The organism is Gordonia sp. YC-XJ4, from assembly GCF_059511865.1.
On the sequence record NZ_JCAMPF010000002.1, the window covers coordinates 164423 to 222093 of the forward strand.

Annotated in this window: 56 protein-coding genes and 1 pseudogene (2 of these 57 running past the window's edge); 27 read left to right on the forward strand and 30 right to left on the reverse strand. The window is 65.7% G+C overall.

The genetic code is table 11. The annotated features are described in order from the left end of the window. On the forward strand, positions 1–283 hold the final stretch of the coding sequence (locus AC5ZH6_RS28605; protein WP_496169369.1) for an MBL fold metallo-hydrolase. The gene continues 539 nt to the left of window position 1, outside the view; only the last 283 of its 822 coding nucleotides appear in the window; its start codon lies off the left edge, out of view; the stop codon is at positions 281–283. A gap of 44 nt (positions 284–327) precedes the next feature. Here AC5ZH6_RS28605 and AC5ZH6_RS28610 read toward each other — a convergent pair whose 3' ends face one another. Together AC5ZH6_RS28610 and AC5ZH6_RS28615 are read right to left on the reverse strand one after the other, a co-directional pair. Continuing rightward, on the reverse strand, positions 328–1344 hold the full coding sequence (locus AC5ZH6_RS28610) for a GAF domain-containing protein (protein WP_496169371.1): 1017 nt from the start codon (positions 1342–1344) through the stop codon (positions 328–330). A gap of 208 nt (positions 1345–1552) precedes the next feature. Beyond that, positions 1553–2161, reverse strand: coding sequence for a hypothetical protein (locus AC5ZH6_RS28615; RefSeq protein WP_496169372.1), 609 nt, complete (start codon positions 2159–2161; stop codon positions 1553–1555). A gap of 425 nt (positions 2162–2586) precedes the next feature. On the opposite strand from AC5ZH6_RS28615, the gene AC5ZH6_RS28620 reads away from it, so the two are divergent. Next, complete coding sequence (locus tag AC5ZH6_RS28620) at positions 2587–2778, forward strand: hypothetical protein (protein WP_496169374.1); 192 nt, start codon at positions 2587–2589, stop codon at positions 2776–2778. Here AC5ZH6_RS28620 and AC5ZH6_RS28625 read toward each other — a convergent pair. Together AC5ZH6_RS28625 and AC5ZH6_RS28630 are read right to left on the reverse strand one after the other, a co-directional pair. After that, positions 2770–3111, reverse strand: coding sequence for a hypothetical protein (locus AC5ZH6_RS28625; protein WP_496169375.1), 342 nt, complete (start codon positions 3109–3111; stop codon positions 2770–2772). The genes AC5ZH6_RS28620 and AC5ZH6_RS28625 overlap by 9 nt on opposite strands. 197 nt (positions 3112–3308) lie before the next feature. Further along, positions 3309–3596: a hypothetical protein gene (locus AC5ZH6_RS28630; protein ID WP_496169377.1), complete on the reverse strand. Its 288-nt coding sequence runs from the start codon at positions 3594–3596 to the stop codon at positions 3309–3311. Positions 3597–3967: 371 nt separating this feature from the next. Between AC5ZH6_RS28630 and AC5ZH6_RS28635 the strand changes: the two genes are divergently transcribed. Further along, a complete protein-coding gene (locus AC5ZH6_RS28635; protein ID WP_496169378.1) occupies positions 3968–4540 on the forward strand; it encodes a DUF2637 domain-containing protein in 573 nt (190 codons plus the stop codon). Between the two features lie 14 nt (positions 4541–4554). Here the strand turns inward: AC5ZH6_RS28635 and AC5ZH6_RS28640 are convergent, their stop codons facing one another. Further along, positions 4555–5409 carry a hypothetical protein gene (locus AC5ZH6_RS28640; RefSeq protein ID WP_496169380.1) on the reverse strand — a complete coding sequence of 285 codons (855 nt, stop codon included), beginning with the start codon at positions 5407–5409 and terminating at the stop codon, positions 4555–4557. 443 nt (positions 5410–5852) lie between these two features. Here AC5ZH6_RS28640 and AC5ZH6_RS28645 point away from each other — a divergent pair, with 443 nt between their 5' ends. The 3 genes from AC5ZH6_RS28645 to AC5ZH6_RS28655 all read left to right on the forward strand — a co-directional run bounded on the left by AC5ZH6_RS28645 (position 5853) and on the right by AC5ZH6_RS28655 (position 6880). Next, positions 5853–6194: a hypothetical protein gene (locus AC5ZH6_RS28645; protein ID WP_496169381.1), complete on the forward strand. Its 342-nt coding sequence runs from the start codon at positions 5853–5855 to the stop codon at positions 6192–6194. 45 nt (positions 6195–6239) lie between these two features. Then, entirely contained in the window at positions 6240–6395 is a 156-nt protein-coding gene (locus AC5ZH6_RS28650) for a hypothetical protein (RefSeq protein WP_496169382.1), read from the forward strand. 74 nt (positions 6396–6469) lie between these two features. Beyond that, positions 6470–6880, forward strand: coding sequence for a hypothetical protein (locus AC5ZH6_RS28655; RefSeq protein WP_496169383.1), 411 nt, complete (start codon positions 6470–6472; stop codon positions 6878–6880). Positions 6881–6957: 77 nt separating this feature from the next. Here the strand turns inward: AC5ZH6_RS28655 and AC5ZH6_RS28660 are convergent, their stop codons facing one another. Beyond that, entirely contained in the window at positions 6958–7377 is a 420-nt protein-coding gene (locus tag AC5ZH6_RS28660) for a hypothetical protein (protein WP_496169385.1), read from the reverse strand. Positions 7378–7469: 92 nt separating this feature from the next. On the opposite strand from AC5ZH6_RS28660, the pseudogene AC5ZH6_RS28665 reads away from it, so the two are divergent. After that, positions 7470–7763: pseudogene (locus tag AC5ZH6_RS28665) on the forward strand (TerD family protein); the annotation flags it as partial. A gap of 171 nt (positions 7764–7934) precedes the next feature. On the opposite strand, the gene AC5ZH6_RS28670 reads toward AC5ZH6_RS28665, so the two are convergent. The 12 genes from AC5ZH6_RS28670 to AC5ZH6_RS28725 all read right to left on the reverse strand — a co-directional run bounded on the left by AC5ZH6_RS28670 (position 7935) and on the right by AC5ZH6_RS28725 (position 14574). After that, the gene (locus tag AC5ZH6_RS28670; protein WP_496169676.1) at positions 7935–8795 is read right to left on the reverse strand and encodes a hypothetical protein; all 861 of its coding nucleotides are present in this window, start codon (positions 8793–8795) and stop codon (positions 7935–7937) included. Between the two features lie 36 nt (positions 8796–8831). Next, positions 8832–9155 carry a hypothetical protein gene (locus AC5ZH6_RS28675; RefSeq protein WP_496169386.1) on the reverse strand — a complete coding sequence of 108 codons (324 nt, stop codon included), beginning with the start codon at positions 9153–9155 and terminating at the stop codon, positions 8832–8834. Beyond that, positions 9152–9718, reverse strand: a complete 567-nt coding sequence (locus tag AC5ZH6_RS28680) for a hypothetical protein (protein WP_496169387.1) — start codon at positions 9716–9718, stop codon at positions 9152–9154. The genes AC5ZH6_RS28675 and AC5ZH6_RS28680 overlap by 4 nt, the downstream gene beginning before the upstream one ends. Positions 9719–9764: 46 nt before the next feature. After that, on the reverse strand, positions 9765–10469 hold the full coding sequence (locus tag AC5ZH6_RS28685) for a hypothetical protein (protein ID WP_496169388.1): 705 nt from the start codon (positions 10467–10469) through the stop codon (positions 9765–9767). Continuing rightward, entirely contained in the window at positions 10466–10846 is a 381-nt protein-coding gene (locus tag AC5ZH6_RS28690) for a hypothetical protein (protein WP_496169389.1), read from the reverse strand. Before AC5ZH6_RS28690 ends, AC5ZH6_RS28685 begins: the two co-directional genes overlap by 4 nt. Then, a complete protein-coding gene (locus AC5ZH6_RS28695; RefSeq protein WP_496169391.1) occupies positions 10843–11184 on the reverse strand; it encodes a hypothetical protein in 342 nt (113 codons plus the stop codon). The genes AC5ZH6_RS28690 and AC5ZH6_RS28695 overlap by 4 nt, the downstream gene beginning before the upstream one ends. 57 nt (positions 11185–11241) lie before the next feature. Beyond that, positions 11242–11706 (reverse strand): hypothetical protein, encoded by a 465-nt coding sequence (locus tag AC5ZH6_RS28700; RefSeq protein ID WP_496169393.1) that lies wholly within the window; start codon positions 11704–11706, stop codon positions 11242–11244. A 719-nt stretch (positions 11707–12425) separates the two neighbouring features. Next, positions 12426–13034 carry a hypothetical protein gene (locus AC5ZH6_RS28705; RefSeq protein WP_496169394.1) on the reverse strand — a complete coding sequence of 203 codons (609 nt, stop codon included), beginning with the start codon at positions 13032–13034 and terminating at the stop codon, positions 12426–12428. Positions 13035–13144: 110 nt separating this feature from the next. Beyond that, a complete protein-coding gene (locus AC5ZH6_RS28710) occupies positions 13145–13480 on the reverse strand; it encodes a hypothetical protein (RefSeq protein ID WP_496169396.1) in 336 nt (111 codons plus the stop codon). A 160-nt stretch (positions 13481–13640) separates the two neighbouring features. Beyond that, positions 13641–13934 (reverse strand): helix-turn-helix domain-containing protein, encoded by a 294-nt coding sequence (locus AC5ZH6_RS28715; protein ID WP_496169398.1) that lies wholly within the window; start codon positions 13932–13934, stop codon positions 13641–13643. Beyond that, positions 13934–14212 carry a hypothetical protein gene (locus tag AC5ZH6_RS28720; RefSeq protein WP_496169400.1) on the reverse strand — a complete coding sequence of 93 codons (279 nt, stop codon included), beginning with the start codon at positions 14210–14212 and terminating at the stop codon, positions 13934–13936. Before AC5ZH6_RS28720 ends, AC5ZH6_RS28715 begins: the two co-directional genes overlap by 1 nt. After that, positions 14209–14574 carry a type II toxin-antitoxin system RelE/ParE family toxin gene (locus AC5ZH6_RS28725; RefSeq protein ID WP_496169401.1) on the reverse strand — a complete coding sequence of 122 codons (366 nt, stop codon included), beginning with the start codon at positions 14572–14574 and terminating at the stop codon, positions 14209–14211. The genes AC5ZH6_RS28720 and AC5ZH6_RS28725 overlap by 4 nt, the downstream gene beginning before the upstream one ends. A 697-nt stretch (positions 14575–15271) precedes the next feature. On the opposite strand from AC5ZH6_RS28725, the gene AC5ZH6_RS28730 reads away from it, so the two are divergent. The 3 genes from AC5ZH6_RS28730 to AC5ZH6_RS28740 all read left to right on the forward strand — a co-directional run bounded on the left by AC5ZH6_RS28730 (position 15272) and on the right by AC5ZH6_RS28740 (position 21822). Next, positions 15272–15472, forward strand: a complete 201-nt coding sequence (locus AC5ZH6_RS28730; protein ID WP_496169402.1) for a hypothetical protein — start codon at positions 15272–15274, stop codon at positions 15470–15472. Between the two features lie 148 nt (positions 15473–15620). Further along, complete coding sequence (locus AC5ZH6_RS28735) at positions 15621–17435, forward strand: hypothetical protein (protein ID WP_496169403.1); 1815 nt, start codon at positions 15621–15623, stop codon at positions 17433–17435. Between the two features lie 2920 nt (positions 17436–20355). Beyond that, positions 20356–21822 carry a hypothetical protein gene (locus AC5ZH6_RS28740; protein WP_496169405.1) on the forward strand — a complete coding sequence of 489 codons (1467 nt, stop codon included), beginning with the start codon at positions 20356–20358 and terminating at the stop codon, positions 21820–21822. Positions 21823–21860: 38 nt separating this feature from the next. Here AC5ZH6_RS28740 and AC5ZH6_RS28745 read toward each other — a convergent pair whose 3' ends face one another. Continuing rightward, a complete protein-coding gene (locus AC5ZH6_RS28745; protein ID WP_496169407.1) occupies positions 21861–24245 on the reverse strand; it encodes a hypothetical protein in 2385 nt (794 codons plus the stop codon). Between the two features lie 491 nt (positions 24246–24736). Continuing rightward, complete coding sequence (locus AC5ZH6_RS28750; RefSeq protein WP_496169408.1) at positions 24737–25423, reverse strand: hypothetical protein; 687 nt, start codon at positions 25421–25423, stop codon at positions 24737–24739. A gap of 271 nt (positions 25424–25694) precedes the next feature. On the opposite strand from AC5ZH6_RS28750, the gene AC5ZH6_RS28755 reads away from it, so the two are divergent. From AC5ZH6_RS28755 to AC5ZH6_RS28820, 14 genes are all read left to right on the forward strand, one after another. Beyond that, positions 25695–27023, forward strand: coding sequence for a hypothetical protein (locus tag AC5ZH6_RS28755; RefSeq protein ID WP_496169410.1), 1329 nt, complete (start codon positions 25695–25697; stop codon positions 27021–27023). Continuing rightward, complete coding sequence (locus tag AC5ZH6_RS28760) at positions 27020–27199, forward strand: hypothetical protein (RefSeq protein WP_496169411.1); 180 nt, start codon at positions 27020–27022, stop codon at positions 27197–27199. The genes AC5ZH6_RS28755 and AC5ZH6_RS28760 overlap by 4 nt, the downstream gene beginning before the upstream one ends. Beyond that, on the forward strand, positions 27192–29270 hold the full coding sequence (locus AC5ZH6_RS28765) for a type IV secretory system conjugative DNA transfer family protein (RefSeq protein ID WP_496169413.1): 2079 nt from the start codon (positions 27192–27194) through the stop codon (positions 29268–29270). Before AC5ZH6_RS28760 ends, AC5ZH6_RS28765 begins: the two co-directional genes overlap by 8 nt. A gap of 781 nt (positions 29271–30051) precedes the next feature. Continuing rightward, positions 30052–31875, forward strand: coding sequence for a conjugal transfer protein (locus tag AC5ZH6_RS28770; RefSeq protein ID WP_496169415.1), 1824 nt, complete (start codon positions 30052–30054; stop codon positions 31873–31875). 60 nt (positions 31876–31935) lie between these two features. Next, positions 31936–32247, forward strand: a complete 312-nt coding sequence (locus tag AC5ZH6_RS28775) for a hypothetical protein (protein WP_496169416.1) — start codon at positions 31936–31938, stop codon at positions 32245–32247. Between the two features lie 18 nt (positions 32248–32265). Further along, entirely contained in the window at positions 32266–32847 is a 582-nt protein-coding gene (locus AC5ZH6_RS28780) for a hypothetical protein (RefSeq protein ID WP_496169418.1), read from the forward strand. A gap of 40 nt (positions 32848–32887) precedes the next feature. Further along, positions 32888–36145 (forward strand): ATP-binding protein, encoded by a 3258-nt coding sequence (locus tag AC5ZH6_RS28785; RefSeq protein WP_496169420.1) that lies wholly within the window; start codon positions 32888–32890, stop codon positions 36143–36145. Positions 36146–36173: 28 nt separating this feature from the next. Beyond that, complete coding sequence (locus AC5ZH6_RS28790) at positions 36174–39323, forward strand: hypothetical protein (protein WP_496169422.1); 3150 nt, start codon at positions 36174–36176, stop codon at positions 39321–39323. After that, entirely contained in the window at positions 39320–39955 is a 636-nt protein-coding gene (locus AC5ZH6_RS28795) for a hypothetical protein (RefSeq protein WP_496169424.1), read from the forward strand. The genes AC5ZH6_RS28790 and AC5ZH6_RS28795 overlap by 4 nt, the downstream gene beginning before the upstream one ends. A gap of 47 nt (positions 39956–40002) precedes the next feature. Continuing rightward, positions 40003–40359 carry a hypothetical protein gene (locus AC5ZH6_RS28800; RefSeq protein ID WP_496169425.1) on the forward strand — a complete coding sequence of 119 codons (357 nt, stop codon included), beginning with the start codon at positions 40003–40005 and terminating at the stop codon, positions 40357–40359. Next, positions 40356–40970 carry a hypothetical protein gene (locus tag AC5ZH6_RS28805; RefSeq protein WP_496169427.1) on the forward strand — a complete coding sequence of 205 codons (615 nt, stop codon included), beginning with the start codon at positions 40356–40358 and terminating at the stop codon, positions 40968–40970. Before AC5ZH6_RS28800 ends, AC5ZH6_RS28805 begins: the two co-directional genes overlap by 4 nt. A 119-nt stretch (positions 40971–41089) precedes the next feature. Further along, positions 41090–44332, forward strand: coding sequence for a VldE C-terminal domain-containing protein (locus tag AC5ZH6_RS28810; RefSeq protein WP_496169428.1), 3243 nt, complete (start codon positions 41090–41092; stop codon positions 44330–44332). Between the two features lie 52 nt (positions 44333–44384). Beyond that, positions 44385–44981 (forward strand): hypothetical protein, encoded by a 597-nt coding sequence (locus AC5ZH6_RS28815; RefSeq protein WP_496169430.1) that lies wholly within the window; start codon positions 44385–44387, stop codon positions 44979–44981. Positions 44982–45166: 185 nt separating this feature from the next. Then, positions 45167–46372 (forward strand): hypothetical protein, encoded by a 1206-nt coding sequence (locus AC5ZH6_RS28820; RefSeq protein WP_496169431.1) that lies wholly within the window; start codon positions 45167–45169, stop codon positions 46370–46372. Between the two features lie 74 nt (positions 46373–46446). Here the strand turns inward: AC5ZH6_RS28820 and AC5ZH6_RS28825 are convergent, their stop codons facing one another. The 6 genes from AC5ZH6_RS28825 to AC5ZH6_RS28850 all read right to left on the reverse strand — a co-directional run bounded on the left by AC5ZH6_RS28825 (position 46447) and on the right by AC5ZH6_RS28850 (position 52814). Continuing rightward, positions 46447–46752: a hypothetical protein gene (locus tag AC5ZH6_RS28825; protein ID WP_496169433.1), complete on the reverse strand. Its 306-nt coding sequence runs from the start codon at positions 46750–46752 to the stop codon at positions 46447–46449. Between the two features lie 127 nt (positions 46753–46879). Further along, on the reverse strand, positions 46880–47977 hold the full coding sequence (locus AC5ZH6_RS28830; protein WP_496169435.1) for a hypothetical protein: 1098 nt from the start codon (positions 47975–47977) through the stop codon (positions 46880–46882). Positions 47978–48757: 780 nt separating this feature from the next. Next, positions 48758–49147 carry a hypothetical protein gene (locus tag AC5ZH6_RS28835; protein WP_496169436.1) on the reverse strand — a complete coding sequence of 130 codons (390 nt, stop codon included), beginning with the start codon at positions 49145–49147 and terminating at the stop codon, positions 48758–48760. Between the two features lie 93 nt (positions 49148–49240). After that, positions 49241–51631: an exonuclease domain-containing protein gene (locus tag AC5ZH6_RS28840; RefSeq protein WP_496169437.1), complete on the reverse strand. Its 2391-nt coding sequence runs from the start codon at positions 51629–51631 to the stop codon at positions 49241–49243. Positions 51632–51887: 256 nt separating this feature from the next. Beyond that, positions 51888–52352: an enoyl-CoA hydratase gene (locus tag AC5ZH6_RS28845; protein WP_496169438.1), complete on the reverse strand. Its 465-nt coding sequence runs from the start codon at positions 52350–52352 to the stop codon at positions 51888–51890. Between the two features lie 156 nt (positions 52353–52508). Continuing rightward, complete coding sequence (locus tag AC5ZH6_RS28850; protein ID WP_496169440.1) at positions 52509–52814, reverse strand: hypothetical protein; 306 nt, start codon at positions 52812–52814, stop codon at positions 52509–52511. Positions 52815–53161: 347 nt separating this feature from the next. On the opposite strand from AC5ZH6_RS28850, the gene AC5ZH6_RS28855 reads away from it, so the two are divergent. Further along, the gene (locus AC5ZH6_RS28855; protein ID WP_496169441.1) at positions 53162–53440 is read left to right on the forward strand and encodes a helix-turn-helix domain-containing protein; all 279 of its coding nucleotides are present in this window, start codon (positions 53162–53164) and stop codon (positions 53438–53440) included. A gap of 39 nt (positions 53441–53479) precedes the next feature. Here the strand turns inward: AC5ZH6_RS28855 and AC5ZH6_RS28860 are convergent, their stop codons facing one another. After that, positions 53480–54097 (reverse strand): DUF6308 family protein, encoded by a 618-nt coding sequence (locus AC5ZH6_RS28860; protein ID WP_496169442.1) that lies wholly within the window; start codon positions 54095–54097, stop codon positions 53480–53482. Between the two features lie 198 nt (positions 54098–54295). Between AC5ZH6_RS28860 and AC5ZH6_RS28865 the strand changes: the two genes are divergently transcribed. Continuing rightward, a complete protein-coding gene (locus AC5ZH6_RS28865) occupies positions 54296–54682 on the forward strand; it encodes a histone-like nucleoid-structuring protein Lsr2 (RefSeq protein ID WP_496169444.1) in 387 nt (128 codons plus the stop codon). Positions 54683–54716: 34 nt separating this feature from the next. Here the strand turns inward: AC5ZH6_RS28865 and AC5ZH6_RS28870 are convergent, their stop codons facing one another. Next, positions 54717–55139, reverse strand: a complete 423-nt coding sequence (locus tag AC5ZH6_RS28870; RefSeq protein WP_496169445.1) for a hypothetical protein — start codon at positions 55137–55139, stop codon at positions 54717–54719. Between the two features lie 102 nt (positions 55140–55241). Next, positions 55242–55730 (reverse strand): MerR family transcriptional regulator, encoded by a 489-nt coding sequence (locus tag AC5ZH6_RS28875; RefSeq protein ID WP_496169447.1) that lies wholly within the window; start codon positions 55728–55730, stop codon positions 55242–55244. 539 nt (positions 55731–56269) lie between these two features. Between AC5ZH6_RS28875 and AC5ZH6_RS28880 the strand changes: the two genes are divergently transcribed. Next, the gene (locus AC5ZH6_RS28880; RefSeq protein ID WP_496169448.1) at positions 56270–56446 is read left to right on the forward strand and encodes a hypothetical protein; all 177 of its coding nucleotides are present in this window, start codon (positions 56270–56272) and stop codon (positions 56444–56446) included. 541 nt (positions 56447–56987) lie between these two features. Here AC5ZH6_RS28880 and AC5ZH6_RS28885 read toward each other — a convergent pair. Continuing rightward, positions 56988–57671 carry the 3' portion of a head GIN domain-containing protein gene (locus AC5ZH6_RS28885; RefSeq protein WP_496169449.1) on the reverse strand. The gene runs 735 nt beyond the window's last position, so the window shows 684 of its 1419 coding nt (coding positions 736–1419); its start codon lies off the right edge, out of view — the gene reads right to left on this strand; its stop codon occupies positions 56988–56990.

Sequence of the window (57671 nt, forward strand, 5' to 3'; positions counted from 1 at the left end):
TCTCGTCGGGCACACCCGCGGACATTCCGCGATCGTCGTACGCACCGACACTGGCTGGCTGGTCCACGCTGGCGACGCGTTCTTCAGCAAGCCGTCGATCTACGACGACTCCGAGAAAGGCCTTGCCCACCGTGTTGCGTGCGGCGCCGAGCAGCTTCTTGCCATGGACCGCAGCAGCATAGAGCGCAACCATCAGCAGCTGAAGGAGTGCGTCGGACAGGGCGCGTTGGTGATCTGCTCGCACGATCAGCAGCAGTTCAACGAGTTGGCCAGCGCTCGGTAGTCCGGTGTGACCGTCGAACGACCGTGCCGATCCGGCGCGGTCAGCTATGCGTCGAGGGTGACCCGCATGACACCGTTGCCCTCTTCGCCGGAATGTGCCGGGAAAATGGTGACGCCCACGCGGCGGGCAACTCCGTCATCGAAACGCACCACTGCGGGGAAGTCGACTTGTTCGCCGGCCATGGCTCGCTCGAGGTTGCCGAGGAACACCTTCTCGTCATCCCATTGAGCGTTCTGGCGTTCCCACACGTCCAGCGGTGGCGGCGCAGGCACGAACCACTCGAGGATGACGCCGGTCGCGAAATTGACGTGGGCGTATCCGTGCTCGTGGTTGGCGCCGGCGACGATCTGCATCGCGGTCCGTGCAGTCTGCCGGTCGAGCCCTCGGTAGCCGGTCGGGGTGTTGAAGTCGGAGATGTCGTGAATGACCCCGCGGATGGCGTGGTGGCCGTTGTAGTCGACGACACGCATCGTCAGGTAGACGCGGATGAGTTCACCGTCGCTACGTTCGAGGTCGATCTCGTCGGCGAAGGTGTCGTTGTCCGGCACTCCGCCCTCCATCACCTCTTTGACCCATGGGCCGAGGAGATGTTCCTTCGGGTAGTGCTGGAAGTGGCGGAACACTTCGGCGCTGACTCGTTCCTCGACCGGGGGATGATTGCCGAGGATCTCGACTTCGGTGATTGGCGAGTGATAGGTCAGCAGTGTTTCCGGATCCCACAGCATGGTGCCGATGACGCGAGGCCCCTTAGACAGGTCGGCGTCTTTGGCGCACCCTATCCACACGCTGACCGCGTACACGCAGGGGTCGTGGGGTGGCCCGAGGACGGGTGTGGCGACCAACCCCGCCCCGCTGTGTTCTTCAGCGACCTGTTGATCGTTGGCCGCTTCGACAATCCTGGTCACGAGGTCGTTGAGCGGTTTCGTCAGCGACGAGAGGCCCGTCTTGCGTCGCGAGACGCCAGCGAAGGGACGCGGCTTGTATCCGTCGAAGACCAGGGTGCGGTCAGCGCCCATGGTTTCCACAACAACCCACCCCGAGCTTGTGTCAGAAGTTGTCACGGTAAGGCTCCTCCCTGGCCAGACCCTGTTACAAGAGTGTGAGTATGCCCCAATTGCCGGGTGCCCGCGACAGCCGGTCCCCCTACCGCCGAGTAGCTTTCGCGGTGGGCGTAGCCGGCGTTGGGCCTGCGCACAGGCCCGCGGGGGTGTCGCGCCAGGTCAGGCGGATCAGTCATGACGGGGGAGTTCATGGCGGGGTCCTCTGGGCTTACTGCGGGTCGGCGTCAAGGTGACCGGCGGCAAGATTCTTATCGTGTCGGCGGATGGCGCGGGGACGGATCACGCACACGTGCACGGCACCGATCACACCGATCAGCAGGACCAGCGCTGACGCCGCTACCACCAGGCTCTGATAGATCGGGTCGTCGTCGGACGGAGCCGGCCGGTTGTAGTGCTCAGCCCACATCGAAATGGCCGCAAACACGGCATATACGAACCCCAGCCCTGCTGCGAGCGCGCCGATCACCCACGCGGTGATGACGATGGACCGCGGCCACCACCAGCGCACCCGCTGATCGGGGTGAAGTTCACGCTGACGCTGATAGCCGCGGTAGGAGTCGACCACCGTCACGCCGATCCCGGTGAGCGCGGACAGCAATGCCGCGGCGAAGCACACGCCGGACGGTACGACGGTGACGGTGGCGTCGAGGGCGACGCTGATCGCGCTGACGAGGATGCCCAGCAGAACCAACGCCGCGGCCGTTGTGAACCAGGGCGCCGCCCTGTCGGTGTCCTGGCGAGTCACCCACGCCCGGTACCCCCACCACACTGCGGCGCCGCCAAGCGCCACGCTGAACACGAGAACGATGTACGGCATGCGACTAGTGTCCCGCACAGCTTTCTGCGATCGACGCAACCGCCCGCCCGAGGAGGGGGAAAGACGCGAACACCACACCTCCGGCGGGTCGAATGAATGTTCTATTCTGGGGTGGTGGGTGAGGCTGGTGCGAGCGAGGGTGGACAGCGCGACGGCGCTGCATTCGAGTCGGTTCGCTTCAGGGGTCGGCCACCGGTGCCTGATCCCACGATCTTCCGGAGTCGGCCGCGCCGCATCCGAGACGGCAAGTGGGTGGTCGACGCGCCAGCGACCTGCGTCCGCGGCCACCGCCTGGGTTCAGGTGGCGTTCTGGTCGGCTGGGACAATCGAGTTCCGACACCGACGTTGTGCTGGACATGCCGGCGATGTGGACACATCACGTGGGCGGATGACCCCAACCGGGCGCTGCCGGAGGAGAAGAACTTGTGACCGAACCAGGGGGAGCCGGACCCGCCGACCGGCGGGCACCGCGACGCGCCCGCGCCCCGCTCGGCGATCTGACGTTGATCGTGAGGCCGGCGGGCCACCCGGAGGATATTCGGGTGTTCACCGCCGACGAAGCTGACGACGCCGAGGCCTACGCCGCTGCCCATTCCGCGGCGGTCGAGTCACTGTAGCGGCGTGGCCGTCGGCGGGTTCCCGCGTCGGCCCGCTGTCCACCCGACTTCAAGGTTCCACCGATGCCCGGTGAACATCGCGGTCAGAGCGGCGTCTTCGGCGATGAGGTAGCGAAACCGGCCTGAGGATGGCCCGTCGGGGTCTTGGCCGAGGATCCGCCATGCGCCGACGACGACCGGGCCGACGACCGCGACCAGCGCCCACTCTTCGGGGTGCTCCAGGTGGATCTTCCAGTCGCCGCGTACCGCGTTGCGTTGTTGGCTTCGGGGGCCTGCGGGGGTCCATCCGGAGTATGCGCGCCACCCGGATTCGGCTGGGGTGGGTTCGCTCATTCGCACTACCAGACTCGGCGGGATGGTGGTCTCGTCAATGGTTGGGCGGGAAGCGATTTCGGTGATGATGTCTTCATGCCAGGTCATGACGGACCCGGTGGGGCGTTGCGGTCCAAGTACCCCGCACGCGCTCATGCGTCGGACGGCGGGTGCCGACACTCCGAGAGTGTCGGCTACCCAGGCGACGCGATGCCAGGTCATGGCGCCCAGTGCCCGATCCACTGGGTCACGTCGACGCGCGCGATGCGCCGGTGTGTCGTGGGTGATTCCGCTCGATAAGCGGCTTCTTGCTGTGTGATCTCCGCTTCGACTGTGGAACGGCGGACGGCACCGACGGCCAGTCCGTCGCGGTCACGGAGGACGACCATCCGATTGTCGGCGGGGTCGACGGTGGGGGAGCCAAAATGCCCGCGCATGACCAGCTTTCGGCCGTCGGCGTGATCCAGGACAGTGCGGTAGAGGGATGGCTTCAGGTGGCGGGGCATGACGGTCCTTTCGTGGGGCCTACACCACAATACACCTTTTCTAGTAGGCGGTCTATTGGCAGTAAAAGACCAGTACGAGGGCCGTCTGAAGGGTTTACTACAGTCCTGCGCCCTGTCGCGGACCGGATAGCCGAAGTGCCGCACCAGCATCACGGTGCGTCGATACTGGAATCATCAATTACGCTGTGAGACTGACGGACTCACCCTGCATCCCGATCATCTGATCGCTGCAGTCGCCGGCCACCCGACCGGCAACCCTCTCCCCGCAACTCCCACGGCACCCTCTTCCCGTATTGGAGACCCGCACCATGTCCAGTCCCCACTTACCTCGCCCAACCCGCTCCGCGCTCGGCGCCGCGCGATCCCCTCGAGTGATCTCCTTCGCCCTGGCCGTCGTCTGCGGCGTCGGCGCCTTCGCCGTTAACTTCAACGCCCTCTCCGGCGTCGCCGCCACCCACGGCGTACCCACCGACCTCGCCTGGGTGTGGGCAGTCGTGGTCGACCTGACAATCGTTGCCGGCACCGTCGCCCACCTTGCGCTACCCCGCCGCGTGTTTGTGTGGACCCTGTTCATGGGCGCCGCCGCATTCTCCGTCGGCTGCAACACCATTCACGGCCTCCAATACGGGCCCGTCGGTGTCGCGGTCGCTGTGTTCCCGCCCGTCGCGCTCCTCGCTGTCGTCCACCTTTGCGCGAAACTGACCCACCCAGCAGCTACCAGCACCGCCGCGCACCCCGCCCCTCACGCCGCCACCGCGGACTCGGTGGATGACGTGCCGCCAGCACCAGACGGTGATGCTGTCGTCGACGAACTCGTCGGCGAGCAGTCACCACCGTTGTTCTCCTGGGCCGCAGCCACACCGGGGTTGGATCTCACCGCCGAATGGGTGGACCGATTCCCGCCACGAGACTCCCGCTCGCTGTCACGGGTGACCGCCACCTAACTCCGCCAACCCTGCTACTGCAGCTGAAACCCTTGCGTGGCGACAGTGAAGCCATGCGTGCCTGCGGCGCAGTGGATTCCGGTGTCGGCGTCCACCGAGCACGTGAACCCGTGGGCGGTGAGGATGTCGCCGTACTGCAACACCCTGGCGGTGGGAGAGAAGTAGGCGGCGTCCTCCCGGGCCGAGAACGCAGCCGCACCGGTGGTGGCGACGGAGATCGTGTTCGGTCGCACCGGGTCGTGCTCACCCCACGGCGACGGCACAGTGGGAGCACTGGCCGGCATCTTGCCCGAGCATCCAGCGCTGCCCGTCGTGATCCCGCAATGCCACAGACCGGTCGGGGACACGAAGTAGGCGGTGCCGGATTGATCGCCGCCCGTCTCGTAGTCGCTGGCCGGCTGCTCGCGCGACGGTACCGGCTCCCCGGCGCGGCTGCCGATGAACCGGGCATTGTCGGCGATCCGTGTGCAGGTGAGCTGGGTGGCCTGAGACGCAGCTCCGGCGGCGGTCGGCGCCGCACAGGTCCATCCGTCGAAGGTCGATACCGCGCCGTCGGCGCTCCCAGCGTTGCGGCCTGCACCGCTTATGAATCGTTGTGCCACCGCGGTCATCTCCGGGCAGGACAGCTGCCGATACCGCTGCGTGAGAACCAGTTGCCGGCCTGACGCGTCAGGACTTTCGCACACCACAGACGAGGTCGACGACGAAGCGGCGGCGGAAGCGGCCACCTCCGAGCGGTCGGTCACCGTCGGCGACATCGCCGAATCCGCGGGGCCGGCCGGAAGTGGTGCGGAGGTGGCGCACCCGCCGACCGTCACGGCGACGGCAGCCACAACCACAGCAGCTCGGGCGACGCTCGTGGCGAACACCGCGGGCGACCTCAACTCCGCCGCCGGCGGCTGACGAACCACACGACTGCCGCGATCACGATGCAGAAGGCTATCAGAGCCGGCGCCAGGCGGAACAGGTAATGCATCGCATCAGATCCGGCCCGCCAGGCCATCGCGTGCATCACTGTGTCCCACAGCCCACCTCGGTGGGAGTGGCTGCCACCGGCGTGTGAGATCACGTGGTGGGACGCGGCAAGGTGTTCGTGCATAAGGTGTGTGCTCCTGCGCTCTCCGTCGGGGTCAGTTCACGGTAGAGGCACGGTTTACGCGCGCCAGACCTAGAACACGCGGACAGCACATGCTCGGGCCCGACCTCGAGCAGGATCGGCGCGCCAGCAGTGACGCCACTACGACGCCGATGAGAGATCATTACACCGGCAGGCTCACCAACAATCCTTCACCTGAGTGAGGAGACAGAACCAGTGACCACCGGGCATCCCTCGTCGATGCAGGACCTGTTCGCCGGCATCCTCGACGTCCACCCCACCCCGCTCGCCGACGGTGGGTGGTGCGTGAAAATCCGTGCAGACCAACAATTTTGCATCGACGTTCTTCCCATGATGTACAACTACCGCGTGGTCCTCTCACCCATGACCTCTCGCCGTCACCAAACCTATGCCCACGGCTGGTGCTACTTCGGGCACGGCGTCACCGAGGACGGGGTTCCGCGGACCATGCGTTCCGCGAAGGCCGCCGCGCTCATGACGGCCGCCGCGTGGGACGGGTACGGACACCCACCGGGATACGACAAGCAAGCCGTCTGATCTACCAACACGACCGAGACCTCTGACCGCAGTAGAGTCGTGGCCGTGGAATTCCAGCGTGGGGATCGTGTACGCGTCACCGGCAGCGACGACCTCGCCGGACACATAGCCGGACACATCGACCCCGGCATGGTGGTCATCGACCTGGCCGACGGAGACCGAATCGTCTACGCCGCCGACCAGATCGAACACCTCGACTGAGAACTGCGACACGTAATCATAGACGCGCTGAGTGCAAGGGCTCTCAATGGGTGTTGACCAGTCACAACATCATCGTGACGACTATCATTAGTCTATTGAAGTCCATCCTTCGAGAGGTTTCTGCTTTGCACAAGTCAGCTGTGCCGGCATCCGAGAAGCGGATGAAGGCAGAACCACGCTCAACCCGTCACGCGTCAAGCATTCACGCCACCCTGAGCAACCACCCGATCGAAGCCTTCTGCCTCAGCCCCAGCTGTATCAACAAAGTCATCTACGCGATCGGCCAACCTGGGCGCAAAGCACTCTTCTGCAGTCAGAACTGCGCCGCAGAGTACACCGGCAACCGACGTCGGCTGCGAAATGAGGTTGCCGAGCTCAAGCGCAAGCTAGTGTCGATGCGCTCGGCGACGCAGGAGCGCCGCGACCTCGAGGCAAGGCTCAAGCACGTCCAGTGGCACCTCGCCCGCTACGGGGGTAGCGACTAGATCGCGGTGGCCGGGTACCCGCATCAAAAGGGGGCCATCGCAGCGCGGATCCATGACGGCAGGGATCCCGTCTCGAGTCAGAACTCGGCGAAGGAGATGTCCTTCTGGTCCTTTCCGAATGCGGCGGCGGCAGCATCGTAGATGTCGTCGATCGAGATCGTCACCCGCTCGCCTGCCTCGTTGACCGCCACCGAGTAGCCACTCAACATTCGGAGTTTCTCGTGGCCCACGCTCTGGAAGATTGCCACCTCACCCGGCGCCAGATGTGCTGCGACGATGTCGATGACATCGACCTCGACGTCCTCCGCCGAATCATCGTCAGCCCAACGGTAGAACACCCAGTCCCCGGACTCGTCGTGGCAGAAGATCTTGACCTGCCCATCTCCTCGGTCGCCCTCAACGACTTCGTAGCTCGAGGAATCGATAGCCTCCCGCAACGCGGCCACATCCTTGACCCGGAAGTAGTTAGACCGCCCCACCCCGTAAGAGTTCGACATCGCCAGTAACCGTTCCTCTCGTGTTGTGCCGACTTGCTCCCCTCCAGCAGACGACTCCACTCCGACACGACGCGGCACAGCACTCACGCACTGTGGCGCGACCTCGGTGTGCACAGCACATCGCACTCGCGGTCACCTCCGGCGGATCGCGGTCGCGTTTGTCGTCTGCGAGGACCACACGCCACCAGCCGCGGCCATACAAGGTTCGCTCCGACGCCGACCTCGTGTTCTTCAACAATCCAGCCGCTCCTGGGGTGCAGCTGCACAACGACGGCGCGGGCTGTGTTGTCGACCTCGCTGCCGTGCCGGCCGATGTCGACCGCGTCGTCGTCGGGGCCAGCACCGAAGCTCAAAACACCACGTTCGACCAGCTCGCCCAGCTGACCGTCGCCATCACCGGCTCCGGCCAGATGACGTCTCAGCCCACCAACCTCGGCTCCGAGAGCGTGCTGCCGCCGCAACGACACCTGGAAACTCGACGCCGTCTGACAGGGCTACGCCGCAGGCCTGGCAGCAGCAGCACGGACAGCGCCGCTGGTTCCGTTGCCGCGGTGACGCTAGTCGCGTGGATGGTAGGTGAAGTCGTTCAGCGTCGGGTCGGGCATCTGGACGGCCGTGATCGGCGTGTTGTCTGCTGTGGTGAAAGTGCCTGCGGTGGTCGTGATGCGAACCGCCGTGGTGGTGCCTACCCGTGCGTTCTGCAGGACCCGGCAGGCAAGGTTCTTGGAGCCCAGTTGTGTTGCTGCCGAGGGGCCTTCACTCCACTCGACGTACAGCAACGACTCGAGGCCTTGCGCCGGAGGGTTCCTGGTGACTTCACGGCTGATCCACTGGCCGGGTAGGACGTGGCCGGCATCGTCGACCCGTCGGTCCCCCACGACCAGAGAGTTAGCTGGGCGAGTTCGCCGCAGCACTATGCCGCCGAGGGCTCCGACGCTGGTGGCTGAAACCAGCAGGAGATCCGCGGCGTACGTGGGCAGGTGGATCAGGCAAAGGATGATCAGTGCGGGTACGAATCCGAGTCCGAGTCCGACGATGGCGCAGGCGATGTCGTCGATTCGGGACTGGCTTGGATCGGCGATCGCGACATGCCCGGATGCGGGCCGGCTTGCAGGGTGCGCCGGGAGAACGTCGTAACGGGCGGTGGCGTGGAGGCAGTCGGCGCTTGCGTGGTCGGTGAAGGTGTCGACCGATCCGAGGGCTGTTCGGAGTTCGTCGTCGAGAATCGGTGTGGTGTAGCCGTCTTCAGGGCAACCCCAGACGGGGTCGCCGCTGGTTTCATGGAGGTTTGCGATCAGAGGCAGTAGGGAGCGGTGTCGAGGACAGCCGAGATGGCCTCCCGGGCGGGTGGTGTTCCATCGGGTCAGGTCGGCAACACCGAGCGGATAGCCCTCTTCAGGCACGAATACGGAAGACATCAGGCACCTTTTCGCGGGGGGCGAGGTTGGAGACGCTCACGGCTGAGTACCGCTCTTTACGTCGGTGACCGGCGAAGGCCCTACACCGCGTCGCGTGATGAGGAACCTCGTCAGTGAATATGCGTCGTCCCGTTGGTCGCTGCCTGTGAGCCGCCTGTATCCCGGCCACTGCTTGACCAGGCGGCCCGCGACGTCGCTGAGGTGGTCCTGATACTTGCGGTCGGCAACCTCAGGGGTGTCCCAGATGTCACCTTCCCAGCCACATTCACAGCCCGGGTAGTACTCGCCGCCGGCGTAGGAGTGCTCGGGTGCATGCGAGATCGACAGCTGCCCTGGCACGGCCTGGTTGTCGTTGCTCATCGCTTACTCATCCCAGCCGGGAACATCGACAACGGGTCCAGGCTTTTGTCGGCGTTGGCTATGTTGACGATCGCCGCCTCCGCTAATGCGTGTGCCCAGACGGCGTACCTGCCGAGCGCGGACTGGCCGATGATCCGCGTGTGCTGGTGGAACTGGTCGGGGAGCTGCGTGAGGGTCGTGTGGTTGCGTGAGGACACGTGACTGCCCGAACGTGCCTCGAGGCGCAAAGCGACGTCGCCATCCACAGGTGCCGGATCGTGCGGAATGGTCAGTGGAACGTACTGGGCGAGAACCGGCGGCAAGCTGGCGTTGGAACTCACCCGCACCGTCAGATAACGCGCGCCGTCGACGGTGTCGAGGTAGCCCCGATCGCCGTCAACAAGATGGGTGACACGGTCCCGGACAGCGCGGCGAATAGCCGTAGCGCCGCGCCCTGACCCGATACACCAAGCCGCAGGGATCATGCCGGTCTCATCAGCGAGCCCTACCACCGCCGTCGAGTCCTCAATGAACTCGCGGACGACTGTGTGAAGTTCTTGCCCTACAACAACAGTGGTCGTCATGTGTCTGTCTCCGTTCATGCGGGTAGCCATCTGTGCGTGGGTGCGGTTATTGGGTGGCCGGGGCGGCAACGACAGTGCCGTTGGTGGCGACGGTGACGGTGTAGCGCGTGCGAGGTGGGTTGTCGCCGAGGGTGTAGGGCACCGTGCCTTCTTCGTCGATGGTCATGGTGGTCTCGGTGGGGGAGGCTGGTGCACTGTCGGTCACCGAGTAGGTCGACACCGCCGAGTGATAGCTGCGTGCGGCCGCGACCGGAGCGTCAGCATGCGCGCGCAGCGCGGCCAGCAGCCCCTCCCAATCTCGTTGCCGGGCAGCGTCATAGTCGCGGACTTGTTGTGGTGACAGCGAGGGCGCGAGCGCTGGATCGGATAGGTCGCAACCCGTCTTGTCTGCGGCTTCTCGGTAGCTGAACATGTGTGGCCGTGCCGAGGTGATCGCGACACACGCATTGGCGGGTAGATCATGGCCTGGCAGCCAATCGAGTACCCAGCTACCAGCCTGTGTGGAGGGGGAGATGTACACCGACCACCGTCCGTCACTGGCGGAGTCCCGTCGCACGTCGGTGTCAGGCAGATCAGTTCTCGTGGCCGCCCAGTGCTGCATCTCGTGGACGGCTTGTTGCATGGAGGTGGCTGGGGTCGTCGCCAGTCCGGTGTCCACGCCGGCGCACCCGCTGGCACCGAGAGTGACCGCGCATAGAACGCCGGCACCGAGCGTCATCCGTCGGTGGCGAGGTGATGAGGGAGTGCTCATGGTGCCTCCTGTTGCTGGTCAGTGGCTGTCGCGGTGGGGAGTGGCTGGGCGAGGAAGGCGGCGAATCCGGAGTGGTCGGTGTCGTCTCGGCGCACGGTCCACCCGTGCCGGATCAACGCGTCGCGTTCACGCTTGCGCGGGAAGAATCCCCGCCACACCGACGCTTCGTCGGACCACCTGCGACTGAATACGTGACAGCCGTCGATCTGACCGTCAGGCCGCACCAGCAGCCAGCGCGGCGCGCCTCGATCCTCGTCGCTGCGTGCCCGTCGGTCGATGCGCTTGTGCTCGGTCGCGGTCAGGGCGACCGTCTCACCGCGATACCGGGCATCGAGCAATGCCTTGTACCGCTCGAGGGTCATCTGTGGTGTCGTCACGACGACACCTCCGTCACACGTTCTCGCGCTTGGGCGACCTTGTCGGGGTGCAGGTCTCGCCATTCGGCCCATGAGTCGTCGGTGAGTTTCCAGCGCAGCCACTCGGCAGTGTCGGGGGACGGATCGAACGGCGGCTCACCGCGCGCGCACCGTTCACACACCTGGGCGTACAGCTCGTAGGACGAGTCATCGTCTTCCTCACGATCACCGAGATAGGTGTAGAGATGGTGGGCCTCGCAGAAGAACCGGCCGCACCCATAGTCACCGCCGTACGCGGTGCCGCCGCACACGTTATCCCAGTCCGCGGTCGATAGCCTCAGTGCAGTCGGGGTGATCACAGATCGCCGGCACCCCGTAGCCGATATCGCGGCCCTCATGCTCTCCGACAGACCAGCTCATCGTTGTCTACCCCCGGGTTCTGGTCGTAGCCCTGATCCCAGCGAGACGGGAGCAGCCATGTCCACTGTGGTTCCGGCCAGGCCACGACCCATCGGGTACGGCATCGGCGCCATCGCCGTGGCGAGGAGCCCGTCCCGAGTCATGGCCAGCTTGCGGCCTCGGCGGTAGTGAGCGAGATCCGTGCTGGCCTCGAACGCCGCCAGCTCCCGCAGCGCGAGGATGACCGCACCCGCGCATTCCCGGGTCCGCTGGGAGGCTTTGACTGGCTGATTCTCCGGGTCGGTGGGGTGACACGTCATTCCGGGTGCTTCCCCGGTGCGTAGCCCGTTCCACAGTCGCCGGCGGTTGGCGTCGGTGTAGTAGCTCTGCGGGTGCGGTCGACGGTGGTTGGCCGTCAGCCACGGGCATGCTGCGCATGGACTGGGCTCTGGAGGATCGATCTCGGTGCGCCGCTCTTTCATCTTCATCCCTTCGCGATTGCCACCGAGAGCCGGGGGCGTGCTCGTAGGTGCATAGACCACGCACGTGCACCCGTCCGCGGGTGCCTGGTGAATCTTGGCCGGGTCGTTGCTGGTGGTGCGGCACCGCGCCACACACTTCCCGTCGATCCAGTCCTTCTCCACCGGCCAATCGGTGAGTGGGGGCGGTGATCGGGTCCAGCCCGCGATCGGACACCCGGAACGTGCGCACGCCGTACCGGCCGATCTCGATCGGATCGTCTGTACTGGCATCCGGCGCGGTCATGCGGGCACCTTGACGGGCTCCGGCTGGCGATGTGGGGCCGGTTTCGCCGGTGGTGTCGGCGATTTCGGTGTTGAAGGTTCGGTCGGGGGTGTGCGGACAGGTGGGGTTTCCGGAACTACTTCGATCCGACGGGGATTGGGCCCGATGTCACCCGCACTCACCTCGCGTCCTCGCCGGTGAATCCAGCTGGACGGGGTGTGCGGGCGGCGGCGTTCTTCGTGGTGAACGGGCCGCGATGCTGCTCCAGCGGTCTCGGGCGTGGTGACACTGGCCGGCATTGCTGCTTCCCTGTTGTTGTCCGACAAAGGCGATGGCGCCATCGTCGCATCCGGGTTTCGGGAACCACCGGCACTGAGACCGCTACGGTCACGTCCCCCGGCTACGCCGATCCCCGGACGGTTCACCTCCCCGCTTCCTCAGGAGAATCCGTTCAGCCTCAACTCCATTGCACGTTCCGACCCCGCACTTGCGCCCACAGGGCGACCTCTGCGACCTCGATCAGTCGATCGTCGAAGTAGCCTTCGCGTCGCCCACAGTCGACGGCGACGACGCGGCCCTCCGCATCCGGGCCGGCGCCGCCCACTCGGCTGTCCCGCAACGCCTCCTCAGCAAGCATCATCGCGCCGTCTGCGGTGATCGCGACCGGCGGGCGGCCCGGGTCGCTGCCGGCGAGTGCCTGAGCCATCAACACCCGCCCGTACATGTCGTCGGCGGCGATGCTGCCAGCGCAGTCGCCGCCGTCGAAGACGAGCCCCAGCAGGTTCAGCAGCTCACCGCCGTTCGCGTCGCAGAACTGCGCGTACGGCGGTTCTTCGGCCAGCTCCGCCTGGATCGACGGCCGCAACCACACCCGATCCATGGGGTCGAGGTCGCAGCCTTCGACCGGCAGATGCGGGGCGTTGTCGGCGAAACCGGGCAACGCTTGGTAGGCGGCTTCGGCGTCCGAGTACGTCGGATACCGTTCGCTGCGGCATCCGCACACACACGTGATGCGGTAACCGACTATGTCGGAGGTAACGAACTCGGCGGTGAAGGTCATCGACATGGCAGGCTCCTCAGTCCACGCGGAAGGTGATGCCATGAACTTACGTTCGGCCGGTAATCGACTGCGGCACCGTCAATTCCGAAGCGCACATGCCGAGGAGGAGGGAGTAGTCACCAGAGTAGGGGGCCAGGCATGCCTTCGTCATCGTCGAACTCAGCCCGGGCCGTCAATGCCTCGGCCTCTGACCAATACACCTGGCTGCGATCCAGTCGGGTGACGGTACCTGCCAGCACATCCAGGACGTCAAAACTTTGGATTGTGTTGTCCCCGCCTCCATAACGGATTGCGCCGACGACCCGCACTCGGCGCGGTGCGCCGTCGCCAACAACCCATGCTTGGAACTTTGCAAAGTCGGGATGCGCAAAGTCCGGATCCTTGGCCAATGCCTTCCGGACCGAATCGTCAACTCCAGCACCGAATCGCAATGTACGGCGACCTTCGCTCATTAATGACCCCAGCTCTCGTGATCGGACAGGTGAGCTGCCCAGTGCGCTGTAGGAGCACCTGCCTAACGGTAAGGCGTGTTCAGGGCTCCTGGCGCCGCTGTCAGATCAGCGAGGGTCACCTTGGCTCGTTTGGGCGCGCGGCGGTCGGCGGGTGAGTCGCTCATCCGAGGGCGGGGTGGTCGGCGACAGGCGCGAGATCGGCGTCGGGCACGACCGTGACATGCACGCCGACTCGGTCGGCGAGGGTGACGAGGGCGTCGAGGCTGAACTTGGAAATGCGTCCGTTCATGAGTTCGGAGACCCGAGGTTGGGTGATACCGAGGTTGGTGGCGGCGGTGGTCTGCGACCAGCCGAAGGTGTCGATGCGTTCGCGGACGGCGCGCAGCAGTGCGGCCCGTACGCGCATGTTCTCGGCCTCGGCCGGGGTGTCCATGATGTCGTCCCAAACACTCATCAGTTCTTCTCCTTCCGCGTGCGAACCGGATAGGCCGAGAACATCGTGCGGTTTCGCGTAGCGTCACGATGCGTAACCACGACAGCTCCACGCTGCTGCTGAATCTCCAGTTCAATGTGAGCGCGGTAGTCGCGGTCACCCATACGCTTTGCCGCGTGGACCACGCGCGCTTCGATCGGGATGTAGCTGCGAGGCCATGACGATGCCCAGACTGCCAGCGCGGCCACCAGCAGGCTAGCGGTCGAGATGACTATGGCGAGGACGCTCAGAAGACTCATCGGCCCCCCTCTCTTCGACGGGCGATCTCGCTGGCTTCGGCGTAGCGCCGTTTGCCGGTGTCGAGATCGCGTTGTGTGGTGGTTTGGGTCTTCTTGGTGAACACGTGGAGCACGTAGACGCGGTCATCGAACTTGGTCACGTAGAACGCCCTGTAGGCGCCGTCGGCGGTTCGTACGCGGATCTCGCGGCATCCAGCGCCCACACCGGGCATGGGGCGCCAGTTGTCGGGATCAGAGCCGAACTGGACCTGTTCGAGCTGGTATCCGAGGTCTTGCTTCGCTGGCGTCGGCAGGTCGCGCAGATCGGCCAACGAGGAGCCGACCCATTCGATGGGGGCCTCGTCCGCTCCGTCTCGTGACACGCTTCCACCCTATCTCGGCATCAGTATAACCTCCACGTTGTCGCCATTTCTTCACTGCGTAGCCGCCTGAGCGGTCACTCCCTGCTCCGCTGCGAGCGGAGCCCGCGATCCGCGCAGGGCTGTACTTCCGTGTGCGGCGCATCTCGATCATGAGCCGTTCATGGTCGTCGCTGGTGCGGTCAGGCGAGCTGCGCGGGCCTGCCTGTTTTCGGTCAGCTCAACACACGCGTAGGTCTCCAAGGACTGCGCGTTGTGAACCAGGGGGCCCGGGCGTCCTGTCGTCAGCACCGTCCAGCGGTACGACGTTGCCCATGGCGTGGGCGTCGCACAGCGGCATCTCCGGTCGACCGTCTCGGTAGTCAGTGATCCACTCTGCTGTTCTTCGGCACTCGTCGGTTGTGCATGGGTACATCGGGTTTACCTCACTGGGTAGCGGTCGACTGTCGATGCAGATGATCGTCGCACTCCTGCTGGTGCCGGCGCGGTAGTCACATGCCCGGGCCTCGGGTTCATCCCTGAATCCTGAGCCGCCCTTCGACGCAGCGGTGGTGGTGGTGGTGGTGGTCCCGCTGTGCGTTGGGTGACGGTTGCCGCGCCCCGTGTCGGCGCTCGATAGTCTTCGGGTCAGGAGAAGAAACGAACCATGCGGGACCTTCCCGCCACCCTCCTCGAGGGGTTCCCGAAAGGGGTGTAGCCGATGGCTACCGTCGTCTCTTCCCTCAGCCTGAACACCGTCGTCGAATTCGTCGGCACCGCAGCCCACTACGGGGCGCGCTGCTACTTCCGCAGCGGCGACTACCGCGTCGCCGGCGAGCCCATCGACGGCGAGGTGCTGCTGTACTGCGACGTGTGCGACGACCTGCTCACCGTGCCGGTCGACGCCGTCCGGCCCGTGTAGGTCCGCCAGTCCACGACGTCGCCCGACCGCAACACTATCGGGGCAACTCTGTTTCCGCGCCTTACATTTCTCTGTCCCCTGGTGACCCCGTACACCGGCGCTGGTTGTGAGATTGTTGCTGGTTGTGAGCATTGGTGAGGTTGCGGGTGTGGCGAAGGCTGCGTCGCTGGCGGTGAAGCCGGTGACGTCAGTGGTGCGTTGGCTTCGTCCGGACACGTCTCCTCGCGCGATCAGCGCGCTCGCCGACGACCTCGCGGCAGAGGTGCTCCGCCGCGAATCCCAGTTGCTTGATCAGTTGGCCGGCGGCCCGGATCGATTCATCGACGTCGGGTTGTCCTTGAGCGCTCGTCAGCGGCTGACCACCGAAGAGGATCAGGATGTCGTCGACCTCACCGACCTGGGTGACCATTACCTGGCGTTGCCGGCGCCGGCGCGCATGGTGATCGTGGGTGCGGCGGGCGCGGGGAAGACGGTAGCCGCCATCCACACGCTTCTCACGGTCCTCGAAGCTCGAGCTCGTTTGCCTGACGCAGCCAGGGCTCGGACACCGGTGCCGGTGCGGGTCAACGCCGCCGGCTGGGACGGCACCCACCTGGCGGGTTGGCTGGCGTACCGGCTGGCGGTGGACTACCGGCTGAAACCTCGGACCTGCAAGGCGTTGGTCGATGCCGGGCTCATTCTTCCCGTCATCGACGGTCTCGACGAGATGGACCACCCCGCCCCAACCACCGGCACTGATGCGGCGGTTGAGCGTGCGGTCGCCGCGGTGGAGCAGCTCAATTCGCCGCCCTGGTCGAACCGGCCCGTGATCGTTTCAAGCCGCACCGACACCTATGACCTGATCCGTCGTGTCCGCGGTGATGGCGGTGTGCATCGGACAGCGGTGCTGTCGATGGCGTCGTTGTCCCCGGAAACGGTGATCGACTACCTCGGCGAGTACCGCACGGCGCGTGACCTGACGGCGTCGCACTCCTGGGAGGCGGTGACCGACACCATCGTCGACACCCCGGACGGGACCCTCGCTCTCGCCTTGTCCACCCCGTGGACGCTGGGGTTGACAGCCACCGCCCTGCACCACACACCGGAGGTCACAGAAACCCTCACCGCATGCGCAACCGTCGACGACGTCCGCGACTGCTTGTTCGCCACACTCATCCCCGCCGCCATCGCCGCCACCGACCCCCACACCAAAATCGTCGGCGCCTACACCGAACCCGACGTCCACCGCTGGCTGACCACCCTCGCCAACCACTTCACCCAAGTCGGCGACAACAGCATCCGACTCGATCAACTGTGGCGGGTGCCCAAACACCTCCAGGAGACTGACGCTCGATCAATCCGAACCAAAAGGCTGGCGTGGCGAATTCCTGGCCACAGGCGCTGGCCAGTGGCTCTCGCAGATGGGCTCGCGTTCGCGCTCGTAGTCGCGCTGGTTTGGTTACCCTTTGCCGCTCTGCTGAACGGACTCACGTTCGGGCTTTTCTCGTCACTCACCGTCGGGCCCATCGTTGGGCTCACGGTTGGGTCGTTGACTGGGTTGAGGACCAGCGACTCGGACCGGCTTCGGCTCGGCAGCCACCCTGATCGAATCATCCGCGCAGACACAACGGCCAGTCTGGTGACCGGACTCGTGTGGGCGCTCTCGGTCGCATCCGCGCTCGTCCTCGTATCCCGACTCACACGCGATAATGAGCCGCATCTTTTCCTCGGGACTGGGATTGTGGCTACGTGCATGGTTGTGTTCGTGCTTCTCGTTTCGGATTCTTGCCGCTATGCCCGCACCTGCTGGGTGTTCCGCAGGACCGGGGTGTTCGCTCCGCGGCCTACGGTGTTCTTTCGCTGGGCGCACGCCGCGGGGTTGCTACGCGTGACCGGTCAGGCCTACCAGTTCCGGCATGAGACGTTCGCTCGCTGGCTGGTGGAGGCGAGCGCTGCCGATTGCGTTGACGGCCCGGGCTTTTGAGTGGGTCATCTTCCCTGCAAGGCAGCAGCATCATCATTCATTCTCCTCCTCATCGCGCTTGGGGGTCTCAGGTCCTGTACTGGCGGACAGCGAACCAATTGGTTCGCTTCGGAGGGGCGGAGTTGAGCTGCGTAGAGACAGTTCAGGCGGTCCCCTTGCGTCGTGTTGGGGCGACCGGTCGGCGGCCGAATTGATCTGGTGTCGCCTCTGCGTCTGGTCCCGTCCGGTCCCTGGTATCTGTCCCCCGATAGCGGCTCGGCGGGCGGGAGCGTGCCGATGTCGGCGTGGCGCTGAGCGCTGACCATCAAGGGCTCGCCCACCAGTTCCACACGGCGGGCGAACACCACCGAACATGGTCGTCCGGTCCCCGCCCATCGCGCCTTCCCGCTCAACGTTCTCCAGTGCCAGCCGGATCGCTTAGGCGGGCAGGACCGTGCGCGGTGTGACCGGCGGTTGATCGACCGGTGGGCTGTCCGGTCCCCGGCTCGAAGCCACCGAGTGCCGACGACGGAAGGGGTTGCCCGCGAGCAGAGTTGGCGCGTGCGGCCGTTGGGTCGCCTGGCCACACCGAGGACCCTCAACACAGGCGACGAGATCCCAGGCAACGCCAGATGTGTCCCCAGACGCACGCATCGACGGTCACTTGGATCCCAGTCCCGGGTGGGAAGGGTTCCCCGCCTGCACAATCGGTCGCCGGCCCGCGGCCGGCGATGAGGCCCAGGCGCGCAGGTCGACGGAGCTCGCTACCGGGTCGCGTAAGCGCGCCCACGGAACGGCACCTGGACGGTGCGCGGCCGAGCTCGAGCGGTCGCCGCCCATTGCGTGTGATCGCGCGACATTTCTGATTCTGTCCCCAATCGCCGCGCCCGAGGGAAGGTGCCGAGATCCCTTGGCGGGCTGCGCGACTGAAGCCACACCAGAGCCACTCCGAAGCTGGCGGCGACCGCCCAATTCCCCGTCCGGCCCCCTGGTGGTGAGCGGCGAAAACGGCATGCCAATGTTGCCAGGACAGCGAACCAACTGGTTCCCCCGGGACCGCCAGCCCGGCTGGTCACACCGCCGGCGACCACGACGGCCGCACCCGCGCCGGCACCCGAGCAACCGCTGCCGTTGCCTGTGTCCCCCACCCAATACGCCAGCGCCACAACGTCACCCCAGCGCGAACCACCCACCGGCCGTCGCTTCTGTGTCCCCTCAGCTGCCAATCCGCGCGCGCAATCGCCGCCGCCGCGCCACCCCGCCCAGCCCCCTGCAGCACCAATCGCCAATCGCCGCCGCCTTCATTACCTCCCACCACCTCCCTGAAAGCCCGGCCCCGTGGGTCGAGGGTCGACGGCTGTCGGCCCGCTGGTGGCTGCGGAGGGGGACTGCCCGCGTGGGGTTGTGCGGTGGTTCGCGGACGGGGGGCGGCCGCCACAGGCGGCCGCCCACCCGTCCGCTGGCTGTGTCGGCGGCCCGCCACCCGGTGGCGGGCCGTGCTGGGGGGGGGTGGGGCCGCCCCGCCGGCGGGTCGGGTGAGGGCCCGGGGGCGCCAGCCCCCGGGGTCATCTGTCGGGGTGGTGGTTACTGGTCGCGACCCGTGAGGGGCGCGCTGAGCCCGGCCCCGTGGGGCCGCTGACAAGGGTTCTGGACTGGCGTGGGCCTCGAGCTTCTCCGTCTGCTTGCGGCGGGGTCCGCCCTTCGGGCCTGGACCCCTGGTGGGTGGGTCCCCCGGCTGGCTACTGCTCGTTGGCGGGGTCGACGGCTACTGGTGGGTTGCTGCCCCGCGCGCCGGCCTGCGGGGCGGGGTCCGCCCTTCGGGCCTGGACCCCTTGGTGGGGTGGCTGGGCGGCGGAGGGCTGTTACGGGGTGATGGCGACTGTGGGCGGCTTCGTTGGTGGCGGCCGTTGGTGGCGGCCGTTGGTGGCGGCTGTCTGTGGTCGGTCTTGGAGGGTGGTGTGCCGGCGGGGGCGAAGCTGGCGGGTCTTGGGGGTCGGCTGGCGGGTGATCTCCCCTCCGGGGCAGGGTGACACTCCCGCTCCGCCTAGGGAAGGTCGGCCGCGACCGCTGAGGGTTCGCCACAGAGGTCCACCACAGGAGGGCACCCCGGTGGACGGCTACCCCCGGCGCCGCCGCCGACACCCGCCGACTGCCACAACCCCTGCTACCCGGCTGCCGACGCGACACTCACCGCGGGGTCCGCCCTCCGGGCCTGGACCCCTCACCGGGGGTCACCTGCTGGCCACTGCACCTTGGCGGGCCGCTCACCACCGGTGGGTTGCTGCCTCGCGGGCCGGCCTGCGGGGCGGGGTTCGCCCTCCGGGCCTGAACCCCTACAGCGCACCCCGGCTGCGACGGCGACGTCACCCACCAGGCGGGGCACCACGAGGCACACAACGGCGGACAACCACCGCACACCGCAACCTGCGGTCACCCCACCGCCACGCCGTCGCAGACGCCCAGGCCCGAAGGGCGGGCGGCTGCGACGGCCACCGCAGGTCGCGGCACACAGCCGTCACCCACCACCTGGCTGGCGGCCGCAGGCCGTAGGGGACGCCCCCTCGGGGCGGCCCCGGAGGCCGGAGGCACCGGCAGCGGGCATCGGCGTCCACCCGCGCAGCCGGCACCGGGCAGGGATCGGCCGAATAGGTCGATTTCTGCCCGGTGCTTCGGGCTGCGCGTTGGGGGTGGACGCCGAGGACGGCGCCGGTCGAGCACCAGCACCATCACCACCCACGGCAAACGTGAACGCTTTTTAACACGGTCGTGGGTGGTGGTGGTGCTGGTGCGAGAGTCGTGATTTTTGGTGGGTTTTGGTGGTCACGTTGTTTGTGGGGTTTGTGCTGGTCGTTGGGCCGGTATGGTGGCGGTTGTATCGGATTCGTGGTGGTGTGGGTGTGTCACTTGTTTGGTCACGTGATTGTGGAGGGTGGTGGCGGTTGTGGCTGATGTGGTGTCGAAGGCTGATGTGGATGTTGCTGATGCGGAGTTGCGGTTCACGCGGTGGCGGCGGGAGAAGTCGAATCGGGTGTGGTCGCGGCAGGTGGGGTCGGCGTCGGGTACTGCGCGGGGTGGGCATGGTTGGCGTCGCACGGTGCGTGATGAGCAGTTGTTGGAGTTCGCGACGTTGCACGGGATGGTGTTGTTGCGGCAGGCGGCGACGTGGTTTTACGGGGGGAATGCGTCGACGGCGTTGAAGCGTGTGGTGAAGATGGAGCAGGCGGGGTTGGTGAATCGGGATGCGGGGGTTCCGGCGTGGGCGGGGACGGTGATTACGCCGACTCGGGCTGGGCAGAAGGTGGGGGTTCAGGGGTTGCCGCCGATGTTTGAGCGGTTGGCGTTGCGGGATTTGTCGGTGCCGGAGAATTTGTTGCATCCGGCGCTGGTGGCGGATCGGTTGTTGGTGGCGATGTCGCAGGGTGTTCGGGTGTTGACGGAGCGGCAGATCCGGTTGATGGATCGTGAGCCGGATCAGGATGCGGTGCAGGAGTTCCTGGAGTCGGTGGGTGTGCGGTTCTCGGTGGGGGAGACTGATCCGGGTGTGCGGCCGGGTCGGGTGTTTCGGCGGGTGTACGGCGCGGATGGTCAGGTGACTCATACGGTTCCGGAGGTGACGTACCTGTCGTGTGCGATTGCTTCGGAGCGGCAGTCGGCGACCACGGAGACGCCGACGAGTGTGCGGTTCCCGGATTTTGTGAAGGTGTTGGCGTCGGGGGAGTTGGCGGCTGTGGAGGTGGAGATCGCGACGAAGGCCAGTGATCGGTTGCAGGCGATCGTGGTCGGTTATTCGAAGGCGGTGGCTCGTCTGATCCCGGATGGTCGTGGTGGTGTGGTCCGGGAGTCGGTGGTGGAGCGTGGTGAGGATGGTCAGGAGCGGACGGTGCAGCGGGTGGCATTGCGGCGGGGCCAGTTCCGTCAGGTGGAGTGGGTGTGCACGCCGGAGGCGAAGGGGTTGTTGTGGGGTCGTTTCAATCCGCGGAAGGGTGAGTGGGCGCGCGGTTTTGTGCCGGCGTCGATGCCGTTCGAGTACAAGAGTGTTCAGTGGGCGTCGCCGCCGCCGAATCTGCCGATCACGGTCAACGATGTTGTCGCCCATGATTCGGGTGTGCAGTATGCGGTGGATCAGCGGTCGTTGCCGGCGCGCTACCGGTGTAGTTACAAGCGGTGGTTGCTGTGGCAGGAGGTGTGGCGTCGGGAGGTGCCCGCTGCGGATCGGCCGCGGAAGACGTTCGTGAAGTGGGTGACGTTGCCGGCTGGTGGGCCGGGGGAGGTGCCGCCGTTGGAGTTGTGTCTGCTGACGGAGGCGGAAGTGGCGAATGCGGTGCGGCCACGGCCGCGGGCCGGGGACACGGGTGTGGTGGCCGCCGATGATAGCGACGATGCGAACCCCGGGGCCGACGCTGTGTGACGGCCGGTTGGGGGCGTACTCGGGGAGTGCTGGTTGGTTCATTGGGCTTCCCACTGGGTGCGGTGATTGGCGGCGGTGAGGATCGTCAGGGCGCGCGTGTGATGTGGTTCTCCGGTGTGTCGGTAGCGCGGGTATCGGCCGCCGAATTCGTTGAGTGTGGCGCGGGCTGCGATGTGTTCGGGAGAGCCGTTGGTGGCGGTCAGTAGATCCGTTTCGGCGCACCACCATTGCCATCGCAGGGTTTGCATGTCCCACCCGAATTTGCGGCGATCCCACACGCCTGCGGTGCCGGTGCGGTGCGCGGCTTCCTGGTAGGTGTGTGCGTTCAACGTGGGGGTGAGGTCGGAGTCGAGGAGTCCCAGATCGTGCAGCGCGGACAGGCTTTCGCGTACCTCGTCGGCGGTGATTGCGCAGTGGCGGGCGAGCCTGTCGACGTCCCTGATGCCGTGGTGGGCTACCCAGAACGCGACGACAGCGGCGTGCTCTCCGACCGATGCGGCGCACCACACGTCGTGCCGGAAATGGGTGGTGCGCTGCGCCAGCAATTCAGCGAACTCGACGTTCTGCAGTACACCGGAAATCTCACCCCAAACAGTGGTGCGGGGGGCGTGCCCCCCTTGTGTCCATGCGCAGGTCAACGGTGGTACTGCAATGTGTGATGGCGGGTTGGTGTGGGTGTGTGTGGGTGCGCCGAGGATGCGGTAGGTGTGTGCGCGGGTGCCTTCGCCGGGTTGGGTGAGTTTCAGGAGTCCGAGGCTGGCGAGGACTCGGGTGTAGTGCAAAGCGGTTTGCGGTGACCGGACACCGGCGAGCCAGGCGAGTTCACGCGTCGACACCGAGTAGGTGGCGCGGTTGGATCGGAGCATCACCGTCAGGTGCGCCTCGAGGACGCATCGCAGGATGCGGGTGTCGACGGTGAAAGCTAAGGCGGGGCATCGGTCAGCCCAGTCGAGGATCTGGTGGGCGAGGTCGCGGACGCCGTCGATATCCACGTCGTCGGGAGTGATGTGGGCGCGGTCGACGGTCCGCGCATAGTCCTTGGCCAGTGACTTGGCGGTCGCTCGCGAGGACCGTCGGACGCGGGTGCCCGACGGGTGTCGCCGTGAGTGTGCGTGGGTGAATGCGGGCGGGGTGAAGCGGCGGTCGTAGTCGAGGACATGCTGTTCGGACCAGCCGGCGCGGCGGCAGGCGATGAGCGTCGTCCACTGCACAGCGCTGGCGTCCAGGTCGGCTGCGAGTGGTGTGCGGGAGGGCAGTAGAAGTTGTTGCACCGCAGCCGGTAACACCGACAGCAGGGAGGCGAATCCGGCGTTGGCGACCGCAGCGGGTACCGGCGCCACCGGTGTGCTGGCTGCCGGTGTGCGATCACCAGTGGCGGCGGTGTCACGTGACGAATCGGCGGCGGCTGGCGGTGTGATCGCCGCGCGGTGGTGGGTGGGGATGCTGGTGCGGGTGGCGGGGTCCGGCAGGACGGGGCGGGTGAGGCGGCGCCGCCAGATGGCGGTGACCGCGGCGTCGGCCGCCAACGAAAGGGCGGTGATATCGCCGGGCTTCCCGACGGTCAGCAGTCCGAGAGTGGGGCGCAAGTCGTGGGCGGCGGCGGGGATGGGTGGCAGCCCGGTGTCGGGGGCGGGATCGTAGGCGAGGCCTCCGTGCTGGCGGAGAAGTGCCGCCGCGGTGAGTGTTTCGTCGCGAATCTGATCGGGGTCGGTGATGCGCCAGCCTCGCGTGTGGGTGGGGCGGTCGCGGTCGGTGAGCATGATCGCGATGCGGTGGTCGAGGTCTTCGGGGGCGCGGGCCGAGCCGACGAGCGCGGCGACCGCATCACAGTTCGGGGGCAGCGAGATCGACAGGATCGTCGAGGTGCCGCCACCGCGGTGCGGGCTCCCGGGGAATCGCACACATCCGGTGGCGGGGTTGGCCAGCGCGGTGAGGTCGGCCGTCGGATAGTGGGCGGCGAGTAGGCGGATGAATGCTGCTGTGCGCGTGGGCCGCCACGGTTCGGCCAGCCACACCCACACATGTCGGCGGAGAGATTCGGGGGAGGATTGGGCGAGTATCGCCGGGCAGCCGATGCCCTCGAGGACGTCGACGAAGTTGTCTGCGTCGAGGTCGGGGCGGGCGCCGTTGGTGTCGTCGAAGTCGATCGCGAGCAGCCGCAAATACTCTGTGCCGTCGGCGAGTTCGACCGCCCACGGCACCGTGGGTGCGGTCGGCCCGAACGGGATGTGGGTGGCGTAGGTGTGGGTGCCGGTGGCGTCGACGCGAACCCGGCGGCGCGGTGCCACGGCTGCGGCGACGGCGTGCAACGCATCGAGATAGGCGTCCGGGATGTGCTGGCCGAGGCGTGGGGTGACCGGTTTTGGGGTGCGTCGAACCGCGCCCCCACCATGTCGTGAGGGCGCTAGGGGAGCGGCGGTCACCGCTTCGGTAAGGCGGGTGTGGGCACCACACACCACCAGTCATGTGACTGGTGGGACTGGTGTGAATGAATGTTCCGGTGTGTTGGGTGGACCCGGAACATGGGTAGCAGGTACTCTCGCAAGTGCGATCCTCCTTCTGGGAACGCAAAAGACCCCCGTGGCAGCTGTGGTGGCTACCCGGTGATCAATCCAGAAGGCGAAGAGCAAGCACGAACCGCCGGCCTGGCAGCCGGTGAGCTAATCTAAAATCGCGGCCACCAGCGCCGACCGAGCAGTTCTGGTCAGGAACTTCCAGAGGCCTCCGCCCCTTCCAGGGCGGGGGCCTTCCTCGTGTCTGGGATGCGTTCTCGGGTGGTGTCCGGATTGGCGATCCGGTCCGATCGGCATGTCAGCTGGTGAGGGGGCTCGGCTGTGCTGGGGACATCGACGACGTCACCTGCGGTTGGTTCGTGTCACATCACGCTTCTGGCGATGAACGTGAACTCGTGGTGTTATCCAGCCAGTGAGAGTTGCCCCCCTTCGTTGGACTGTGCGGTCATCTCATCGCGGAGCGCGGTGAGAAAATCGAGGGGAATGCCGGTGGCTGCAGCCACCGCTTCCAGACTGTCGCCGCGGTGCAAACGCAGCCGCGCGTCGGCGACATCGTTGGCTGTGCGGCCTTCGACGAGTTCGCCGGAGTAGAAGGCGAGCGCGGTTTGACTGACGCCGCCGCCGCGTTGAACGTCGTCGAGTTCGGCGAGGTTCGCGGGGAATTCGGAGAGATGATTCAGGCCAACCCACAACAGTGCGGACCGCAACGCGACCGGCAGGATGCCGGGTGTTGCGCACAGCTCGTTGAGTAGGTGGGTGTAGACGATCGGCATGTTGAAGTCGGCGGGGACCAGGCCGTCGTCGGTGTCAGCCGACACCCATTCGGGTCTCGTCGGGGTGCGCAGCGAGGCCAGATCGCGGGGGATCGGCGGCGCCTCGTCGGGGTTAGCCCAGCAGAACAGCGCCTGCGCGAGCTCGTCGGTGTGGTGCAGTCCGACGATGACGGCGGTGGCGAGGACGTTGTCCCGGGATCGGTTGTAACGCACGCACAACTTGTGCAGCAACGCGGAATTCGCTGCGCTGTAAGACAAGCGCAGCTGACGACGCAACCCCTTGGAGGGGCGGCCGCGGCGTGGTCGTGTGGACATAGCCGGTCCTCTGTGTGGTTAGGGCTTCGATGGTTCCGAAGCCTATAGCCGAATCGGTGTGACCGCAATTACCGGCGAGAGATGTCGTCGCTATGTGGTCGTGGCAACCGTATGTCGCGGGTCGTGGCAGACAGGCGCGGACACGCCGACGGGGCCGGAATTAACGGCGAGAACGCGCGCCCCGAAGCGGGCGGGTTGACACTACCGGCCGCCGGAAACGGCCTCGGCATAATGGCCAGCATCGAAGCCACACCGCCCAGAGAGGCCCCCAGTGGGACTGTTCTCCGCAAAGAAGAACCACGACGCCGACGCCCCGAAGCAACAGCAACCAGAGCGCGGCGGCTCCGCTGTGCGAGGACTGCTCGTCCTCGGCATAGTCCTGTTGATCGTCCTGCCCGGCTACCTCGTCACACTCACACCTGCAGTGCTGGTCTACGAACGTCGCCGCGTCCGCACCGGCTGGTACTGGCTGTGGGCTCTGGTCACGCTGATCCTCGGGATCGTGCTGGCCGGATCTGTGTCGGCATGGCAGGCATGGCTTCTCGCATGGCCCGGCCACATGCTGCCGATCGCCTTCCACGCCGGCGAACCCGGCTCCGTGCCCGCGATGGCCGCAGCATTCCAGTCGGTGTCCGCCGCGCACGCGGTACTGTGCCAGACCATCGCACTCGCACCCATCGCCATGGCCAGCTGCGCCGTGTTCACCCTGGCCCGCAGCTTCTCCCGCAAAACCCGCGGCCGCATCGAAGGTGACGATCACTCCAACGAACGGCCCGTCGGCATCCTCGATCGACGCCGAATCATCCGCGAACGCCGACGGGTGGCCGCGGCCCGCTACAGCCCTGCCCTGCACATCGCCGAACCCACACTCGACGAGCTCCACGCGCAGATGGCAGAACTCGACCCGAACTATGTGCCGCCCACCACGGCCGCGCCCACCGACGACGTGCCGGCCAAATCACTGGACGCGGGCGACGATTCAGCCACAACCGGCTCGAGCAATCCCTCCCGCACGGCGTTCACCAGCCACCTGAAAACCACCTACACCACGATGCGCAGCGCCGTGCACACCCGCACCCGACAACCGCCGGCGACGCTCACCGGCGCGGTTGACCTCGCACCGCACCCGGCAGGTAATCCTTTTTCCCGCAACCCAATCCAGCCTGCGTCGGACATGGTCTACGCCGAGCACTCTCCCGTGTCGGCGGCCCCCGCCACCGAGAATCGACCGCCCGTGCCGGTCGCAGCGGACGCCGCCAACCGGGTCGACGGCCCCGCCACCGACACACCACAACCAGACGGTGACAGACCTGCCACGATCGCGGCTGTCGCCCGCGACACCGCAGGCCCGTCCACCGGCGCCGAACCCCCTCCGACCGCTCCGTCGGCAGTCGACATCGAGGCCGACACCCGGCCGGCACCCGTGCCGATCACCCAGACGATGCCGCAACCCGATACTGCCGGCATCGACGATCACCGCGAACTGAGCGACGGTTCACCAACTCTGGTGCCGCGCACCCGCCCACCGGCCTCCCCAGCACGATCCACCGCCGACAGCATTCCCGTGATTCCCCTCGGCCGAACAAGGAAACACCCATGAGTAAAACGCCAGCAGCCACCGTCGGGACCGGGACCACACGGGTCGGCAAGACGCGCCCGGACACGTTGGCCCGCTTACTCTTGGCGGATTTCGCCGCCGGGCGGACCGTCCACGACCCGGCGTTCGCCGCCGGGAACGCCCACGACGCAGACCGTGAAGGGACCGCCCATGAGTAGAGAACCGGCGGTCACCTTCGGAGTTGGCAAGTACGGCAAGCCCGTTCAGCAGCCGGTGCGGCATCTGAACAAGATGATGATGATCATCGGCACCACACGGGTCGGTAAGACACGCCTGGGCAACTCGATTGCCCGCCAACTCTCGGCCGAGCTCGGCGCCGGGCAGATCATCATCAACTACAAGCCCGACCCCGCGTTCGTCGCCGAGAAGGCCCGCGACGCCGAACGCATGGGACGTTCGTTCCTGCACTTCACGCTCTCCCCGAACGGCGACGCCGGATTTCAACGCAACCACCCCTACGAACCGCCCCGACCATGTCACTACGATCCGCTCACCCGCGGCTCCGGAGCGACACGGGCACGCATGGTCGTCGACTCGGTGGTCCACAACGACCAAGGTGATGTGTACCGGCGCAACGCATTCGAAGTGACCGCACTGAGCTGGGACATCGCCTACTACACCGGGCGCGACTACTCCGAGGTGCCCGGCCCGAACGGTGTGCGGGCCAAGAAAGAGCCCCTCCAAGTCCTCGAGGACATGCTCAATCTCGACGAGCTGGTCGACACCGCCGAGCACCTCAACCCTGGGCTGCTGAAACGGCACCACCCGCACATGAGTGACATCGACGCCGCCGAACAAGTCCGGCGACTCCAGAATCGTGCGCGGTCACTGAAACACGACGCCGCCCAGAAATCCAACACCATCGGCTCGGCGATCGCCGACACCCGATCGATCGCTTCCACCTACCTCACCTCGAGCGCCTTCTACCCCGGTTCGCTGTCACAGGGGTCCACGCCCTCCCTGCGGATCGACCTGCTGCGGGCGATCGTCCGCGGTGAGTTCGTGATGTTCTCGCTGTCGGCCGCCGACTACGAGTACGAGTCGAAGATGGTTGGCACGATGCTGCTGCTGGACCTGCAGAACACCGTGTCGACGCTGCGAGAGTACAAGCGGCACATGGATCAAGGACGGCCCGACGCCACCCCGTGGCCGAAAGTGGTCGTGCAGATCGAGGAACTCGGAACCGCGGCGAACGCCGCCTCAGCATCAGCGTTGGCCGGGTTGGTCAACAAGTCCGCCGACGTCGGGATCATTCCCATCGTGTCCACGCAGTCACTGTCAGATCTGCGTGACATCAACAAGTCCGACGTCTACCTCAAACGGCTGACCGCCCTCACCGGTGACATGCTGTCCCTGCAGATCGGTGAGGAAGACGACGATGTCGACTTCTGCGACTTCTCCGGGAAGGTCACCAAGAAGATCGCGACCGAGGACATCGAGGTCACCAACAACCGGCTCCGCATGTTCACCGGTGCCCGACAGTCGACGTCGATCCGGTCCGCCGACACCGAACTACCTCGCGTGCCCTACGGCACCGCTCAAGCGCTACGTAGTTCCGACGACGGAGATCTACGAGAACTGTTGTGGATCACCAAGGCTCCCGAGTTGTCGGCGGTGCACACCGCCGGCAAACAGGGCCCCAACAACTGGTACGAAACCATTCAGATGGTGCCCGTCGACGAGCCGCCGAAAGGTTACTCCCCGTTCGGTGACCCCCACTATGTGCAACGGTGCGAACTGGCCGCCCAGATCGAGGCATTGCGCAGGATCGACGCCGAACACGACGACGGGTTGCTGGCCCAACTACGCAAACTCAGCGAACGCCTGGATGAGGAACGCGCCGACGTTGCTGAACGTCTGGGCCCGGAAGCTGCTTTCGTCGACAGCGGCCCCGACGACGCGACAGGCAACGTGTGGGACGACATCCATGAACCACCGATCGATCCGGGCCCGGAGTACGCGACGGCGGCCGCCGACGACGACATCCCGCTGCCCCCCGAACCGGTCGACGACATGCCACCACCGGTCACCGCAGGACCGCGTGATCAGACGCAGCAGCAACCGAAGTCGCCGGCCAACTCACCGACAGCCGTCACCGCGTCCCGCGTCGAACCGGCGGCGACGCCCGAATCGGCTGGCGACGCTGCCGCTGCAGCCAGCGCCGACGACATCGCCGACGCCTTCGGCGACTCGTCCGCCGCGCCGTCGAACAATCCGTTCGCCCGATAGGCGGTGCCCGACCCCTCGGCGGCACAACTCGTAGCGATCGCCCAGGTCGCTGCAGTCTCATTGCTCGCTGGCTTTGACGGTGCCACAGTCTCAACTCGGCCCGATCGGCCCCGAAAAGTCACAGCATTCCGCTGATGCGGATACGGTGCCCTCTCGCTGGCGTTGTGTCCCGCCACGTAGCGCATGTCGTCCCAGGTCAGACCAAGTCGAAAGTACGATGCCCTCACGCTGGCGTTGTGACAGCTGACTGTGTGCGCATGCGCTGACCTAACACAAATCCTGATCGAATCTATCATTTGCGCTGTTCAATGGGGTTGCGAGCAGTCCCCAGGGGACTCCCCACCGAAGGGGGGCGCTCGCATGAACGCGCGTCCACACCCCATGAACGCGCGTCCACACCCTAAGCCTCCAATCGGCGGAGTTGGTTCCTCTGGTCGGAGTGGCGATCACCGCCACCGGCTGTTGCGTTCAGGTCGCATCGGATTGGTTTTCCGACGAGTTTGGTGCGGACTCCACCCAGACGGCTGAGGACTGGACTCCCGCACGGCCACGAAATAGACACCACCAGCTGTCTCATGACGTCTTCACCGCGCCAACGAAAGAGCCCGCGACTGACACGACGAATCTGGCGACTCCGCGACAGCGGCAAATTTGTGGGCCGGGATGCGAAACACGTGCCCTACGATGGACCCATCGAAGCCGAACCTGGATGACTTTGCTGTATCTCGCCCGCGAAAGCGGTCACAGCTGAGCTGTCCGCGCTGTTAGGGAGTGCAGCACAGTGCCTGATAAGGCGTCCTACGAATATAGGCCCTACCCCCGACAAGGGCAGGGTTTGCGCTGCCAGCAGTACGTCGACGAGATCCCGCCGGCATCGAGCCGCTACAGACTGCTCCCCGAAAGCGATCACCGGCTGGTCAGCCTGGTATCCGAACTACGGCAGTACCCGATCCGTCAGGCCGTCGACCGCATCGTGAATCCCTCCGCGCCGGCCCGTCCACCCGTGGCAGTGTCATCCCTGTCGAATCGGCGGCCCGACAACCATTCACGCCCACCGGTGGCCGTTGGATTGCTCGACCGACCCGCCGACCCCGAGGTGGGCATCCGAGACGACAACGTTGATGACCCGCCCACCGGAGATATCGACACCCACCCCAACACGCAGGTCATCCTCGCTGAGGAAGGTGTCCACTACACCCTCAACCGCAAGCAGCAGCGGGTCTTCAAATGGTTCGCCGGCGAGGGCAGCGAATACATCGCCGTCGACGAAGACAACCGTGAACTCGTCGGCGATGACGGCGAATGGATCTACGTCACCACCAAAGGCGTAGCCGTCGACGACCGTGCCGGGACAAAAGAATTCACCCGGAAGATCGGCAATCTGATCCGCTCCGGTGGCGCCACCACTGAAGAACTCGCCGACGACATTCCGCCCCTGTTCGACGAAAACGGCGCGCCGGTGGAGAACTTCACCGTCCCGGCGATCGGAAAGTCACCGGTCGTCACCAGCCGCGTATGGGGAGGGCGTCGGCTGGCCTTCCTGATCGCCGTAGTCACTGTCATGAGTGCGCTCTTCGGCCTCGTCGGCGTCATGTACGGCCGCAGTGCGGTGCCCGCAGACGGTGCCATCAGCGCGAACGAAGCCACCCAATATCGGTTGACATCGCTGCCGCTACAAGCGATGAGCGCGTTCGGTCAGCAATACCTGCAAACCTGTTTGACCCACGGCGACGCCAGCCAGGTCGCCGCTCGAGCAAAGCTGCTCGCGTCAATGTCCACCGGCGGTCCATCACCGAGCTGCGGTTGGCAGGACGGCGGGAAAATCCAAGCGCCGCAGATGATTGTGTTCAACGGGCGCGCGAAATCGATCGACGGCTTCACCGGAGGTGCTGCGGCGTACCTGTTCTACAACGTGTCCATGGCCGCTGGTGACTTCTGGACAGTCAGCGTGCCGATCTGGGTCAGCAACACCGCCCAAGCCAACGACATGAGCGTTATCGGCGACATCGGTATCACCGCAGGCTTACGGACATCGAAACCTTCCGGGTACCAGGCAGTAATGCAACAGGATTCACGCCTGGCCGGTGAGCTCCAAAGCAGTCTGCTCGCACCGTTCCTCACCGCGTGGGCGGCCTCCGACGACAAGCAGATCACGTTGGCCGCCACCGACAACGCCGAACCCGAAGTCCACAACGGACTCGGAGGTGCACTCGAGAACCCCCGAATCCAGCAAGTCACGGTCTTCACCAGCAACGCCCAACCCAACAGCGGGCCGATCGTCTACAACGACGGTGACGTGGTGATTGCGCAAGTCACCGTGCAATGGGACGTCAAGCAGTCGTCGTCCACTCAGACCGCCGGATACCGCATCGCGCTCCGCAAGGTCGGCGGAAAGTGGCTGATCTCCGACATCGCCGGCGGCACGGTGAGTGACCACGCTGCCGACGCCAATCCCATCGCCGATAGCACCGACGGAATCAACACCGTCGACGCGGGCGTCGCACCCACCGGCGGTGCGGTCACCACCACCCCATCAACGTCGCAACCGACGACCTCGCAAGATCCCGACTCCGCCGCCACAACAAGTGAATCCACGTCGCCGTGACCACCCGGGTCTGGCACCTGAACCCCCAGCAGCAGTGATCTCAACCGAAAGGAACACAGCATGACCACCAAGACTCTCGCCGCCGCCGGGCAGGGCTCCAACGCAATCGTTCAGGTCATTCAGAGCATCGGAACCACAGGCCAAATCCTCGGCGGCGCGCTCGCCGTTGCTGCCATGGTTATCGCCGGCGTCCTGGTGATGACAGGCGCGTTCTCCGGAGGAATGCGTAAGGGCCTCGCCGCTGTAGTCGGTGTCCTCGTAGGCTGCCTGATCATCGGTGGTGGCGCGGCCATCGCGCCGATGGTCGTGACGACCGGCCACGACGTCACCAACCAGCAGTCGGGCACCCCGCAAAACGGCTCCGTGAACTAGAAGGCGGAACCGCATCGCATGAGTGATCGGCACCTGTGGGCGCGGGACTACACCGCGATCATGCGCCACAAGGGAAAGATGTTCACCGTCAACGACTTGTCGCTGGCGTGGATGGGTGGCGTGTCATTTCCAGCTGCCGGAATGGCAGCGGGCTGCGTGATTCCGGCGTGGTTTGTCTTCCAGGTCGTGTTCGGCTGGATCTTCGGGGTGCCCTGGTGGGCGATCTTCCTGACCATGGCGGTCGTCTTCGCGGGGCTCTACGCATTCCTGCAGCGCGACCTCGGAGATAAGGAAACCCCTTGGCGCCGCGTCACCTTGTGGTACTCGCTCCGCAACCACCAGCCCGAGCACATTGCAAGCACTCAGGCCGACGCAACCATCGACACCATGAGGTGGTGCGTCATCGTCATGCGCCCCAACAACTCACCACACATCAAGGCGGGCCGAGCGCTGGGCAACCGAGTGCAGTACTGCCCCCGCCCCCGCGCATCAGAAGAGTTCGCGGTCGCCGACGACTTCGCGCTCTTCGACCGGTGGCATGACGCGGTGATCGCCGCATCGCAACGCTCCCCGTTCGCGGCTGCCCGCCCGGAAGGCTGATCGACATGATCTCGAACAGCACTCGGCGACAACAAGGCTGGTGCGTGCTGACACCACTCCGAATCCGAAAGGCCACGACGTTATGCTGATTCTCATCGCTTTCTCCCTGTTCGCGGTGTCGTTGGGCGCCGCATACGTGGTATGGGTCAGGAAGTTTCCGCAGTACGTGCCGTGGCTGAAGAAGGCCAACACCGCCGAGTACGACCCAAAGATCAAGGAGCGCGACAAACGGGCTGACAACCGACGACTGGGCTACCGCTACGTGGAAGACGTCGGGACGTTCTTCTTCATCCGCGACTCGGGCGTGTGGACCGGCGTTCGGTTGGCGTCGGTCACCGATGAGTTCTCTTCCACATCAGAACAAGAGTCAGATGCTGAACGCGCGCAAGGGATTCAAAACGCCCTCTTGGACTACTTCAACGCCAAGAACGGGAAACGCGAAGCGGTCGTACCGTGCCACGAGATCATCCGTAACCAACCCGTCGACACCAGCGAATGGCTGGAGCGTTATCACTCCAACCAGTGGGACCCCAGCGCCTTGTTCGACACGCTCGTCGATGACGGGGTGGAACCGCACATCCGAGGTGGGTCCCCAGTCCGGGCCCGTTACCTGCTGGTGCGGATCGGTGACCAGAAGCAGCCCGTCAGTGTCGATCCCGCCGCGCTGATCGTCGACGCCGACGACTCGCTGTGTAACGAGATCTTCGCCAAGGAGGAGCTGGACTTCTTCCGGGGACGCGCCAACGACATCGTTAACCTGCTGTCCGCGTACGGAACTCCGATGGATCGGGCCGACCTGGCGTGGTTGATCCGCAAGCCCCTGGCGGGGACGTTCCCGGTGCGCACCGATATCGAATACAACCGGACCCGGTACGCGCGCAACGTGTTCTTTGACGAACTCGTCCAGTTCGACGGTTTCAACATGAAACAGCAAGCGGCGGTGCAGATCGCGAATCCTGATATCGCCGACGACGAGTCTCCACAGGTGTGCTACAGCACTACGTTGACCGTCGAAACGTCGGACACTGTCATCCCATTCCGCTACTGGGATGCCTGGGGGCGGCTCCTGCGGTCGTTGCCAAATCCGCCGGAGATCTCGTGGCGATACCAGCTCATCGCCGACAAGTTGTGGTCCAAGGCTGTTGTGAAGGCGACCCGCAAGATCGCCGACGAAGTGAAGGACCGCACCAAGGACGGCAACGAGCGTGCACTCGACGACACCCGGTTCGGGTTGCTCGCTGCGGAAGCCGATGAGGTCAAAGAAGAAATGGAGGCCGAACCGCGGCCCGGCATGTTTGGTCAGCTGCGGATTTCGCTGACTGCAAATTCGCTGCGCGAGTTGAAGTCACAGGAACAAACTGTGACCAACCTGATGAAGAACTTCGTCAAACTCACTCGTTTGAAGAACTGCCAGTACGCGTTGCTCGAAGAGCAACTACCCGGCGACGTTAACCCGCACCACGTCGGCCGATCCGTCCTCGCCAAGGACTTCGGGCCGGGCGGCGGCATCGACATCGGGAGCCGCTACTCCGATATGGAGATCCTGTCGCTGGCCCGCCTCGACTCGGCGCCCACCGTCGGCGACGACATCGAAGTCACCAAGACCGGTGACACCCTGGGCTGGCATGGGCACGTAATCGGATACGCCGCCGAGAACGGCGCAATCGTCCACTTTGATCCCGTCGTCCAGATGTCCCGCAACGCCGGCTCTGGCGTGGCGATCATCGGCGCATCCGGCGGCGGCAAATCGACTCTGGCGCTGTGCTTGTTCTTCTGGGCATCCGAAGCCGGCTCCCAGTGCGTGGTCCTCGACCCGAAGAATGACTTCGAAAAGTTCTGCCTCTACCTCGCTTTCGGCAAACAGGTTCTCGACGACGAGTTTGAAGCCGCCGCCAACGCCGGAACCATCGGTAAGCCGGGCAGCAAGTTCCAGCCGATCAACCGGGAGTTCTGGAACGACACACGCATTGTGTCCCTGACGTACGGCGACAACGGTTCGCTGGAGTCATGGAAACTGACCGACGACTACGAGGAAGGTGAACGCCTCGCGCGTCGGCAGGTCGAGCTGCTGTTCGCCGACCTCCCCACTGACAGTCCCTTGCGCACGGTGCTCGACCTTGCATTCAACCGGCTCCGCAAAGGCTACAAAGACAGGGCCGACCTCGACCCGAACACGCCACTACCGTCGCTGAGTTCGCTGGAATCGCACCTGCTCGAGGACTACGAGTTCTACGAAGACGTGCTGGCGCAAGGCGGTCACGAAAAGATCGCCGCCCGCCAGAACCGGGACGCGGTCGACTCCCTCCGCAAACGACTCGAGCGCGCGCGGCACACCCCATATGCGCGGCTCCTGTTCTCCGACCCCGAGGAGCATTCCGGCCTCGAGATGACAAAAGGCGTCGGTGGAACATCGACCGCCGGCGCGACCAAGCCCACTACTGGAGCCATCCGCGGGTTCAATCATCGCCGGACGATCGTCACCATGGTCGGGTTCAAGCCGCCGGCCAACCCCACCGAGGCCAAAGCGACCGACGAGAACAGGGCCGCATCGGCGGCCATGTTCACCGTGCTGTGGCAGGTGGAGCGCGTGTTCTCCAGCGCAAGCCCCGCCATCCGCCCCAACCGACGATTCACCGCGAGCCGGACCACCAGCGGGATCGCCGCCAAGAACGTGCGTCCTCGCCTGCTATTCGTCGATGAGGCATACATGGTGACCGCGTTCGAGGAAGGCGCGAATCTCCTGAAAAGAGCTTTGCGGCAGGGGAGATCGTTCTTTTTCGGTGTGGTCATCATCTCCCAGCAGGCACTCGACATCAATGCGATTGAGAAGGCCGACGATGGAGGCAACGGCGAGGAAGCTGATCAGAACCAGTTCGGCTCGGTGTTTGTGTTCATGCAGCGTGGCGATACCGAAGCTCGAGCGGCTCTGAAGTTGCTGCGTTCAGGGTCCGGCGGCGACAGCGCGGCGGAGGAGGTGCTGGCGAAGAAGCTACGCGGGCGCAGCGTGCCCGGGGGTGGCCTGGAGACCGGCGTGTGCGTAACGCGCGATCTCGACAACCGTGTCGCCACGGTCATCGTCGACCCCATCTTCGACGAGCTGCATCGGGCAACCCAAACCAATGCGGCACTGCGCGGACGTGATCAGTCGGTTGACCCCCGACCGATCGGGGAATGGCTGGTGAGGACCGATATCCGAGATGTGCTCCGCAAGGACATCATCGAAGATCGCCTCGCAACCGCAACCGATGATTTCGTCGAGCAGTTCGACTACGCGCCTGAAGAATTCGCTGCCGTCTGACCACGTCGGCCCAACCACTGAGGACACCATGACGACTGTCATCACACCACCTGCCGCCACCGTGTGGCGTGCACTCGGCACGCTCGGCGAGCATGTCGAGCGCGCCGCCGGATGGCTGCGGTGGCGGATCGTGCTCGGGGTTCTGACAATCGCTGTCTGCATCTCGGCCATCTGGGTCAAGGCGGGTACAGCGCCGACGGTAGCAGTGGCGGTGATCGTCGCGTTGGTGGCGACGGCAGTGGCTTCCCGGAGGCGGTTCCCCCAGGTGACGGGTGTCATTGGTATGAGCGTCGGGTCGGCGGTGGCGTTGGCCGCCGCAACCATGATCGCGATCCCCCGCTATGGGGCGGTACCCATCGCGGTCGGTGTGACCGCGGCGATGCTGGCAACCGTCACCATCGCGGCCCTGGTCTCGCCGCACCGTGGTGTCCACATCGGCTGGAGTGTGGTGATCGCCCAAGGGCTTGTGCTCGCGGCGGTGCCGGCGTGGGCGTGGAGCCCGGCCTCTCAGTGGCCGATCCTCATGCAACTCGGCACCTTCGGCGCGGCGATGATCGTGGTGTATCTGCGGACCCGCAAAGCGGACCGCAGCGACCGCACCTGGAAAGCGCGGCTACGGCGTGGCTCCGGGATGCTGTTGGTGGCGGTGATGGCGTCATTCACCATTCTCATCGGCGTCCCACAAGGTCAAGCGCACGGTTTCAGCTTCGGGATCGGCGACCTTCTTGAATCGCGAGCCAACGACCTGATCTGTTCGTTCACCCGCCCGGACCTGACGCAGGAGCCCGTCGGGACCGGACCGGAAAGCCTGATGGCCGCCCGCAACCTGGGTCAGGTGAAAACCAGTCCAGGACTGGGTGATCCGTCGACCATCCCGCCCAACAGTGACCAGGCAGGCAACTTCGATCGGCTCGGCGCCAACTATTCGCTGGACAACTACACGCTGTTCGAGGTGGCCGGTCTACGTGGCCTGAAGTTCGTCAACTGGCAGAAGAATGACTCCGGCGACGAGATCTGCTCCATCATGCCGTGGATGTCGGTGGTCACCGGCAACCTGGTGATGAAGGTCAATCTGTATGTGCTGCAGACAGTGATCGCGATCAAGGAGATCACCCAAGCGTCGCGTCCGCTGGAGTTCCTGTACAACAAGACACTGCCGTTCGTCGATAAAATGTTCATCTACCTGTTCCTGCCGATGGCGGGGGTGATGCTCACTCTCGGCGGAATCATGGTGATTGTGAAATCCGTTGCAATGCGCGGATTCCGGTCTGCGATCGGTGACGTCGGCGGCCAGGTGCTCGTGCTCGTGCTCGCCGGATTCCTGTTCGGTGGGATCGGCGCCGCCAGTTGGGCCAACCCGAACAGCAACGGCTGGTTCATGCTCGCATCCTTCGGTGATCAGACAGTGGCGCAACTGAATTCGGCGATCGCGGACGTCGCGTTCGACACGATTACGGCGGACAACCCGTCGATGATGTGCACCAGACCGGTGCCGGTTAACCCGCAACCGGGCACCGACCAGGCATTCGCTGCTGCCGTGCCCGGGCAGCGATACTCCTCGTGCATTCTCGCCGAAGCGTTGGCGTATCGACCATGGGCGCTGGGCCAGTTCGGGTCCACCGCGAACCGGAAACTGGCGGTCACCACCCGCGTCACCCGGTTCGGGGATCCGCACTACGGTGGCCGTACTGATCTCGTCACCTCCAAGGACGACCCGGCCGGTCAAGGGTTGCCGTGTTACAACAACTTCCGCGGATGCAGCGATCTGCGCAGCTACCTCATCGCCCAAGAAGGTGGCCCCAACTTCTCCGCGGCCCGCAAAACCTGCATGCAGGACAAGGGCGACTACGCCCACCTGGTGCAATGCGACCCGTACCATGCTGTGGCCTACGAACTGCAGCAGCAGTCCAAGAGCACCAATGCGGGAGTGGCGTCCACCGCCAACGACATCCAGAACTCGTATCAAGGTCGAGGGTCGTTCCCGCATCTGACGCAGGCGCTCGTGGCGTTGGTGAGCACACTGTTCACCGGAGCTGCGATCGGAATCGTCGCACTCGTCAGCCTGTATTTCCAAGCCGTGCTGTTCCTGCTGTTCCTGATGGGCGTGTTCCGACTGCTGGCGGCGCTGATCCCCGGCAACGCCCAAGCTGCGCTGCGGTATCTGAAGGACTTCGTGTCGGTCTTCGAACGCCGTTTCCAGTACGGACTGATGACAACCATCGCTGTTGCGTTCGTCGCGGTGGTCTTCACGAGCTCGTTCAACATGGGGATCAAGATCATGATGATGGTCGGTCTCATGTTCGGGATGGTCGCGGCCGTCCGAAAGGTCGACGAGTACGCAAAGGTGAAGGGGTCCACCCATTCCCCGGGAGAAACCTCCAGCAGGGCGCTCACGGGCGCCACGGTCCTCGCCGGCTACGCAGGTTTGAAGTACGGGGCGAAACCCGCCGCTAAGGGGGCATGGTCGGGCACCAAGGGCGCTGCCCGACTGGGACGTAATGCTGCCATCGGCAGCCCGAACCGATCGAACGGCGGTTCCCCCACAACGGCCGGTGCACCCGCACCCGGCAAGGGCGGCGGCGGCGTCGCCGCAGCTGGGGGAGGCGTTGCCGGAGCGGCCCGCCCGTCGGGCCGCGCGGCGACTACGGCGTCGTTCCGCGGGCGCCCCGTCGGCGGTGTGGCCGGCGCCGCCGTCGCAACCGGTCGCGGGGTGGGACGAGGCGTCGGGCGCGGGGTCGCTACCGCGCTCAGGCCGGTCACCACTCGAGCCGCGGACGCCGGAGCGCTCGGCGCTCAAGCTGCTGGTCAGCGGTTGGCGGGGTTCGGCCGCCGCGCCAACGAGGCTGCCGGATCGATGATGGCCCCCGGCCGGTCGCTCGGGGACGGGAAGGTCGACACGTTCACCGGGTATGCCCGCGCGGCCCGTGCAGAGGTGAAAGGTGCTGCCTCATATGTCATTCCACGGGCGTACGCGGAGAGCATGAGCGCTGAGACGCGAGCACGCCACGACAGCAACGTCGAGGGAAGTCGGTTCGCGAGCGCGTGGAGCGAACAGCACGGCCGACGCTCCTTCGATGAGGCAGCCCACGACCGGGAGGTCCATCGCCGCGCCGTCTCGGTGCGCCGGGAAGCCAGTCGTCAACGGTTCCGTCGACCACAGGGAGGTGATTCGGCATGACCGCTGGTGCGCCACGAGTGCCGTTGGGGCGAGGTGTTGCGCGGTCCGCGTCGGGCAGCGCGGATCGAGCGGAAGTCGTCGACCTCGGCGGCCGGCACCGCGAGGACGGAGCGGCGCCGCTACCGATCTCGGCGGTCGATGTGCAGTTCGATCCTGACGATCCCAGTGACGCCGTTCTGGTGGTGACCCTCGCCGACGGCACCGCCGAGTATCCGCTGACGGAGATGAAAGCAGCACGACTGCTCAACATGCTTACCAACCAGCAGGAAGAGGTTCGGCGTGCCCGCAACCTGATCATGGGCAACGTCGACGCCGCTGATACGGACGCCGCCCGAGGGTCGTCCTCGCAGACTTCATCCGCTGCCCGCACCGACGTAGAAGTTCCCGACCTCGACGGCGATGACCCGCCCGCACCACCTGACGATGACGAACCAGACGATGACGAACCAGACTCGACCACACACCGGCTCTCGCGTCGTGCAGTGGACCCCCTGAGTTTCGATGTGGTTACTCCACTCGTTCTTGACAACATTCCCGACGTCAATGGCCGTCCCGCCAAAGAGATCTGGGGGTGGATAGTCGCGGCAATCCTGGTGGTGTCCGCAGTGGTCGTGGTAGCGGGATTCCTGTGACACGTCCAGGACCAACCCGTCGGGTGTCCGCGTCCGCGACACGGGACGTGCAGCGACCCATCCCGATCCTGAACCGGCCCGCCGACGAAATCTCTCCGGTGGAGGGCCACGCCGTCGAACCGCCCACGCAACGTGAGAGTGCGGTGGGCGACGGTGACTTCGACTGGCTGTACACCAAAGCTGCCAGGCTTGTGACCGCGCTGCGGTCCACGTGGTGGCGTGTACTCGCCGCCGTCGTCGTCGCCACTGTCCTGGCGGCAGCAGGCGCCAACGACGGCGCGTACCGAGTGGCGTTGTCGCTGTACCTCATTGCCGCGCTCGACCTCATCGGCAGCAGCATCTGGTATCTACTCAGGTTCGCTTGGCGCCGGTGGCGCCGCCACCGGACAGCGGGGTCCTCATGAACCGCAACACCGTTGCCGCGTACGGATGTGCGGCGATCCTCGCTGTGCTGACGATGGCTGGCTGTTCGTCGACACCGGACACCGACAACGGTGATCTGGGTGTGCCGCCGGCACAGCAATCGGTGATCACCACCGTCCCGGGCCCCTCGGCAGGTACCGGTGACGACGCCGGCACCGCGGATACGCCGTCACCGATCGTCGGCCGCACCGCCGCCGCTGTGGCGTCGGTCGCCCGGACGTTCGTGGTCAACTTCGGGGCGTTCTCCCCATTCAACTTCGACCCCGCCCAGGACTGGCTCAACAGCTGGCAGGACTACGCCGACCCGGCGTTCATCGGGCAGATGCAAACATCGCTGGCGTCGGTGTGGGGTTGGACATGGCAGCAGCAGGTCAAGGCCTACGACGTTCACGTCGTCGGCGCGCCGACGGTGAAGATCACCGGCGACGTCGCCACCGTCCGGGTCTACACCAACCGACTGATCCTCGGGATCAATGACACCGCCGACCGTGCCCGTGAACAGGACCTCACCTATGTGCTGCAGCTCGAACTTCGAGACGTCGACGAATACGCGTTGGTGACCGAGGCCACCGAGGCGCCTTCGGGGGCCTGATGCCCACCATGCCGCCCTCCGGGCCGTCAGGCCCCCGCAAACCGCCGTCGTCGGGTCGCCGCGTCAGCGCGTCAGGAACCCGCCCGCCGAAGGGATCCACACCTGCCGGATGGTCCCCGGTGCCCGCCGGCGGTACCGGCGGGAAACCCGGTGCCGGACCGAAGGTTGGCGCCGGCGCGACACCGAAACCCGCGGGCCGCGGCAGCAAAAACAACCAGAAGCCCGACAGCGTCAAGAAGGTCGCCGCCAACGAAGCCGCGCGGCAAAGCGCCAACGCCGCGATCACCGCCGCCACCGGCGGTACGGCCGCACCCGTGGTCAAAGCGTTCACCAACCTCATCGGTAACGACCAGAAGGCCAAACGCAACCGTCGGCGCCTGTACATCGCCATCGGCGCACTGATGATGCTGCACGTGCTGGTGCTCGGCACGCTGCTGTCGGTGGTGCTGATCACCGTCATGGGTGGCGGTACCGGAGCGAGCGGAACAGCACGCCGCGACCAAGGGCAATGCCTCGACATCACTGCCCCCCGCATCACCCAACCCGGCGCCGCCGCACCCGGTTCCGGTGGGGCGAGTGCCGGCACGCTCGGTGCGCCGCTGGACCCGCAATACATGCAAGTCACCTCCGGGTTCGGTAACCGCGATGCCCCCACCGCGGGCGCCACATCCTTCCATGACGGCGTCGACTTCTCCGCGCCCGGCATCTACGGCAAACCGATCTACGCCCCCGCTGATGGTGTTGTCTCCCAAGCTGGTCCGGCCTCCGGATACGGCAACTGGGTGATCATCGATCACACCATCAACGGGCAAAAGGTGTCCACTCTGTACGGGCACATCGAAGACGGCCACGTCCTGGTCCATGCCGGCCAGCACGTCACCGCCGGCCAGCACATCGCCGACGTCGGCAACGCTGGAGCGTCGACCGGCGCGCACCTGCACTTCGGTGTGTACCCGGGCGGTTGGCGGTCCCAAGGCGGCGTCGATCCGATGCCGTGGCTGTCGCGGTTCCGCGCCCAGGCCAACACCAACAGCGCGACGGCGCCTGCCGCTGCACCCACCACAGCTGCTCCGGTCGCTGCAGCCGCCCCGGCAGCCGCCCCGGCAGCCGCCCAGCCAGCCGGCACGGTGACCGCCGCCGACTGGGAGTCCCTCGCGAAACTCGAGTCCGGCAACAACTGGGCCATCAACACCGGCAACGGCTACTCCGGTGGGGTGCAGTTCACGGCGTCGACGTGGACAGCCAACGGCGGCGGTAAGTTCGCGCCGCAGGCGTGGCAGGCGACCAAACAGCAGCAGATGGAAGTCGCCAACAACGTTCTGAAAACCCAAGGGTGGGGGGCGTGGCCGCCGTCAGCGAGGGTGCCGGGGCTGCGTGACAAGCGCCCGGCACCCGAAGGCACCTTCGTCGGCGGCGCCCAGCCCACCGCGGCGGCACCGCAGCAGCAGACGGCCGCGGCATCCCTGCCCTCCAGCCCCCGCGGCAACGAACGCAATCTGCAGGCGGCGGCGCAACGCGGGATGCGCCTGGCCGAGCAACAGTTCCCGCAGGTGCAAACCATCGGCGGGTACCGCCCGGGCTCCGGCGATCACGGAGACGGCTCCGCCATCGACGTGATGGTCCCGAACTACGCATCACCCGATGGGATCGCGCTCGGCGACCGGATCGCCAAGTTCTATATCGACAACGCCGGCGAACTCAAAGTCAAGTACGTCATCTGGCGTAACCGCATCTGGCAGAACGGAACCTGGACCGACTACGGGCACACCGGCGACGACAACGACCGCCACAACAATCACGTCCACGTCAGTTTTCTGCAGTCGGGTCCGCCCACCGCGACCGTCCTCGGATTGCCCGGCACCGCTACGCCGGCCGCCTCCACTGCCGGCGGAGGTCAGGCCGCTCCGGACGGGGTGCAGCCCTATCAGCCCACCGGGACGCAGAAATCTCAATCCCTCACTCCGGAACAGCAAGCCAACATCAAAGCGCTCATCGCCGCCGCCCGCAGATCGGGTATCACCCCGACCGGGCGGGCTGCGGTGCTCGCGGTCGCCTATGCGGGCGCCCAAACGAACTTCATCTCGAAGATGCCGACGAACAACGACCCGCGGATCGGAATCTTCGGTGAAGTGCCCCTCGAGGGAACCGCGGATACCAGCAACCTGATCAACGTTCCGTACGCGGCCAACGCATTCTTCGACCGGCTCAAACAAGTCGCGGCGACCGATCAGCAGTGGGCGACAGAACCTCTGTCGGATGTGCTGGTGAAGATGTTCCCCGACCAGGCCACCAACGGCCCGGGATTCGGCACCTGGGAACAACTGTCCATCGGGGCGGTCACCCAACTCTGGGCGGACCCGTACTCGCAGCCGAACGCATCCACCCAAACGCTGTCCAACACCCAGCAGAGCTGCGCGCAAGGCAGCGTCCTCGGCCGTATCCTGCGGCCCGGTAGCGTTCCCGAACGGTTCGTCAAATGGATCACGCTGGCCGGGCAGCTCTGCGACGGAATCACCGCGCCGCTCATCGCCGCGCAGATCCGCGCGGAGTCAGGGTTCAACGAGAACGCCACAAGTTCCACTGGGGCAGAGGGAAGTTCGCAGTTCCAGCCGACGACCTGGCCGACGTGGGGCAGCCGCGTCGACGACAACGGCCGCCCGATCTCACCACCAGGAACCGGTAATCCGCGCAACGCCGCGGACGCCACCATGGCGCAGGGCCGCATGATGTGCGCGGACCTGGCGAACATGAAGAAACTCATCGCGTCGGGACGTGTCCACGGTGACCCGGTCGCGCTGACCATCGCCGCCTACAACGCCGGGATCGGCGCCGTCATCAACGCCGGCGGCATGCCGTCCGGCGGCGACTACACCACCCAAACGCAACCCTATGTCGCGCGGATCCTGGAGTGGGCCCGCGAATACGATGGTGGTGCAGGGCAACTCGCGCCCACCGCCCCCGCAGGCAGCAGCAGCGGCGGACGACAGCAGGTGGTGCAAGTCGCACTGGCCCAGCGCGGCAAACCGTACGTGTGGGGCGCGACCGGCCCCGACAGTTTCGACTGCTCGGGTCTGGTGATGTTCGCCTACGCCAAAGCGGGAATCAAACTGCCCCGCACCTCAGAAAACCAGTGGACGGTGGGCACCGAAGTGTCGGCGGCACAAGCACAACCCGGTGATCTTGTGTTCAGCGAGTTCGGCGCTGACGGGCCCGGGCACGTGCAAATGTACATCGGCAACAACCAGGTGGTGGAAGCCCAGCAGAGCGGTGTGCCCGTCAAGATCAGTCCGCTGTCGCCGAGCGGCAAGATCAAACACATCTCCGACAGCGACGCCGCCGCAGCCGCAGCCGCAGCCCAGTGATGCGTTATCACACTGCTGCACAGGCGGAGAAGCACCGAATACGCTGAACAACATGACGACAACCCTCACCCGCCGTGCACTGCTCGGCGTGTGCATCGCAACCGTTGTGGCCGTCGGTGCCGGATGCGGAAATGACAGCACCGACAGCGACACCACCTCCGCCACACCATCAGCGGCGGCGCCATCGACAACGGTGCCGGTGACACCGCCGGCGCAGCTACCGACCGCCGGAACTGTTGGAGTGGACCGGCAATCACCGGTGTCGGTGCTCCTGTCGGCGTGCACGATCGTGTTCACCCGCAACACCCAAACGGAGCCGTCGTACTCGTCGTCGTATGCGCGGGCAGCAGACCTGTTCACCCCAGAGCTCCGCACGCAGCTGGTGCAGCCGCCGAAAGGAATCCGCCCGCTCCCGAAGTGGGTCGACTGGCAGCGGGCGCACGCATGGGCGCGCGGTACCTGCACGGTCGCATCCGATGAGCACCCCGCCGACACCCCAACCACGGTGTCGCGGGTGTTGTCGGTGACCGAACAGCCCTACGACGCGCACGGTCAGGAACTGACGTCGACGTCGCCGGCGGTGTACGCCATCGCCACCCGCGGTCCGTCGGGCTGGGAGGTGTCGCAGTTCAGCGTCGCCGACGAATAGCGCCGCACCGCACGACCGGCGTCGGCTACCGTCAGCGCCATCCAAGAGATGCAAGGAGATCAGGCTATGGCCGACGCACCACCAGCAGAGCAGAGGCGTGACGTGCCTGCTCGCCGCCCGCAGGTTTCGCGGCAGCGGTCCGGCCATGCTCCTGGCAGCCACCCCGCCCCGGAAGAGAGGCAACCATGAGCACCTTCGACACATCTCGAGCGGTCCGGTCTGATCCGGCCGAGCGGGCCGGAATCGGTGTACGGGCACTGACCCGTAATGACCGGCGAAGCAACCGAGACCGCATCATCATGTACACCCTGATGGTGATCGGCGTCGCCGGCGTGGTGTTCGCGCTCGCCGAATTCATTTGGGGTGACGCCTGGCTCGGGGTGACCGTCGTCGTGCTCGCTGCCGCATTGAGCACAGCGGTGTTCACGTTCCTGATGCGAGGTGCCGTCGCCGCAATGCTGATCGGCGCGATCGGCGCTGCGCTGACGGTGTGGTGGAGCGTCGGCGGCAACCTCAACTGGGGGGTAGTGGCCGGCGGGGTGGTGATCGTTCTGGCGGCGGTGCTGGCGGTGACGTCTGCGCGGCGCGCCCGGCTCCCCCGAATCGGCGGTGCAGCTCTCGCCGCGGTGATCCCCCCCATCGTGTATCTCGCTGTTGGGCCGGTCATCGGCGCGTGGTCACTGCTCGTGGCGGTGCTGGCAACAGCAGCCGTCGTGGCGGTCCAAGTCGACATCCCCTACCGGGCGCGGGTGCGGGCAGCGTCAGCACGATCACACATTCCGATGAGCGCATCGACGCCGTTCACGTTGGGGCTGATCGGATTCAGCGGGCCATCCGGTGTGGATGCGGCGACGATCCACGCACGTTCGGACGCCTCTCTGCAGACCGCGCATCTGCTCGAGGGGTTGCCGGGCGGATGGTTCGTGTTCCATTCGCGGGTTACCTCGAGTGGCGCTCTCATCGATCACGTCATCGTCGGCCCGCCCGGGGTGATCGCGCTGCGCTCTGAAGTCGTGGCCGCCAGCATCCGCGCGGTGTCCGGGGTGGCCGCCGACGGTCGGGCCACGACGGTGGTCGAGTTGAATGGTGAGCCGATGCCGCTGACGTTCCAGCGGGTGTTGTGCCGGGCCGCAGCCGAGGTGGACGCCGCGTTGATGACTCCTGGCGGCCGCCGCACCACCATCGCCGCGTTCGTCACCCACGAAGCGGTCATCGCCGACGGGCAGCTCACCCAGATGCTCGAGGTGGATGGTCACCCCGATTCGGTCGACTATCTGACCGGCCCGGCGGTGGTGCCGTTCCTGCAGTCGCTGCCGCAATTGGGCAGGGACGCACAGTTTGTTGAGGATCTGGCGATGATCGTGGACTACCTACTGCCGCCGTCGCGTTGATCTCGACTGGTCACCGCACAAATACTGCAGCCCCGCACGAGTCGTCGTGCGGGGCTGCAGTAGTCACAGGCGAGTTACGCGGTGGTGGCCCAATGCTGTTGCGAGTGGTCGCCGGTGGTGTTGATCGCCGCGCGCGGGGTCGCCGAGACGATCGCGTACAGCCGCAGCAACGACTTGACCACAATGATCGATGCCAGCAGGAACGTCGGCCACAGGAACAAGGCGTCGTTGCCGCTACCGCGAAATCCCATGTACAGCAAGAACACCGGGACAACGGTCGCAGCGAGCAGCAGCCATGCGCGGGGGAGTCCGCCGCGGACAGCGGGGCCGGCGAGCAGGAGCGTCAGGAACGCGCCGACGACGAAGACTGCGATGTGCATGGGTGCGTCACCTCCTGTGATGCGAATGTGCAGGTCGGTCCTGCCTAGTGTCACTATGCCTGTCGTTGTCGGTGGCGTCTAGTAGGGCAGTGCCGCACTGCTGGTGGCGCCGAGTCGGCGGTCGGGGTCAGCGCCGCTGATTGTTGCTGGCGGAGTCGAGGATCGCGCCGAGGAACGCGACGTCGAACAGTGAACGCGTCCCGGCGGCGAGGTCGTCGTCGACCGCCGACTCGATGTGCTGCTCGGCTTGCCGCTCGATCCGCTCCAGGCTGCGCTGGGCGCGCTTGGCCTTGCGCCACTCCGCCATCGCCGATCGCCGACGAGCGGATCGCCGCCGGGTTTGCTTCTGCAGCAGGCGTTGCCGGTCAGGTGGGTCGAGGGTTGATCGTCGTCCTCCACGTGGACTGGAAGCATCGTCGTCAGCACCGGTGTCGGTTGCGGGGGATGCCAAGCTGGCTGCCGGCGGCGCGGTGCGGGGGGTGGGATCACCGAACGGTGGCACCCCGCTGTCGTCGATGACCTCCCGCACGGGTTGCACGCCGTCGAGCACATCCTGGGTTTCGTCGAGCACATCCTGGTAGGGGCGAGGCACCAGCGGGGTGTCGAACGTTCCCCGGGCGGCGCACTTGTCCCGCAAAGTCCGCTTCTCGTCGGCGGACAGGTCAGCCCACCCTCGCGCCGACTGTGATGATTCGATCGCCTCGAGTTGCGCGGCGGCGAGTGCCCCCCGCTGCGCCGCTTCAAGGTGCCGGGTCTGCCACAGCTTCCATTCGGCGTTGTTCCCTGATGCCTGATCCATCCGGAGCTGTGCGTGGGCCATCTCGAAGCGGGCGGCGCCGAGATCTCGGTGGGCTTTGCTGGCGGCCGGCAGGGTCGGCGCCGGCGGCATCAGTTGCGCCTGTTGCCGCCGATAGTGCTCCATGACCCGGCCTTCGGCGAGCCGTGCTGCCAGTTCGGGGATCTGCGGGTCCTTCGGGTTGCTGGCGATCAGCTCTGCGAGCTCGTGTTCGGCGCGCTGCTGGTAGGAGCGGGTGGAGTACAGATCCGAACGCCGGCAGGCGACGACGCGGGCGATGTCGCGTGCCTGCGCCTCCAGGCGGGAGCGTCGAACCCCCGGCGGCGCGGCCTTCATGCGGTCGACGACCTGCGCGAGTCGGGCATGAGCGCTGGTGAGGGCCTTTTCCTGGCATGACGGGCAGCGAGGTCCGGGCTTGACGCGGCACATTGAGCGAGATCGATCCTTCGTGCGTCGGGTGGGTGACCGTGCGGTGGCGCCTCCAGTCTCTCGCACCTCTTTCCGGTGAAGGTTCGACATGCGTGGGCAGGGAATTTCGGCGAATTATGCGATTCGGCTTGTGTGAGTCCGGTCCCTTCCGGGTATCATGCTTCTAGCGTCGCCCCCTCGGGGGCGGGAACCTTCCTGGGTCTGAGTGTTCGGCCGCAGTCGCTATGTAGTGCACAGCACGTCGCGGGGAATCGTGTGTTCCGTCCTCCCGCGCGTCTCAGCACTGCTACGACTTGCTGCCGCAGATCACTAGGGAGGTTTTCTTGTATTCACGGCCTGTATGCGCCCCCACACCTGCCTTCGGTGTTGCCTTTGCAACTCCGAATGGGGGGATGATCGAAGCCATCGCCTCCGGTGGCAGCTGCGTGGAATACCGCGGCTGTCACCGGAATTGCGTGCTCGTCGTCCCGAGAAAGACGAAGGGCCCGAACCGAAATCGGTCCGGACCCATCGAAGATCGAAGCCATTAACCATTGCGCAACGGTGGGTGAAATAGTCACAACCACCGTTTGAGGAGGTTAAAAGAAAGCCTCAGCAAGACCGAAGTCTTGAACTCGCCCTTGGCAAGAGGTCGCTGGGCGCCTCATGTCCAGAACTGAGCTTACTGATGCAATAGTACCGAAGGTCATCGCAGATGCAACCATACTTTTGTTCCGTGTGACCAGCGACAACCCCGACGATCACACACCACAGCGGTCACACGCTCAAGGATAGCGGTCGTCAGATAGTTGCCGTGGTGGGCGTGATCTGACGGTCGTCGACCTTCAAACTCATCGTCAGGTTGTACAGCACACACAACGCGCGAGTGGCGTCGGCGACACCGGCAGGGACGTCCGGTAGGGCGTCGGCGACAGCGCGGATAGCCGCCACCGACGCGGCGAGCACCGTCGGCTGCGCAGCCATCATCGCCCGCTGGTCGTGCTTGTCGATCGCCAACCCCAGGTGATACGGATCCGATTCCCCGTCGACGAAGGTCCGCAACGTCGACCACTCCTGCGGGTCGGCTCCCGTCCCCGGCCGCCACCTCCCCGGCGACGCCTGTTTGATCACCACGGCGTCCACCGCGTCCGCAACGGCGCGCATGAACGTGACATCCTCAGCAGTCGGCATTGTTCGCCACTCCTCACCACGACACGGAAAGTCCTTGTAGCGCTGATCCTAACGACGGGGTTTCGGCTACCCGACCCGATGAAAGTGCCATGGTCACAGCAGCATGCCGGCCGGCGCTGACCGGACGACCGATAGGTCCTTGGGGCGGAGCAACGCACCGGGATTCAACGCGGTTTTCGCGCGCGTCATAGCCACGTAGGCGAGGCGACGTTCGGCGGCAACGTCTTCCGGTGACAACGGAATCAGGCGCGGCACATCCGGATCGCCCGGATTGAGGAAGTCGTCAGCGATCCGCACCGACCCATACTCGAGCCCTTTGGCTTTGTGTGCCGTGGCAACGATGGTCGTCGCCTGTCGGGCCGGTACGAGGTCGGCGATGGCAGCTTCGATGACGTCGACTCCGTGGTCTTCGATGAGTTTGGCTTGGGTCGCCACATCCGAGACTCCGGGCTGGTTCTCGAGGTACTCGGTCAGCTCGCCCCACGTCGAGAACGCAGCGTATTTGGTGTCTTTCGGGGTTTGACCGGCCAGCAGGGAGCGTGCGGTGTCGCAGAATTTGAGTACAGCGTCACTGTCGCCGACGAGTCCTACCCGCTGGCCGGCCTTCTGGGCGACGAGCACCTCGCTGATCGCCCCGCCATTGGTGCGCGCGAGCACTGCATCGGTATCGGTGAGGGCGAAGTCCACCCGGTCGTCGATAGCCGGGTTCCCGCGCACTCGCACGGGTGACTCGAGCTGCGAGAGATACACATTGGCGGCATCGGCGATCGCATCACCGAATCGGAACGACTGGGTCAGAGTGGCCGCGGTGTCGGTGGTAACGGTCTCGAGTGCATCGCAGGCACCTGTGAACCCGTAGATCTGTTGATTGGAGTCACCCACCAGAACCAACTGCAGATGGTGCTGCATGACGACCAGCCCTTTGAGCACCGGGTTCAGGTCCTGCGCCTCGTCGACAAGGAGGTAGTCGCCGTCACGCCCGATCCGTGGATGCGAGTCGGCGAACAGCTTCAGGTAGTGGCCGTGGGTGAAGCGCACCGCGAACGAGTTCGGATCCAGCGCATTACGCCAGGCGCGGCGGGCGCACGGGATGACCGCGTCAGCGAGTTCTCGTTCAGACTCAGAACCGCGCTCGACGCCCAGAATGGTGGGCATGTGGTCGATCGTGATGTCGGCGTCGAGAGTTTGGCAGAAACGCTCAACGGCCTGCAGTGCGTACCGCCCGACGTGGTACGACGAGAACAGTTTGCGTCCGTCGGCCAGTGACACCACCACCCGCTTCGGGTAGATCGCTTCCGCGGTCGTCGCCCAACGAGGGGCGTCGCCGTTGAGTTTGGCCAACAATGGGCCGTACGAGGTGTTCTGGATGTTTTTCCGCGCCAACGCGTGAGCGGTCATTGCGGCGACCGACCGGGGGAAACGCCGCTGCGCTTCGCGGGCCACAGAGTTGTTGAACGCAATGTAGAGACCGTTGCGTCCAGGCTGTGTTTGCTCGGTGACCCGGGAAATTCCCAGCAGCGTACTGGTCTTGCCGCTACCGGCGACTGCGGTGAGTTTCAGGTCGTTTCCCGCAGCGAACGCGTCGAGCGCGATCCTCTGCTCCTCAGTGGGCGAATGCCCGCCGAACGCTTCCCTGAGGCTTGCAGCGTCAACAGATGTTGCCACGGGCGTCAGCGTGCGACGCGGCCCGGGCCTGACTGCGCTGGCGCCGGCAGGAGGGGTGTTCGACGGCGTGCTGGCGGCCAGATGATCGTTGGTGGCCGGGGTGGTGACTTTGTCGGAGAGGATCCGGGCCTGCAGGGTTTCGGTGACCAGCGACACCGCCCCAGCGTGGCCATCCGCGGCGCCCGCTGTCTGCGGCGGGCGGTGCGTGGAGGACGGAAGGCGCTGCAACGCAGAGAGTCCCATCGTGGTGATCATGTGCGCAGCGAGCAACCCGCAGGCGTGGGCATCGGTGGCCGCGCGGTGGTCGTTGACCGCGTCCAGCCCCAACAACTCGAGCAGTCTTCCCAGCTTGTGCGAGTCCGCCGGAATGTAGCTACGTGCGGTGGCCAGGGTGCACACACCCTGCCATTGCGGGTTGGGGCCGCGCACGCGATCGAAAGCTGCGGTGAGGAAGCGATTCTCGAACGACAGGTTGTGGGCGATAACGCCCAGCGAACCAACGAATTCGACGAACTCACAGAGCACTTGCGGCAACGGTGGCGCAGACCGGATCTGTGCCGGAGTGAGCCCGTGGATTCGCTGCGCCGCCGGGGGGAGAGGTACATCGTTGCCGGGGTTGGCGATCTGGGAGAAGCGATCAACGACGGTGCCATCGGCCCGCATCTTGACCGCACCAACCTCAACGATGCGATGCATAGCCGGCGACCCGCCCGTTGTCTCCAAATCGATTGCGACGAAAGGGTGCGCGGCGAGCACGTCGATCGCGTCCGGCCCCGGCCGGCACGCGACGCGCGGGGTGACGATAAGCGGGGAATCCACCAGCATCCTCCAACAGTCAAAGGCTTCGATATCCCCAGTATCGGCGAGACCCCCGACAGGAGCGGCACAACAGCGATGAGCGACAACACCGAGGAGACCGTGGGCCACTGCCGGTGAGCGCTACGCCGCCGTGGCGATAGCCCAAGCTCTAAGCCGAGCGGCTGCAGGCCGACGGCGGGTGGATGACTGCGGAGACGACTCCGCCGCCACAACCTGGCTGGTTGGGGCGGCGGAGCGCTGGGTGCTGGTTGGGCGGTTACGGAACGATCGGGTAGAACGACACCCCCGGGCCTTGCATGGCCCGGACAGGAGAGTTCACCGAGTAGGTGCCGATGACCAGCGCGACGAGCCCGGATCCGGTGGGAATGTCGCGGGTGACCCGCTGGCCGGGGCGGGCGGCGAAAGTGACTCGGTCCCACAGCTCGCCGCGGAGGTTGCGGACGCTGGTGTAGGTGTAGCCGATCAACACCGTGCAGCGCGGGTTGCGGGCCCAGCCTTTGCCGTTGCCGGTGAATCCGAACGACCGCAAGGTCACTCGGAGCACGCCGGGCTTGGGCGAGGTCAAGCTGGTGCCGAGCGCGCCACGGCAGTAGTCGTGATCGCCGTAGGTGCCGAAGTTGTCGCCGGTGATCGCCAGGCGGGGTAGCTCGCGGGGTGCGGCGTTAGCCGGGCCGGCGCCGACGAGCGCGGCCACGGCCACGCAGATGGACAGGATCAACACGGCTAGGCTTCGTCGTCGCATCGCAGGTACTCCCAGATCAACTCACCGGCAGGTGAGCGAAACCCCAGTGGTCTCGTGCTACTTATTGTGCAGGTTCGGTCGAGCAACTTTCCGATTCACCCCGACGGGGATCTGGTGTTGCGTGGTCGTCGTCGGTTAATCCGGAAGAATCCCGATGTCGAAGCCGGCGGGCAGTTGGAAGTACGCGGGCACCCTTTCCGCGGGTGTCGCGGTCCACGCCGGATCCAAGCAGTAGGTCCAGGTCCGTCCGGAGTGGTCGACATCGATGTAGGTGATGCCGTCGACGTTTCGTCGGTGAAGTCGCGGATCGTCGGTGGACCAGTGGGAGAACGCAGCCACTCGAGGCAGAGGAGCGTCGCCGAGATCGTCGGGGAACATCTGGAAGTCGCCGTACTGGCAGCGATACCGCTGCGCTTCTCGGTCGAGGATCTCGACGCGCATGACTGCTCCTGTCCGAATCATTGGGCGTGGCGTTGTGGGTGAGCTGAGGGAACACTACAGCGGCCTTTTCGTCGCCACGCCACCACCGATCGGACTATGGGTTGAAGGTGGTAAACAGGCGTGGGGTGGGATTCGGGTGCGTGTCCCGAGAGTCATGGGCAGGTCATCGAGAGGGGGCGGCGTTGACGACCAGAACGACAGTGATGAGCGCCGGCGCTGTCACCATTCCGGAGATGATCGAGGCGTTGATCGATCACCTTCCGCCGCCACCGGGCGTTTCGAAGTGGACTGCGACCGTCGTCTGCGCCCGAACCCACGCCCGGGCCCACGCTCGAGGACCGGTCAGGGTGACGGAGCCGCATCTGAGCCAGGTGCGCTCCGGGAGGCTCCGATCCCCGTCCTGGGACATGATGATCTCCCTCGCTGACGCTTTCGGCGTACGTCCCGACTACTTCACGATCGGCTACCACCGCCTCCATCAGGACATGGCCATGCGTGACCGGGTGCTGCATGCGCGCGCTGACTACCCGCAGCTGCTGCGAGTTGCGGCTGCGGTCAACGATCTCCCTGAGATGTACCGTCACGCGGTGTTCAGGCTCATCGCGGTGTTCGCCGAACATGAGTGACGCACGCCAGGGTTCGCGCACCGGGGTGATGGCGCCCAGTCATAGTGGTTCTCGTTGCATCCAGGCGACTACGTCAAGGATGCGCAGATCGCTGATATCCGCGGGCAGCCCAGCGTCGGCGCGGGCGGCGGTGAGTCGCCGGCGGAGCTCTGGCTGCGATCGCAGGGCTGCGTGAATTGCGTTGAGGTGGTTCCCCCGGGTTCCGAGTACTCGAGTGACCACGGTGTCCCAGATCGGATACAGGCGGGGCCGTTTCCGAGCAATCAACTTTGACGCGATGGTCAATCCGATGCCGGGCACTGTCTGTAATCGATTCTCCAGTGCCCACGCCGGCCACGACGAGTCGAATGGCCCCTTTTCGTTGGCGAGGTCGCGGTCGGGCCCAATCGCTGCCAGAAGATCGTTGAACTCTGTGCGCCGGTCGCGGAGCACCTCGACGGCGGCGCGGGGGCCGGCGTCGACGGAGAGCAACGTGATGGCGACAAAGTCGTCGGCGGTGAATCGGTTGCTGTCGTCGGCGCGAGTGCCCAGAGAGTCCCACGCGTCGAACGAAGCACCGGTGTAGTCGGATCCGGGATAGGGGTCGCCGAAGTAACGTCGCAACACATCTGCGGCGGCGGCGGAGTTGTCAGATTGCAGCACAACAGGAATCAGCACCGAATCCTCTTCTCAAAGTGGGTGGCATACCCGGTATCTGGGTAACGCCATCGAACACGATCTGTAACGGCCGGGCAGAAGAATTGGTGGCACTCGACAACCCGACTCCGGCGGCGTGAATTCGTTTCCTCTGCGAAGTGTGCACACCAGCCTGCAGTGATTGTTTGGTGCGGATCAACGATGCGCTAGCGTGTATCCATGTCTCGACTGAAAACGACGTCGCTCATTGACGATCTTGACGGCAACACACTCGATATCGACGATGCGCACACCGTCACCTGGGCCTGGCGTGGCGTCACCTACGAAACCGACGTGTCGACCGACAATCTGCAGAAAATTGAAAGCGGGAAAATCCCGCTGGCGAAACTCCTGACGGTGTCAACCCGAACCGGCGGCCGCCAACAGCCCAGCACCCCAAGACTAACCGTCGCCTCTCCAACGAAAACCACCAGCAACAGCGAGGCAGCCAACGTCCGGGAATGGGCGTCGCGCAACGGCTATGACGTGGCTCCGAAAGGCCGCATCGCGAGGGAAGTAGTCGACGCGTATCGGGCGGCCCGCTCATCGAAACGGACCGCCAGCTGAGGCGAGAGGCTTTCGCGTCTGCGCTACACCACGTTCACTCGGGTCCGCGCACCGACATGAACTCCGCGACGGTCTTCGTTGACGCAGCAGACAGCGGGAACTCGAAATGCTCACCCTCGTCAGGGCCCGCGCCGGGCGCCCCGATCGTGCCCGACAACAGTGAGGACCGGTCAGCGTGTCGGGTGATAGTCAGATGACCGGACACAACTGATGGTTCCCCGTCGACTGTGGTGACCGGCCAACTCTCGCGGACAGCGATATCCAACGCCGGCGCATCGCGATCCGGACGATCGGAATCGGTGTGCAGCACGGCTGTTCGTTGCAGAAGATCAGCGAGGTAGCTGCGCGGTGTCAGCTCGAGCCCGAACGTGGCGAGATATTCGACGAGCTCTGCGGCCGCGGTGATCGCGGTGGCGTCGGAGTATCCGAGCTTCTCTACGAAAAAGAGTTCCGGCACTCCACCAGGGTCAGTTCGGTCTCCGGCTTCGCGGGGCATGGCGTAATTCTCCTAGCAGTAGTGGGATACAGATGTGGTGTTGCGTTCGACGGCACCGGCAGCTCAGCGGTGGTTGCTGCCCGTCGACAGGTGAGCTTCGCGGAGTGCTCGATCGTAGCTTTCGACCCCCGCGCGCTCGAGCACGAACTGCTGGAGAATCGCGGCGGTTGTTGTTTCACCGCCGAAGGTGTGCGTCTGGTGCCAGTCGCCGAACGCAAGGAGATCCACACCGAGCGGCTGATGCGGGTGTTCGCGGGCTTCGGCGATGTCGTTTCGGACCGCTTCCAGTTCTCGTTCTAGGCGTTCGATCAGCTTCAGGGCACGACGCAGGTGCAGATCCCGTTGCTCCTCGATGAGCGCAACGCATTGTGCCCACGTCGGCACAGACTCTTCGGGGATGTAGACGTGCCCGCCGGGACCGCGCCTGGCCTGGGGGAGAACGCCGTCAGCGGCCAACTGTTTCAGCAGAGTTGGTGAAAGGCCGCAACGCTGGGATGCCTCCGATGGCTTCAACAACCGAGGCTCGGACTGTTCACCGGATGCCGTCGTCATTGGCGCAATCTCCACGCACTGCAGGACACTGCGCTACCCGCCATATCGTTGCCCACAGGCTGACCCATCGTCGTTGCCTCTCCCATGCTCGATCGCTGCCGGCCGGACAACCACGTGCCGGCACCTAGTATCTCTACCGGAGTTCCATCTGCGTGCAGACGATCGACCCCGTGATGGAGATCGTCGTGATCTTCGCAGACGTGGTTTCTCCACCGCCTATCGAGGTTGGGGACGCGATGGCGGTGCCCGAAAACGTGACAGTCCGGTGATCGGGGCTTACTGCGTAAAGGATTGGTCCACCAGCTGACTCGCCGCCCGCCTCGGTGGCGGCAGCCCAGCCGGTACGGCCTGGGTCGTAGAACCGGACCGCGACAGTTGGTCGGCGGTCACCGTTCATCCAGCTGACGCGAATCGCGCGCTGCCCGGCTACGACATCCCCGGCAACGTACTCCCACCCGACGGGGTCATCATTGACGTAGCCGTACCGTGCGTAGCATTGCGCCGTCGCGGCAGTGATCGTTCCCTCCCAGCTTCCGCCGATGGCAATCCGAGCACCCGGAGGTGCCGCCGGGGTGAGCGGCGGGACTGGGGGAGCGGTCGGCTGCAGGTCGCCATGGAATCTGACGGCGGGTGATCCCTGTGCCTTCGAGGTCATGGCCGGGGCGGAGCGGGTCGCCGTCGACGAGGGGTGCGGCGGCGCCGGCGACGGTGAGTGACTGAATGGCGGTGAGTTCGTCGACGAGGTATCCGGTGCTGGTGAAGTGCACCCCACCAGCACCGCGCCCGCAACTGCAAGGACAATGGCAGCCGCGGAAACCCGCCGTCCCGGGACGTCTGCAGCTCTCCACGCCGGCCGGTGCGCGGTCATCGTCGATCCCTTGCCCCGCTCCGGCCCGCGGGAGTCGGCGTCGTCCGCCAGCTCCGTAGGTGACCGCGTATCTGCGCCCACAGACCGAACAGGCCCAACGTCACCCATGCGGCGACGAGGAGAACCCCTCCAAGGACACCCTCGAGAAGTAGCCATCGGGCATCCATGTGGCCGCTGGTGGCGTGGACGACGGCGATCACCAAAGTGGCTACGGCGCACAGTAAAGCGGTGCCGATAAGCGCCCACGACAGCCAGGAAGATCGTCGCGCCCACACCCGGCCCACCGGTGCGCTGGTCGCAACCGCTTGAGCCAGAACACCAGCCCAGAACAGCCCGACACCGACATACACAGGATTCATTGAGACTGCACCTCCGCGCGATTCGACATCTCAGAGCCCATGACCGCCCTTTGGTAGTTGGGGAAGTACGTTGGCGCGGCGGATGGCCGGGAGAGCAGCGATGTCGTTCCAACTGACCGACACGGTGGTGATCTTGTCGAGGCACTGTTGGACTTCGCGTTTGATCATCGCGAGGTCCGGGTCGCCCGCGCTGCTGTGGAGCAGCCGTTCGACGAGGGTGTGCAGTCGTTGCAGGGCGCGCCGTTCGGTGGGGCTGCGATCGTCGACCCCGACCTGTGCCGCGTAGTCGTTCGCAGCGTGCCAAGCCTCCCAGGCCCGGTCGGCGAGGGTGTTCGCGCGATCGACGGCCGGTTGCGGCGACTGGTCGTGTAGATCGTCGACCGCGTCACTGAGAGCCTGCAGTGCCGCGTTGTAGGTGACCGTTGCGGCGACTGTGCCGGTGACATCGTGCAGCAGCGGCTTGGTCAGATACCAAGCCTGCGCGTCGAGGCGGTAGTGACCCCACTCGGCGAGGAGTTCGGCGAGCGCTTCACGGGCGTCGTCGACGGTGCCGGCTCGTCCTGCCGGCGGGGTGACCGGCTCCGGGTGCGCCGGTGGCGGCTGGGGCGCCGGTGTGTCAGCACTGCGTTCTTCGCCGCGGTGGCGAATGAGGATTCGCCCTGACCCGGAGACGTGTTCGTGGCTGTGGCCGGCGACGCGGTGCGCGGTGATTGA

Coding starts and splice junctions, on each gene's coding strand:
- AC5ZH6_RS28615 (WP_496169372.1), bottom strand. CDS start 2,161: ATGCCGTACATCGTTCTCGTGTTCAGCGTGGCGCTTGGCGGCGCCGCA.
- AC5ZH6_RS28625 (WP_496169375.1), bottom strand. CDS start 3,111: ATGAGCGAACCCACCCCAGCCGAATCCGGGTGGCGCGCATACTCCGGA.
- AC5ZH6_RS28630 (WP_496169377.1), bottom strand. CDS start 3,596: ATGCCCCGCCACCTGAAGCCATCCCTCTACCGCACTGTCCTGGATCAC.
- AC5ZH6_RS28660 (WP_496169385.1), bottom strand. CDS start 7,377: ATGTCGAACTCTTACGGGGTGGGGCGGTCTAACTACTTCCGGGTCAAG.
- AC5ZH6_RS28670 (WP_496169676.1), bottom strand. CDS start 8,795: ATGTCTTCCGTATTCGTGCCTGAAGAGGGCTATCCGCTCGGTGTTGCC.
- AC5ZH6_RS28675 (WP_496169386.1), bottom strand. CDS start 9,155: ATGAGCAACGACAACCAGGCCGTGCCAGGGCAGCTGTCGATCTCGCAT.
- AC5ZH6_RS28680 (WP_496169387.1), bottom strand. CDS start 9,718: ATGACGACCACTGTTGTTGTAGGGCAAGAACTTCACACAGTCGTCCGC.
- AC5ZH6_RS28685 (WP_496169388.1), bottom strand. CDS start 10,469: ATGAGCACTCCCTCATCACCTCGCCACCGACGGATGACGCTCGGTGCC.
- AC5ZH6_RS28700 (WP_496169393.1), bottom strand. CDS start 11,706: ATGAAAGAGCGGCGCACCGAGATCGATCCTCCAGAGCCCAGTCCATGC.
- AC5ZH6_RS28705 (WP_496169394.1), bottom strand. CDS start 13,034: ATGTCGATGACCTTCACCGCCGAGTTCGTTACCTCCGACATAGTCGGT.
- AC5ZH6_RS28710 (WP_496169396.1), bottom strand. CDS start 13,480: ATGAGCGAAGGTCGCCGTACATTGCGATTCGGTGCTGGAGTTGACGAT.
- AC5ZH6_RS28715 (WP_496169398.1), bottom strand. CDS start 13,934: ATGAGTGTTTGGGACGACATCATGGACACCCCGGCCGAGGCCGAGAAC.
- AC5ZH6_RS28720 (WP_496169400.1), bottom strand. CDS start 14,212: ATGAGTCTTCTGAGCGTCCTCGCCATAGTCATCTCGACCGCTAGCCTG.
- AC5ZH6_RS28730 (WP_496169402.1), top strand. CDS start 15,272: ATGGCTACCGTCGTCTCTTCCCTCAGCCTGAACACCGTCGTCGAATTC.
- AC5ZH6_RS28750 (WP_496169408.1), bottom strand. CDS start 25,423: ATGTCCACACGACCACGCCGCGGCCGCCCCTCCAAGGGGTTGCGTCGT.
- AC5ZH6_RS28760 (WP_496169411.1), top strand. CDS start 27,020: ATGAGTAAAACGCCAGCAGCCACCGTCGGGACCGGGACCACACGGGTC.
- AC5ZH6_RS28765 (WP_496169413.1), top strand. CDS start 27,192: ATGAGTAGAGAACCGGCGGTCACCTTCGGAGTTGGCAAGTACGGCAAG.
- AC5ZH6_RS28775 (WP_496169416.1), top strand. CDS start 31,936: ATGACCACCAAGACTCTCGCCGCCGCCGGGCAGGGCTCCAACGCAATC.
- AC5ZH6_RS28780 (WP_496169418.1), top strand. CDS start 32,266: ATGAGTGATCGGCACCTGTGGGCGCGGGACTACACCGCGATCATGCGC.
- AC5ZH6_RS28790 (WP_496169422.1), top strand. CDS start 36,174: ATGACGACTGTCATCACACCACCTGCCGCCACCGTGTGGCGTGCACTC.
- AC5ZH6_RS28795 (WP_496169424.1), top strand. CDS start 39,320: ATGACCGCTGGTGCGCCACGAGTGCCGTTGGGGCGAGGTGTTGCGCGG.
- AC5ZH6_RS28805 (WP_496169427.1), top strand. CDS start 40,356: ATGAACCGCAACACCGTTGCCGCGTACGGATGTGCGGCGATCCTCGCT.
- AC5ZH6_RS28815 (WP_496169430.1), top strand. CDS start 44,385: ATGACGACAACCCTCACCCGCCGTGCACTGCTCGGCGTGTGCATCGCA.
- AC5ZH6_RS28820 (WP_496169431.1), top strand. CDS start 45,167: ATGAGCACCTTCGACACATCTCGAGCGGTCCGGTCTGATCCGGCCGAG.
- AC5ZH6_RS28825 (WP_496169433.1), bottom strand. CDS start 46,752: ATGCACATCGCAGTCTTCGTCGTCGGCGCGTTCCTGACGCTCCTGCTC.
- AC5ZH6_RS28830 (WP_496169435.1), bottom strand. CDS start 47,977: ATGTGCCGCGTCAAGCCCGGACCTCGCTGCCCGTCATGCCAGGAAAAG.
- AC5ZH6_RS28835 (WP_496169436.1), bottom strand. CDS start 49,147: ATGCCGACTGCTGAGGATGTCACGTTCATGCGCGCCGTTGCGGACGCG.
- AC5ZH6_RS28850 (WP_496169440.1), bottom strand. CDS start 52,814: ATGCGCGTCGAGATCCTCGACCGAGAAGCGCAGCGGTATCGCTGCCAG.
- AC5ZH6_RS28865 (WP_496169444.1), top strand. CDS start 54,296: ATGTCTCGACTGAAAACGACGTCGCTCATTGACGATCTTGACGGCAAC.
- AC5ZH6_RS28875 (WP_496169447.1), bottom strand. CDS start 55,730: ATGACGACGGCATCCGGTGAACAGTCCGAGCCTCGGTTGTTGAAGCCA.
- AC5ZH6_RS28880 (WP_496169448.1), top strand. CDS start 56,270: ATGGCAATCCGAGCACCCGGAGGTGCCGCCGGGGTGAGCGGCGGGACT.